The 42,016-nt window shown below is 63.6% G+C and carries 39 protein-coding genes, 1 tRNA gene and 1 pseudogene (1 of these 41 running past the window's edge); 16 read left to right on the top strand and 25 right to left on the bottom strand.

Annotation, left to right across the window (positions count from 1 at the left end; genetic code table 11):
* Positions 1-260, top strand: a pseudogene (locus tag C0456_RS09380) (hypothetical protein); the annotation flags it as partial.
* A 256-nt stretch (positions 261-516) separates the two neighbouring features.
* Here C0456_RS09380 and C0456_RS09375 read toward each other — a convergent pair.
* Positions 517-2,142: a DEAD/DEAH box helicase gene (locus C0456_RS09375; protein ID WP_367179235.1), complete on the bottom strand. Its 1,626-nt coding sequence runs from the start codon at positions 2,140-2,142 to the stop codon at positions 517-519.
* 154 nt (positions 2,143-2,296) lie between these two features.
* Complete coding sequence (locus tag C0456_RS09370; protein WP_291050914.1) at positions 2,297-2,905, bottom strand: superoxide dismutase; 609 nt, start codon at positions 2,903-2,905, stop codon at positions 2,297-2,299.
* Between the two features lie 67 nt (positions 2,906-2,972).
* On the opposite strand from C0456_RS09370, the gene C0456_RS09365 reads away from it, so the two are divergent.
* The 4 genes from C0456_RS09365 to C0456_RS09350 all read left to right on the top strand — a co-directional run bounded on the left by C0456_RS09365 (position 2,973) and on the right by C0456_RS09350 (position 6,381).
* The gene (locus C0456_RS09365; RefSeq protein ID WP_291050911.1) at positions 2,973-3,623 is read left to right on the top strand and encodes a squalene/phytoene synthase family protein; all 651 of its coding nucleotides are present in this window, start codon (positions 2,973-2,975) and stop codon (positions 3,621-3,623) included.
* A 211-nt stretch (positions 3,624-3,834) separates the two neighbouring features.
* Complete coding sequence (locus C0456_RS09360; protein ID WP_291050909.1) at positions 3,835-4,443, top strand: helix-turn-helix domain-containing protein; 609 nt, start codon at positions 3,835-3,837, stop codon at positions 4,441-4,443.
* Positions 4,444-4,469: 26 nt separating this feature from the next.
* The gene (locus C0456_RS09355; protein ID WP_291050908.1) at positions 4,470-5,846 is read left to right on the top strand and encodes a glycosyltransferase; all 1,377 of its coding nucleotides are present in this window, start codon (positions 4,470-4,472) and stop codon (positions 5,844-5,846) included.
* 4 nt (positions 5,847-5,850) lie between these two features.
* Complete coding sequence (locus tag C0456_RS09350; RefSeq protein WP_291050906.1) at positions 5,851-6,381, top strand: c-type cytochrome; 531 nt, start codon at positions 5,851-5,853, stop codon at positions 6,379-6,381.
* A gap of 61 nt (positions 6,382-6,442) precedes the next feature.
* On the opposite strand, the gene C0456_RS09345 is transcribed toward C0456_RS09350, so the two are convergent.
* From C0456_RS09345 to C0456_RS09320, 6 genes are all read right to left on the bottom strand, one after another.
* Positions 6,443-7,405, bottom strand: coding sequence for a lysophospholipid acyltransferase family protein (locus C0456_RS09345; RefSeq protein WP_291050904.1), 963 nt, complete (start codon positions 7,403-7,405; stop codon positions 6,443-6,445).
* 19 nt (positions 7,406-7,424) lie between these two features.
* Entirely contained in the window at positions 7,425-8,411 is a 987-nt protein-coding gene (lpxK, locus tag C0456_RS09340; RefSeq protein ID WP_291050901.1) for a tetraacyldisaccharide 4'-kinase, read from the bottom strand.
* Positions 8,408-9,697 (bottom strand): glycosyltransferase N-terminal domain-containing protein, encoded by a 1,290-nt coding sequence (locus tag C0456_RS09335; protein ID WP_291050898.1) that lies wholly within the window; start codon positions 9,695-9,697, stop codon positions 8,408-8,410. Before C0456_RS09335 ends, lpxK begins: the two co-directional genes overlap by 4 nt.
* Positions 9,694-10,437 carry a lysophospholipid acyltransferase family protein gene (locus C0456_RS09330; RefSeq protein ID WP_291050896.1) on the bottom strand — a complete coding sequence of 248 codons (744 nt, stop codon included), beginning with the start codon at positions 10,435-10,437 and terminating at the stop codon, positions 9,694-9,696. The genes C0456_RS09335 and C0456_RS09330 overlap by 4 nt, the downstream gene beginning before the upstream one ends.
* Positions 10,438-10,526: 89 nt before the next feature.
* A tRNA-Val gene (locus tag C0456_RS09325) sits at positions 10,527-10,601 on the bottom strand.
* A gap of 713 nt (positions 10,602-11,314) precedes the next feature.
* Positions 11,315-12,028, bottom strand: coding sequence for an HAD family hydrolase (locus C0456_RS09320; RefSeq protein ID WP_291050894.1), 714 nt, complete (start codon positions 12,026-12,028; stop codon positions 11,315-11,317).
* 81 nt (positions 12,029-12,109) lie between these two features.
* Here C0456_RS09320 and glmU point away from each other — a divergent pair, with 81 nt between their 5' ends.
* From glmU to gor, 3 genes are read left to right on the top strand one after another with little or no spacing between them, the layout of a single operon-like run.
* Positions 12,110-13,495, top strand: a complete 1,386-nt coding sequence (gene glmU, locus C0456_RS09315) for a bifunctional UDP-N-acetylglucosamine diphosphorylase/glucosamine-1-phosphate N-acetyltransferase GlmU (protein ID WP_291050892.1) — start codon at positions 12,110-12,112, stop codon at positions 13,493-13,495.
* A 10-nt stretch (positions 13,496-13,505) separates the two neighbouring features.
* On the top strand, positions 13,506-14,207 hold the full coding sequence (gene rpiA / locus C0456_RS09310; RefSeq protein WP_291050889.1) for a ribose-5-phosphate isomerase RpiA: 702 nt from the start codon (positions 13,506-13,508) through the stop codon (positions 14,205-14,207).
* Positions 14,208-14,262: 55 nt separating this feature from the next.
* Positions 14,263-15,648: a glutathione-disulfide reductase gene (gene gor, locus C0456_RS09305; protein WP_291050886.1), complete on the top strand. Its 1,386-nt coding sequence runs from the start codon at positions 14,263-14,265 to the stop codon at positions 15,646-15,648.
* Positions 15,649-15,811: 163 nt separating this feature from the next.
* Here gor and C0456_RS09300 read toward each other — a convergent pair whose 3' ends face one another.
* A complete protein-coding gene (locus tag C0456_RS09300) occupies positions 15,812-17,119 on the bottom strand; it encodes an AAA family ATPase (protein WP_291050884.1) in 1,308 nt (435 codons plus the stop codon).
* A 152-nt stretch (positions 17,120-17,271) separates the two neighbouring features.
* On the opposite strand from C0456_RS09300, the gene C0456_RS09295 reads away from it, so the two are divergent.
* The 3 genes from C0456_RS09295 (at position 17,272) to C0456_RS09285 (ending at position 20,697) form a co-directional block, all read left to right on the top strand.
* Entirely contained in the window at positions 17,272-18,648 is a 1,377-nt protein-coding gene (locus C0456_RS09295) for a class II 3-deoxy-7-phosphoheptulonate synthase (RefSeq protein WP_291050882.1), read from the top strand.
* A 61-nt stretch (positions 18,649-18,709) separates the two neighbouring features.
* The gene (locus C0456_RS09290) at positions 18,710-19,909 is read left to right on the top strand and encodes a hypothetical protein (protein ID WP_291050880.1); all 1,200 of its coding nucleotides are present in this window, start codon (positions 18,710-18,712) and stop codon (positions 19,907-19,909) included.
* Positions 19,910-19,980: 71 nt separating this feature from the next.
* Positions 19,981-20,697: a CPBP family intramembrane metalloprotease gene (locus tag C0456_RS09285; RefSeq protein WP_291050878.1), complete on the top strand. Its 717-nt coding sequence runs from the start codon at positions 19,981-19,983 to the stop codon at positions 20,695-20,697.
* Positions 20,698-20,702: 5 nt separating this feature from the next.
* Here C0456_RS09285 and C0456_RS09280 read toward each other — a convergent pair whose 3' ends face one another.
* The 3 genes from C0456_RS09280 to C0456_RS09270 are packed head-to-tail and all read right to left on the bottom strand — an operon-like array spanning position 20,703 to position 24,560.
* The gene (locus tag C0456_RS09280) at positions 20,703-21,326 is read right to left on the bottom strand and encodes a DUF3558 family protein (protein ID WP_291050877.1); all 624 of its coding nucleotides are present in this window, start codon (positions 21,324-21,326) and stop codon (positions 20,703-20,705) included.
* A gap of 4 nt (positions 21,327-21,330) precedes the next feature.
* The gene (locus tag C0456_RS09275) at positions 21,331-22,956 is read right to left on the bottom strand and encodes an OmpA family protein (protein ID WP_291050874.1); all 1,626 of its coding nucleotides are present in this window, start codon (positions 22,954-22,956) and stop codon (positions 21,331-21,333) included.
* On the bottom strand, positions 22,956-24,560 hold the full coding sequence (locus tag C0456_RS09270; protein ID WP_291050871.1) for a hypothetical protein: 1,605 nt from the start codon (positions 24,558-24,560) through the stop codon (positions 22,956-22,958). Before C0456_RS09270 ends, C0456_RS09275 begins: the two co-directional genes overlap by 1 nt.
* Before the next feature lie 304 nt (positions 24,561-24,864).
* On the opposite strand from C0456_RS09270, the gene C0456_RS09265 reads away from it, so the two are divergent.
* Complete coding sequence (locus C0456_RS09265; RefSeq protein ID WP_291050868.1) at positions 24,865-26,283, top strand: MATE family efflux transporter; 1,419 nt, start codon at positions 24,865-24,867, stop codon at positions 26,281-26,283.
* 30 nt (positions 26,284-26,313) lie between these two features.
* Here C0456_RS09265 and C0456_RS09260 read toward each other — a convergent pair whose 3' ends face one another.
* From C0456_RS09260 to C0456_RS09245, 4 genes are all read right to left on the bottom strand, one after another.
* Complete coding sequence (locus tag C0456_RS09260; protein ID WP_035593325.1) at positions 26,314-26,580, bottom strand: HU family DNA-binding protein; 267 nt, start codon at positions 26,578-26,580, stop codon at positions 26,314-26,316.
* Positions 26,581-26,679: 99 nt separating this feature from the next.
* The gene (locus tag C0456_RS09255; RefSeq protein ID WP_291050866.1) at positions 26,680-27,591 is read right to left on the bottom strand and encodes a hypothetical protein; all 912 of its coding nucleotides are present in this window, start codon (positions 27,589-27,591) and stop codon (positions 26,680-26,682) included.
* 139 nt (positions 27,592-27,730) lie between these two features.
* The gene (locus C0456_RS09250; RefSeq protein WP_291050864.1) at positions 27,731-28,450 is read right to left on the bottom strand and encodes a hypothetical protein; all 720 of its coding nucleotides are present in this window, start codon (positions 28,448-28,450) and stop codon (positions 27,731-27,733) included.
* A gap of 56 nt (positions 28,451-28,506) precedes the next feature.
* Positions 28,507-29,526 carry an NADP-dependent oxidoreductase gene (locus C0456_RS09245; protein WP_291050863.1) on the bottom strand — a complete coding sequence of 340 codons (1,020 nt, stop codon included), beginning with the start codon at positions 29,524-29,526 and terminating at the stop codon, positions 28,507-28,509.
* Between the two features lie 218 nt (positions 29,527-29,744).
* Between C0456_RS09245 and C0456_RS09240 the strand changes: the two genes are divergently transcribed.
* Positions 29,745-30,671, top strand: coding sequence for a Gfo/Idh/MocA family oxidoreductase (locus C0456_RS09240; RefSeq protein ID WP_291050860.1), 927 nt, complete (start codon positions 29,745-29,747; stop codon positions 30,669-30,671).
* 2 nt (positions 30,672-30,673) lie between these two features.
* On the opposite strand, the gene C0456_RS09235 is transcribed toward C0456_RS09240, so the two are convergent.
* The 5 genes from C0456_RS09235 to radA form a co-directional block, all read right to left on the bottom strand.
* A complete protein-coding gene (locus tag C0456_RS09235; RefSeq protein ID WP_291050857.1) occupies positions 30,674-31,390 on the bottom strand; it encodes an SDR family NAD(P)-dependent oxidoreductase in 717 nt (238 codons plus the stop codon).
* Positions 31,391-31,411: 21 nt separating this feature from the next.
* Positions 31,412-32,863 (bottom strand): amidophosphoribosyltransferase, encoded by a 1,452-nt coding sequence (gene purF, locus C0456_RS09230; RefSeq protein WP_291050855.1) that lies wholly within the window; start codon positions 32,861-32,863, stop codon positions 31,412-31,414.
* A 114-nt stretch (positions 32,864-32,977) separates the two neighbouring features.
* On the bottom strand, positions 32,978-33,856 hold the full coding sequence (locus C0456_RS09225; protein ID WP_291050852.1) for a hypothetical protein: 879 nt from the start codon (positions 33,854-33,856) through the stop codon (positions 32,978-32,980).
* Between the two features lie 66 nt (positions 33,857-33,922).
* Positions 33,923-34,450, bottom strand: coding sequence for a CvpA family protein (locus C0456_RS09220; protein ID WP_291050850.1), 528 nt, complete (start codon positions 34,448-34,450; stop codon positions 33,923-33,925).
* Positions 34,443-35,825 (bottom strand): DNA repair protein RadA, encoded by a 1,383-nt coding sequence (gene radA / locus C0456_RS09215; protein WP_291050847.1) that lies wholly within the window; start codon positions 35,823-35,825, stop codon positions 34,443-34,445. Before radA ends, C0456_RS09220 begins: the two co-directional genes overlap by 8 nt.
* A gap of 138 nt (positions 35,826-35,963) precedes the next feature.
* Here radA and C0456_RS09210 point away from each other — a divergent pair, with 138 nt between their 5' ends.
* The 3 genes from C0456_RS09210 to C0456_RS09200 all read left to right on the top strand — a co-directional run bounded on the left by C0456_RS09210 (position 35,964) and on the right by C0456_RS09200 (position 38,281).
* Positions 35,964-36,410: a hypothetical protein gene (locus C0456_RS09210; protein WP_291050845.1), complete on the top strand. Its 447-nt coding sequence runs from the start codon at positions 35,964-35,966 to the stop codon at positions 36,408-36,410.
* Between the two features lie 36 nt (positions 36,411-36,446).
* Positions 36,447-37,637 carry a TIGR03862 family flavoprotein gene (locus tag C0456_RS09205; RefSeq protein WP_291050842.1) on the top strand — a complete coding sequence of 397 codons (1,191 nt, stop codon included), beginning with the start codon at positions 36,447-36,449 and terminating at the stop codon, positions 37,635-37,637.
* 83 nt (positions 37,638-37,720) lie between these two features.
* Positions 37,721-38,281 (top strand): hypothetical protein, encoded by a 561-nt coding sequence (locus C0456_RS09200; protein ID WP_291050840.1) that lies wholly within the window; start codon positions 37,721-37,723, stop codon positions 38,279-38,281.
* Between the two features lie 9 nt (positions 38,282-38,290).
* Here C0456_RS09200 and C0456_RS09195 read toward each other — a convergent pair whose 3' ends face one another.
* The 4 genes in view from C0456_RS09195 to C0456_RS09180 are tightly spaced (at most 48 nt apart) and all read right to left on the bottom strand, a layout consistent with a single transcriptional unit that may run on beyond the window.
* A complete protein-coding gene (locus C0456_RS09195; protein ID WP_291050838.1) occupies positions 38,291-39,055 on the bottom strand; it encodes an ABC transporter ATP-binding protein in 765 nt (254 codons plus the stop codon).
* Entirely contained in the window at positions 39,052-39,834 is a 783-nt protein-coding gene (locus C0456_RS09190) for an ABC transporter permease (RefSeq protein ID WP_291050835.1), read from the bottom strand. The genes C0456_RS09195 and C0456_RS09190 overlap by 4 nt, the downstream gene beginning before the upstream one ends.
* Before the next feature lie 9 nt (positions 39,835-39,843).
* Positions 39,844-40,902, bottom strand: a complete 1,059-nt coding sequence (gene alr, locus C0456_RS09185; protein ID WP_291050832.1) for an alanine racemase — start codon at positions 40,900-40,902, stop codon at positions 39,844-39,846.
* 48 nt (positions 40,903-40,950) lie between these two features.
* Positions 40,951-42,016, bottom strand: the 3' portion of a protein-coding gene (locus C0456_RS09180) for an MFS transporter (RefSeq protein ID WP_291050829.1). Its footprint extends 413 nt past the window's final position; 1,066 of the gene's 1,479 nt are visible here — the last part of the coding sequence; the start codon falls outside the window, past its right edge; the stop codon is at positions 40,951-40,953.

The following is a 42,016-nucleotide window of genomic DNA, read 5'->3' as shown; positions in this document are numbered from 1 at the left end:
GCAAATGGGGCCATATCCACATCGTCCAGGTCGGCGACTCGTGGCGCGCTTACAAGAAACCCAAGGCGGTGAAACCGAGTTGGGATGATCCCGTCTGGGAATCGAACATTGCGCCAAACCTCGTTGGCGTTTTCAAGGAGGACTCCAAAACTCCTCCAACGGACGAAACCTCTCTATCGGGCGCTGTCCTCCTCCCCCGCGCGCGGGTGAGGTGCCCCGAAGGGGCGGAGGGGGGAGCCCCACACCCCGACACCTCCTAGCCTCAAGCAACCCCACCCCAACCCTCCCCGCAAGCGGGGAGGGGGCAAGTCGCGCCCTGGGGAAAAGCCGCCCTCCGCTGAAACTCAACGCCCGCCCCACCACGCAACACGTCCCCTCCCCCAGACATGGGGGGCTGCGAAGAAAAGCAATCGCACCGCGATTGCCCGAGCAGCGGGTGGGGGCACCTCTCAGTAAGAACACAAAACCGGCTGCGCCCAGAGAGCGCGGCCGGCTGGAAGTGCTGCAGGAAACGTCTTAGCGTTTCAGGAAGGCCGGAATGTCCTTGCCGAAGCCGACCACGCGGTCGGGCGCCGGTTCCAGGATCAGGTCGTCATCCTTGCGCTTGTAATCGCGCTGCGGGCGGTCGCGGTCGCGCTCGCGCTTCTCGCCGCGGGGCTGCTCATCGCTCCGTTCACGGCGTTTTTCATTGCGGGCAGGGCGCTCGCGGCGGGGCTTTTCCTGAACCGGAACTTCTGCCGCTTCTGGAGCTTCCACCGCTTCGATCGCAACCGGTGCTTCGGCAACGGCCACATCGCCATCTTCCGGCTCGCGGCGGCGCGGGCTGCGCTTGGCGCGGTCGCTGCGCTCGCTGTTGCGGCCACGGGCGCTGCTGCGTCCGCCCCGCTCGCCGCGGTCGCGGTCACGCCCGCCCTTGCGGTCGCGCTTTTCTTCCGGCGGAAGCGTTTCAAGTTCCTCAAGCAGGCCTTCCGGCATGAATTCCGGAACGTCCTTCTTGATCATCTTCAGAACAAAGCCCCAGGACTTTTCGTCCGCAGGCGTCACAACCGTATAGCTCTCGCCGGTGCGGCCGGCCCGGCCGGTGCGGCCGATGCGGTGAACATAGTCTTCATCCTTCGGCGGCGGGCCAAAGTTGAACACATGGCCCACATCCGGAATGTCCAGTCCGCGCGCGGCCACATCCGAGGCAACGAGCAGTTTCAGCTTGCCATCGCGGAAGCGCTGCAGCGTTTCGGATCGCACGCTTTGCGGCAGGTCGCCATGGATCGGGGCGGCGTCATGGCCATGCTTGGTCAGCGAGGCGGCAACGATGTCCACCTCGACCTTCCGGTTACAGAAGACGATGCCGTTCTTCACATTGGTCGCTTCGATCACGCGGCGCAGCGCCGTGCGGCGGGCCTTGCCGTCATTGGTCGGCAGCTTGACCACGAATTGCGAGATCGTCTCGGCGGTCTGCGCCGGGCGCGTCACTTCGATCTTCTTCGGGTCTCTCTGGAAAGTCTTGGCAAGGCGCTGGATGTCCGCCGGGAAGGTGGCAGAGAACAGGAGCGTCTGGCGGTTGGCCGGCAGCTTGGTGCAAATCTTCTCGATGTCCGGAATGAAGCCCATGTCGAGCATCCGGTCGGCCTCGTCGATGATCAGCGTTTCAACGCCCATCATCAAGAGCTTGCCGCGATCGAACTGGTCCATCAGGCGGCCCGGCGTTGCGATCAGCACGTCCACGCCGCGCTGAAGCAGGGTTTCCTGATCCTTGAAAGAAACGCCGCCAATCAGCAGCGCCATCGTGAGCTTGAGGTATTTGCCGTACTTCTCGAAATTCTCGGCCACCTGCGCGGCAAGCTCGCGCGTCGGGCAGAGGATCAGGCAGCGCGGCATCCGCGCGCGGGCGCGGCCGGTGGAAAGGCGCTGGATCATCGGCAGCACGAAGGCGGCCGTCTTGCCGGTGCCCGTCTGGGCAACACCGGTCACGTCTCCGCCCATCAGGATATGCGGAATGGCTTCGCGCTGGATCGGGGTGGGGATGGTATAGCCGGACTCGATAACGGCTTTGAGGATGTTTTCGGCCAGGCCGAAGTCCGCGAATGTGGTCTCAGTCAAAGGGGTAGTCTCCGGGATGTCTGGTTGATTTGCCCGGCCGCCCATATTGGCGGCTCTGTCCTGCAGCTGCTGATCCCCATGACCGGCAAGCCGCAGCCGGGCGAATCCCATGCCCGGAGCGTTTGATGCGGAGCCTTTACAGCAAAAACGCCCGCCGGGGAAGGGCGGGCGTTATGATTTGTGTAAATTCAAGAAAGGCTTAGGCTCCGGCGTCGGCGAGGTTCTGGTTCACGAAGTCCCAGTTCACGAGGCTGTTCAGGAAGGTGTCGATATAGTCGGGGCGCCGGTTCTGGTAGTCCAGATAATAGGCGTGCTCCCACACATCCATCGTCATCAGGGGCGTGGTGCCCTCTTCGGTAAGGGGTGTTTCGGCGTTCGGCGTCTTGGAGATCACCAGCTTGCCGCCCTTGTAGGAGAGCCAGGCCCAGCCCGAGCCGAACTGCGTGGCGCCGGCCTGTTTGAACTCTTTGACGAAGTTGTCATAGCCGCCAAGGTCGCGCTCGATCAGCTCGGCCACCTTGCCATGGGGCTTGCCGCCGCCACCTGGTTTCATCGAGTGCCAGTAGAAGGTGTGGTTCCACACCTGGGCAGAGTTGTTGAAGATGCCGGCCTTGGATTTGTCGGCGGCGGAAATCTTGATGACTTCTTCCAGCGACTTGCCGGCAAGGTCGGTGCCTTCGACAAGGCCGTTGAGGTTGGTCACATAGGCCTGATGGTGCTTGCCGTAGTGGAAGTTCAGGGTTTCTTCCGAAATGTGGGGGGCAAGGGCGTTGCGGGCGTAGGGCAGGTCGGGGAGGGTGAAGGCCATGGCGGTGTCCTCTTTGCGCAGGTTTTGGTCTCTTTCGCTCGGGAGCGGTTTCGCACATATGGGGGCCATGTCAAACGAGACCAGACCCCTGACCCAAACCCCCTGGGAAGAAATTGATAAAAGAGTCCGCCGGGTAGACGAGGACCGCTGGATTTCCAGCCGGTTCGCCCCGGCCACCGAACGCCGCGCGCTGATCGCGCTCTACGCGCTGGCTTACGAACTTGTCAGGGTGCGCGAGGCGGTTTCGGAAGAGACGCTGGGGCTGATCCGCTTCCAGTGGTGGCGCGAGGCGATCCAGGAAATCGCGGACGGCAAGCCCCCGCGCGGGCATGATGTGTGCCTGGCGCTTGCTGAAGAGATTGCTGCAGGACGGCTGAAACCCGGCGCGCTGCAGAAGCTGGTCGATGGCTACCAGACCGCCTTCCTGGAGAATGACCGCGCGCGCGAGCCTGAAGGCTGGCTTGGCCTGACGGCGGCCAATATCCTGATCCCGGCCCATAACTGGGCAGGCGACCTGCAGGCGGTCGCCGCTGCCTATGCCGCCGCGCGCCGCCACGCGTCCAAGGCGTTTGGTCCGATTGTCTCGCCCGCGCCCAAACAGTTGCGCCCGGCGATCGCCCATTACCGGCTGCGCAAGCTCTACTGCGAAGGGAAGAAACCCAACCCCTTCACCAAGCGGTTTTCGATCATGAAGGCGATCAATACCGGCGAGGTCTGACCCGGCCCGAAAAGCGTGGACAAGCCCGCTGAAAATGCGGGGATAAGTCTGCAAAAAACTCCAAGAAAAACTCCAACGGCAGGCCCAAAAACTCCAACCAGGCTCCATCGCAGCGCCTGCGCGGAGGCGCGTTTGCGTGCCGCGACAAAAATTGATGTTAGTGCCCCTAAAACGAATTGCGTTTTGCAAATTTCGTGTTATACGCACTAACATGAATACGACGACTTCCTCCAAGACTCGCAAGCGCGCCTATAACCAGACCGCGCGGGCCGAAGCCGCAGAAGCGACTGCGACCCGCATTGTCGAGGTGTTCCATCATCTTCTGATGACGGAGTGGTATGACAGTGTGAGCCTCGACCATGTGGCCAAGGCGGCCGGTGTGACTGTGCCGACCGTGCTGCGCCGGTTTGGCAGCAAGGAGGGCTTGCTCGTGGCCGTCCGCGACAAGATGCAGATCGAGACGGATGCGCGCCGCAGGGTGACCCCCGGCGATGTTGAGGCGGCCATCGAGGTGATCATCAGCGACTATGAAGAAAGCGGCGACATCATGCTGCGCATCCTGGCTCAGGAAGACCGGCTGCCCGCCCTGAAGGAGCTGGCAGATTTTGGCCGTGTGCAGCATCGCCGGTGGATCTCGGAAACATTCAGCCCGCAGCTTTCGGTGATGAAGCCGGCCGCCCGGGAACTTGCCATCGACAGCCTCATGACGGCGCTCGATATCTATGTGTGGAAGGTGCTGCGGTGCGACCGTGGCCGTTCCCGCAAGGAGGTCTCGCAGGTCATGGGGCAGTTCGTGAAATCAATCCTGGCCGGGCAATGACGCCCGCCTGACACTGGAGACAGACGATGACCGGCTCGGAAAGAGAGTCGTTCCTCCTCGCGACGTTCGAAGGAGGCGGCGCCGTTGCGCCTTTTGTTACCCTTGCGCGCCAACTGATCGCGCGGGGGCATGACGTCCGTATCATGAGCGATGCCTGTAACCGCGGGGAAGTGGAGGCCGCCGGGGCGGAGTTCGTTTCCTGGAACGCGGCGCCCAGCCGTCCGGCCCGCGGGAGGGAATATGAATTCCTCGACGATTGGAATGTGGCAACGGCATTTGAGGGCTTTTGCCTGGCGGTCGAGAAAATGGTCGTCGGCCGGGCCGAGGATTTTGCCGCCGACATCCGCGCGGAACTGAAGCGGCGTCCCGCCAGCCTTGCGGTGATCAACGATATGATCCTCGGCGCCATGATGGGCTGCGAGGCCGAAGGCCAGCGTTTTGTCGTGATGTCATGCAATGTCTGTGCTTATCCCATCATTCCGGGCATTCCGCCGATGGGGCCCGGCCTTCCGCCTGCGACAAGCGACGAGGAGCGCCGCCAGCACGCGGAGATTGCCGCCGGGGCGATGAGTGTATTCGACAGTTATCTGGATACGTACAATCTCCAGCGGGCGCGTGCCGGGCTAGCCCCGCTGGAGCGTCTGACCGATCAGCTATATGCCGCTGAAAAGTTCATTCTTGCCACCTGCGAGACCTTTGACTTTGCGCCCGAGACCTTGCCGGACTTTATCGCCTATGGCGGCCCGCTGCTGGATGACAATGGCTGGAGCCATCCGTGGACCAATCCGTTCCCTGAAGATGATACGCGGCCTCTGGTTCTGGTCAGCTTCTCGACTACATTCCAGAATCAGGCAGGCCTTCTTCAAAAGGTGATGGACGCTCTGGCGCCTTTACCGGTGCGCGCGGTCGTGACGCTGGGCGGGATCATCCGCGAGGCTGAAGTGCGCCCGGCCCCAAACACTACCGTGGTGCATTCGGCCCCGCATAACCTGCTGATGAAGCAGGCTTCGCTGGTCGTGACGCATGGCGGGCACGGCACCGTAATTAAGGCGCTGATGCACGCCCTTCCGATGCTGATTATCCCGCAGGGGCGCGACCAGAATGACAGCGCCATCCGGGTTACCTGGCGCGGCGCCGGCCTGTCGCTTGATCCACAGGCGGGCACCGGGGCCATCCGCGATGCGCTTAGCCGGCTGCTCAGCGAACCGGGCTTTGCCGAGGCCGCAGCCAGCCTGGCCGGGCGCATGACAGCCGAAGCGGCAAGGCGTGATCTTGCCGGGATGGTCGAGAAAATCGCGGGCGAGGGGCGGGCGCTGCCGCCCCCGGCGATGGCTTCTCTTCGGGAACATACTATGACGGGCGGGCTCTACGAAGCGCGTCCTGGGACATCACAAGGAAACTGACCCCATGAAATACAGGATGTTTGCAGCGGGCCTCTGCCTGCTGACGGCCGCTTGCGGCCAAAAGGAAACTCTGTTTGCAGACGGCGCGCCGCAGGTGAAGGCCGTCTCGGAGATCGAGGCAGGCGCCTATATCGCCGATATTGGTGGCTGCCATGACTGCCACACGCCCGGCTGGGCACAGAATGGCGGCGCGGCGCCCGAAGACGTGCTGCTGACGGGCGTGCCGGTTGGTTTCTCCGGTCCCTGGGGCACAAGCTATGCGTCGAACCTGCGCCTCTCTGTGGAGGCCGCGACCAGGGAGGGCTGGGTGGTTGCGATGAACAATCGGGATGGGCGCCCGCCGATGCCCTGGTGGACGTTGCACCGGATGAGCCCGGAAGATCTGGGTGCTCTGTATGCTTACATTGCATCCCTGGGGCCTGCAGGCGAGCCGGCCCCGGCGCCTCTGCCGCCGGGCACTGTGCCCGAAACGCCGTTCATCTGGTTCGAGCCGGTGGGGCCTGAAGCCTTCCCGGCCGCAGCGGTCACACAATAGGGAACACCGGAAATTTTTTGCGGATTTCACAAGGGGGCGGCGTGGCCGGGCGCACCCATTTTTAGGTGATGCCCGCTGCCTTCCAGGCTTCCTTGGGCCAGCGGCGGTGTTGCCAGAACCATTGGCCGGGATGGGCGCGGACCTGGGCTTCGATGAAACCCGTGATACGCTCTACCGAGCGGCGGACATCGGCTTCCTGGTCGCCGGTGTCTTCCGGAATGAAGGGGTCATGGAACTCAATGCGGAAGCGGGCCGGGCCGGTGCGCGTGGTGGAAACCGGCACGATCGGCACCTGGTATTTCAGGGCGAGGCGGGAGGGGCCAGGCGCCGTCATGGCTTCATGGCCGAAGAAGGGGACGGCGATGCCTTCATTGAACTTCTGATCATTCATCAGCGCGATGGGCGAGCCTTTGGCGAGGGCGCGCATCAGCTCCCGCGTGCCGATGCCCTTGGGCGCGTTGACGGCGGTGCCGTAATCATGGCGCAGGTCGGCGATGCGCTTGTCGATATGCGGATTGTTCAGGGCACGGTAGGTCATCACGGCATGGGGGATGCGCTTGGTGATGGCCGCCGGCATGATTTCCCAATTGGCGAAATGGCCCGAGATGAAGACCGCGCCCTTGCCGCTGTCACGGATGCCATCGAGCACATCAAGGCCGATGATCTCGACTCGGCCGGAGGTGTAGGGATCAATCCTTGGCAGGTGGGGCAGCTCGCCCGCCGTGCGCCCGGCGCTTTCCCAGGCGGCCATCGCTGTCTGTTCTAGTTGGGTCTCGCTCCACTCCGGAAAGGCGAGGCGGAGGTTACGGCGCATCGTCTTGTGCTGGGAGAGGAGCGGGCCGATCTTTTTCACCAGCCAGCCGCCGAAATCGGACGCCTTGTCCGGTCCCAGCATCTTCATCGGGCCCCAATAGATGAGATCCCAGGCGATGGTCTCCAGCCGCCACTGCAGCCGCTGGCCGAAGCTGGCGCGGTTATCAATGTCCTTCGGGCGGACATAGGCTTTGGGGGTCTGGTCATTCATGGGCGGCGTCAGCTTTCCGTCAGCTTTTGAAGAGCGGCGCGAGCACCGCGTCAAGCGCTGCGGTATCCTCGAACATTGCGGTAACCGGCCAGGCGTGGATTTCCTGCCGCACTTCGGGCGGCAGGCGGACATGATCCTTGGTCGTGGTGACGAGGCGCGCGCCATGATCGCGGGCGAGGCTGCGCAGGAATTTGAGGTCGCCTTTGCCATAGGGGTGATGATCGGCGAAGGGCACCGCATCGGAGACTTGGCCGCCCGCCTCTGACAAGCTGTCAAAGAATTTCTGCGGCCGGCCGATCCCGGCGAAGGCGACGAGGGGCCCGCGTGGCGGGGCCTCGGCCGGGGCAAGACGGGCGCGCAGCACGGGCAGGCCGCTGGCGGCCACCTCGCGCGGCACCGGACCTTCGCCCATCAGCACGACGGCATCGGCGCGCGAGAGGCCTTCGGGCACCTTTTCCCGCAAGGGGCCCTTGGGCAGCACATGGCCGTTGCCGAAGGGCGCGCCCGCATCGATGACGATGAAGGTGAGATCTTTCTTCAACGAAGGGTTCTGGTGGCCATCATCCATGACGATCACGTCTGCGCCCGCCTCCGCCATGGCGCGGGCCGCTTCCGGGCGGTCCCGCCCGATCCAGGCCTCGCCGGTGGCCGCAAGGAGGAGGGGTTCGTCGCCCACTTCGCGATAGGTGTGGCGGGCCTCATCAACCTTCAGAGGGCCGCGCTCTCTGCCGCCATGGCCGCGTGAGAGGCTGGCGGCGCGCAGGCCGCGCGCAGTGATCCGGTTACGGATGGCTTCGGTGACAGGGGTTTTTCCCGCCCCGCCGGTGGTGAGGTTGCCGATACAGACGACCGGCACGGGCGCAGCTTCGGGAACGGCGCGCGCGAGCTTCCGGCGCAGGCCCCAGAGATAGAGCATCGAGAAGGGCGTCAGCAGAAGGCGGGTGAGCGGGGCTGCTTCGCGGGATCTCGGATCAAGGCCCGCCGACCAGAAATACGGCGCTCTCACCGCTGGCTCTCCCAGGCGCCATCATTGCCTTCCAGCAGGGGCCTCGGCACCAGCGGCAGCAGCACGCCGAGCGTCAGCAGCATCGGCTCGTCAGCTTCGGCGGCGAGCTTGGCCAGCGCGTCTTCCGGAACGGGCGGAGGTGCCTGCAGAAAGGCGTGCAGGGCGGCGGGGCCATCGACCGTGTGGACGAGGCCGCTTGCCTCAAGGCTTGCCATCAGGTCTGCGAAGTTATGCACACGCGGGCCGGTGGCAACCGGGCGGCTGAGGCGGATCGGCTCCAGCGGATTATGCCCGCCGACGCCTTCGGCATGGCCGCCGCCAAGATAGACTGCGTCCGCCAGGCGCAGCCAGGTGCCCATCTCGCCCATCGTATCGGCCAGCAGAACGCGGTCACGCTTGTCAGGCTGGACGCCCTTGGCGCGGCGCGCATGGCGCAGGCCGCGCTGTTTCAGCAGGGCTTCGATCTCGTCGCCGCGCTCGGGATGGCGCGGGGCGATGATGAGGGCGGCATCTTCATTCAGCGCAGCGGCGGCATCGAGGAAAAGTTCCTCCTCACCCGGATGAGTGGAGGCCGCCAAGAGACAGCGCCGCCCGGCGATGAAATTGGCGGCGATGCGCGTCATCTCCACCTCATTGGCGCTCGGCGGGGGCAGGGCGGATTTGAGATTGCCGGCCGCGCGCACCGGGCGCCCCAGCAGGCTTTCCAGGCGCTGGCCTGTGTCGAGGTCAGCGGCCAGGACAATGTCGAAATTTCCAACGAGCTGGCGGAAAAGCCCGCGCACCTTCTGCCAGCCTTCGGCGGATGTCTGCGTCATGCGGGCATTGACGAGCGCGGTGCGCGCGCCGGATTTGCGGGCTTCATGGATCAGGTTTGGCCAGATCTCGCCCTCGGCGAAGACGCAGAGGTCCGGCTTCCAGTGCTGGATGAAGCGGCGGGCAGCCTGGGGCGTGTCGAGCGGGGCCATGGCATGGATGGCATTATCCGGAAGGAGGGGCCCCAGAATGCGGGCGGACGTGACGGTCTGGCTGGTGAAGACCAGCATAAGGCCGGGGCGCGCGGCAATCATGCGGCGGCCGAGTTCCAGAAGCAGGCCGCTTTCCCCGACACTGGCGCCATGCAGCCAGACCAGCGGGCCGGGCCGGCGGGGCGGCAGGCGCTTGGCGTAGCGCTCATGCAGGCGCAGATAGTCTTCCTTGCCCTTGCGCGCCCGGCCGCTCAGCACGAGGCCGAGGAAGGGCGAGGCCGCATAGGTGGTGAGCCGGTAGGCGAATAACGCAGGCGTCATTCCGTCATAAGCTCCGGCCTGGCGGGTTGTACGGGATAGCCAGCGAGCCTTTCAGCCCGCAGGGTTGCCTCATCCATGCCGCGTTGCAGCGCGTCTTGCAACGCCTCGGGCGATGCCTCGCGGGGGCAATCAATCAGCGGGCCGAAGACAATGGCGCCGCGCGTGAAGGGCAGGGGGATGATGAACCGGTCCCAGCTTTTGAGGCGCGGGGCAGGCCGGGTGGAGAGGGCATAGGGCAGAACGGCGGCGCCGGTGCGCTGGGCCAGGGTGACAGCGCCCTGGCTGGCGATGCGGCGCGGGCCGCGCGGGCCGTCCGGCGTCATGCAGACATAGCCGCCCCCGCGCAGGCGGCGGCCGGCTTCGGCGATGGCGCGCATGCCGCCCTTGTCCTTGTTTGTCTTCTTCTTGTTGCCGGTCGAGCCGCGTATGACATCCAGATCGAGGTGTCTGAGGGCACGGGCGACGGCCTCGCCATCGGGCGAGAGGGAGATCATCATCGCGGCGCGGCCGCGTTTCTCCGGCCAGTGGCGCACAGCCCGGTTCCATCCCGAGGGCATCAGCAGGATGGTTTCATGCCAGCAGGCAACGATCAGGCCGGGCTGCTGGGCGGCCAGCGCGGCGCGCACCTCGGCTTCGCCCTCAATGGTCCAGCGCACCGTGCGGCCGACCAGCGCCATCCAGGCCCAGATGAGGAATCCAAGCACGGCAACAACAGGGGCAGAGCGGAAAAACGCTTTCATCGGGCGGCTTATACTGCGCTTCGCGCGCCGCGCCATTGTACAGTTCAGAAAGGCGAAAGAACCGGGAAGAACGCGGACGGAAAGGGGAATGGTGGGCGATACAAGGTTCGAACTTGTGACCCCTGCCGTGTGAAGGCAGTGCTCTACCGCTGAGCTAATCGCCCGACCGCGAGCCGGGTGGGTAATCTTGCTTCAGGAGGAGGTCAAGCACATATCGCAAGGCAGCTGCGAGATAGGCGCAGGCCGGTTTTCGTGGTTAAGTACGGAAAAGTGGACGCATAGATTGTCGGTGAAGCCATGCGGAATTGCATGATGCGAGGGCCGGGGCGTGAGTTATACTTCCTATGAGGGTAGATTGCGGTGAGCGCAGCGATTGTGCGGCAAGCCTGCAAACGGTTGCAATTAAACAGGCAATACCCCAATCAGGATTATAAGATGAACGCCAGATGAATGGTCGTTCACGATGAATATTTGTTCATCTTCGTAGTTTAAGAAAAAGTTATATAGAATTACCCTTGAGAAACCCTGCAAACATTGTCATCTACCGGACATACACAGACGGGCCGGCAAGGTCCGCGTGATGAACCTTAAGAAGGACAGGCACAGATGGCCCCTATCGGGCTGTCTCAACTTCAAGAACGATAAGATCGCCTGGAGAGAGCAGAGTGAAAGACTGGTGTGACGAAGAAGGCGCGAAGCGCCTCCGTGAAAAAATAAATTCGTATTGGGCAGAACGTGGTTACGAAGTCGATGTCGACCTCGTGGACGCAGGTTTTGTTCCCGCGATGCGGAGCGCACGCTGCGACGTACGTTCCAACATGGTCAATGGCATGCCGCGCCGCCGTGCAGCCGGTGAGGTTGGGTCTTCTCGCCCGACTTACCGTCCGCGCAACGAAGCGACGGCTTGATCCCTCAGGACTGACAAGGCTGGCAACAATTGAGAATAGTGGCCGATGACTGCATCGGGCGCGATAGTTTCGAGTGTTTCAGCCTCGTAGCCAAAGGTCACGAACAGGAAGGGCAGCCCGGCATTCCGGGCTGCCCTTTCATCTGTCCGGCTGTCGCCCACGAACAGGGCGCGCGCCGGGGTGCCGCCCGCCGCGCGGACGGCTTCGAACACATGATCCTGGTGCGGCTTGCGGTTGGTTGCCCGGTCAGCGCCGAGGATCGCGGCAAAGCGGCCGGTGAGGCCAAGCTCACCGATCAGCCGCTCGCTCAGATCCTGCCGCTTGTTGGTGCAGACGCAGAGTGTGGCGCCCGCATCCAGCAGGGCGTCCAGCGCCTCGACGCAGCCGTCAAACGGGCGCGAGCCCACGGCGATATTCTCGATATAATAGGCGATGAACCGGTCAAAGGCGGCGTCCATTTCGGGCGCGGGCAGGGTGACGCCATGGACGCCGAAGCCGCGTTCCATCATCGCGCGGGCGCCATTGCCAATGAGGGTCGCAACCGTCGGCAGGTCGACCGGGGCAAGGCCTGCATCTGACAGCACATGGTTCAGCGCGCCTAGCAGGTCGGGCGCGGTGTCAACGAGCGTGCCGTCAAGATCGAAAGCGACCGTCCAGCCCTCGAAGCTGCCCTTTTCCGCCATGCCAGACCCTCCTTCGCCCTCGCCAAGATGCGGGGTTTCGTCTAGGCGAAGGGGCAGAGGAAAGCGAGAGGGAGCCCGCACTTGACTGACAGCCGGAAACAGCGCGCCGCCGTCATCCTTGCTGCCGGCAAGGGAACCCGGATGAAGTCGCCCCTGCCCAAGGTGATGCATGCCGTGGCCGGGCGCCCGATGGTGGACTGGTCGATCGAACTGGCGCGGAAAGTCGGCGCAGAGAAGATCGTGGCGGTGGTGCATCCGTCGCAGGACGTGCTGATCGCGCATCTCACCCAGCACCATCCGGATATTGCCATTGCCTATCAGGACCCGCCGCAGGGAACCGGCCATGCCGTGCGTTGCGCGGAAGGGGCGCTGGCAGGCTTCGAGGGCGATCTTGCCGTGCTCTATGGCGACAGTCCGCTGGTGCCGGCAGGGACAATCGAGGACCTTTTCGGGACACTTTCGGACACTACAGGTCTCGGAGTGCTCGGCTTTGAGGCCGAGGAGCCCGGCCTCTATGGCCGCCTGATCACGTCGGAGGATGGCAGCCTGGAGGCCATCGTGGAAGCGCGGGAAGCCACGCCGCACCAGCTCAGGGTGCGCCTCTGCAACTCAGGCGTCATGGCAGGCCGCGCCAAGGACATGTTCCGCCTGCTGGCGAACGTCACCAACGCCAATGCCAAGGGCGAGTATTACCTGACCGATCTTGTCGGCCTTGCGCGCGCTGAAGGCATCCGCTGCGCTGTGGCGGTCTCGGGCGAGGATGATCTGATCGGTTGCGATTCCAAGGCAGACCTCGCCGAGGCTGAAGCGATCTTCCAGCGCAGGCGCCGCCGCGCGCTGATGGAGGCGGGTGTCACGATGGTCGCGCCGGAAACCGTGTTTGTCTCTCATGACACCGAGATCGGCCCGGATGCCGTGATCGAGCCGAATGTGGTGTTCGGCCCCGGCGTGAAGGTGGCGGGCGGGGCGCAGATCCGCGCGTTCAGCCATCTGGAAGGCGCCGTTGTGGGCGAAGGTTGCAGCGTTGGCCCCTATGCGCGCCTGCGGCCGGGCACCGTGCTGGGCAGAGGCGTCCATATCGGCAATTTCGTCGAGACCAAGAACACCGCCATGGGCGAGGGCGCCAAGGCCAATCACCTGGCTTATCTGGGCGACGGGGCCATCGGCGCGGGCGCCAATATCGGCGCGGGCACGATCTTCTGCAATTATGACGGCTATCTCAAACACCAGACCGATGTGGGCGAGGGGGCGTTTGTCGGCTCCAACTCTTCCCTCGTGGCGCCGGTGCGCGTTGGCAATGGCGCCTATGTCGGCTCCGGCAGCGTGATCACCAAGGATGTGCCGGATGATGCGCTTGCCGTGGGCCGGGGGCAGCAGGTCACCCGCGAGGGCTGGGCGAAGGATTACCGGGCGAAGAAAGCCGCCGAAAAGGCCGCCCGCAGCGCAGGCAAGGACAAGAAAGGCTGATAGGCCCGACATGGCTAGCGAGACCGAAAAACAGAACGCCGCCGCCGCCGCGATGGACTTTGTTGAGGAGGGCATGACCATTGGCCTCGGCACCGGATCCACGGCGAAGTTTTTCATCGAGATGCTGGCCGACGAGATCGCCGACGGGCTGATCGTGCGCTGTATCGAGACCAGCCTTCAGACACGCGACCTCGCCCGCAGCCTCGGCATTCCGCTGATCCCGTTCGAGCAGGTGGACCGCATTCACCTCACCGTGGACGGCGCCGATGAAGTCGGCCCCGGCGGCGTGCTGATCAAGGGCGGCGGGGCGGCGCTGCTGCGCGAGAAGATCATCGCCAACGCGTCGGATCACATGGTTGTGATCGCCGACAGTTCCAAGGAGGTGCCCCATATCGGGGCGTTTCCGCTGGCTGTGGAAGTGACGCCCTTCGGCTATACGATCACGGCCAAGAAGGTGCATGACGCGCTGGTGGCGTCCGGGGTCGAACGCCCGCGCATCGAGCTGCGCAAGCTGCCCGGCAGCCATGACCTGCTGGTCACCGATGGCGGCAACTACATCTTCGACTGCCATTGCGGGCGCATTCCAGACCCCGCCAAGACCGGCGCCTATCTCTCCGGCGTGCCGGGCGTTGTGGAGCATGGCCTCTTCATCGGCATCGCCCGCACGGTGATCATCGGCGAGGAAAATGGCGCCCATATCATTGAATACTGAGGCGGGCGCCTCACATCTGCTGCCGGAAAAACATTAGAAATCCAAGGAATATCCCATGACCGATGCCGCCTATGACTATGACCTGTTCGTGATCGGCGGCGGATCGGGGGGCGTGCGCGCCGGAAGGATTGCGGCGCAGGCGGGCGCGAAGGTGGGCCTTGCCGAGGAATACCGGATGGGGGGCACCTGCGTGGTGCGCGGCTGCGTGCCGAAGAAGTTCATGGTGTATTCCAGCAAGTACGGAAAGGACATCGAACTTTCTGCCGGATACGGATGGTCTGTGGGCGAGGTGTCCTATGATCACGGGAAATTCATGGTGGGCCTGCATGCCGAGGTGGACCGGCTGTCGGCGATCTATGACCGCAACCTGAAGAATGCCGGGGTCGATGTGTTTGATGACCGCGCTGAGTTCGTGGACCAGCATACGCTGCGCCTGAAGAGTTCCGGCAAGACGATTACCGCGAAGAAAATCTTGATTGCTGTGGGCGGGCGGCCCTGGCTTCCGTCTGCGGAGGAACTTCCCGGGGTCGAGCATGTGATCGATTCCAATGGCGTGTTCGAATTGACCGAGCTTCCAAAACGCATGGTGATTGCTGGCGGGGGATATATCGCGGTCGAGTTTGCGCATGTGTTTGCCGGGCTCGGTACGGAAGTTTGCCTAGTCTATCGCGGCGACACCGTGCTGCGCGGCTTTGACGACGAGATCCGCCTGGCCGTGCATGAGGGCCTGAAAGAAGATGGCGTGCGCGTGGTGACGAAATGCGTGTTCAAATCCATCGAGAAGACTGACGCCGGCCTCAAGGTGACGCTGAGCAGCGGCACCGAGATCGAGACCGATGTTGTGCTGATGGCCGTGGGCCGCCGGGCGAATACGGAAGGTCTCGGCTGTGACAAGGCGGGCGTGAAGCTGGCCGAGAATGGCGATGTGATCGTTGATGAATGGTCGCGCACCAGCGCTGAAAACATCTGGGCGGTTGGGGATGTGACCGGCCGCGTGGCGCTGACGCCTGTGGCGATCCGCGAAGGCCATGCCTTTGCCGATACCGAATTTGGCGGCAAGCCCTGGAAAATGGATCACGAGAATATTCCGACGGCGGTGTTTACCCAGCCCGAAGTCGGCACCGTGGGCATCTCTGAAGCAGAAGCGCGCAAGACCTATGGCGAGATCGACATCTACAAGACGAAGTTCCGCCCGATGAAGAACATGCTGAACGGCGACCAGACGCGCACCTTCATGAAGCTCGTCGTGCGCGCGTCCGACCAGCGCGTGCTCGGCGTGCATGTGGTGGGCGATGACGCCGCCGAGATGATCCAGACCGCCGCGATTGCCGTGAAGATGGGCGCGACGAAACAGGACTTTGACCGCACCTGCGCGCTCCATCCGTCTGCGGCCGAGGAACTCGTCACGATGCGGACAAAATGGGTGCCTGAGGGCGTTTAGGCCCTCAAAGCCCTTCTCCCTTGGGAGAAGGGTTGGGATGAGGGGGCTTCACTTCAGATGGAGTGAGAAGTTGAGGGGGCGTCCTCCCTCACCCCCAACCCCTTGCTCGGGAAATCGCAGTGCGATTTCTGATCCTCGCAAGCCCGCGGGAGAGGGGGCTTTATCAGTGCCCCGTCTTCCCTTCATTCAGTCCACGGATTTCCAGCGCGACCTGTTTCAGGCTTTCGCGGATGGGCTTGAGGCCGCCGCCGCGCCCGGCATGGATCACCAGCTGGCGCCAGGCGGGCTGGCCTTCCTGCGGGGCCTTGACGGCGAAATGCGCTGAGCGGGGCAGGGCGGCGGTGAGCAGCGCCTTTGACAGCGGGAAGCCGGCAATCTCGTCGAACACGCCATTGCGCGCATCGGCCTCGAAGGTTGACTGCTCATTGCGGTTCACGGCGTTGAAGAGGATGCCGAGCTGCGGGCGCTTGCTCTCTTCCACCTGGTTGCGGATCACCTGCGCCAGGAGGCGCACCCCGCGCAGCGAGTAGATATCCGCATGCATCGGCGCGATCACCCGGTCGGCCGCTTCCAGCGCGCAGCGCGTCAGGAAGGTGGCGTTGGGGTTGGTGTCGAACACGATGAGGTCATACTCGCTGCGGTAATGCTCCACGCAGCGCAGGAAATGCTGTTTCACGGCGGCGAGCGAGTCCGGGTCGCCGGAGAAGGCGTATTTGGAAATCTCGAACTGGCCGGAGATGATGTCGAACCGTCCCGGCGGCCCATCGACCCCCAGAATGGGATGTACGAACTGATCGCGTGGAGCAGGCGTGAAGGGCTGGATCGTCAGGCCCAGCCAGTTTTCCGCCGGAGACGCAGCGTCGCGCGCATGCAGGCGCGAGCGCTCGAAGAGGGAGATGACAGAGCGGTCCTGCGCGGAGGAGGCGTCGGCCAGATCCATCGGATAGAAAGTCTGGGTGAGGTTATATTGCGGGTCGAGGTCGATCAGCAGCACGCGGCCGCCAAAGGCCTCCTGCCAGGCGCCGAACACCTGCGCGGTGACGGTAGTTTTGCCCACGCCGCCCTTGAGGTTCATCACCGCGATGACCGGGCATTTCTTCCGGTAGGCTTCCTGGGTTTCCGCGACGAGCTGGTCGAGCCCATCCGGCATGGCGGAGGAGAGGCGCAGGTGCGGCTGGACTTCCTGCTTGAAGAAGCCGTTGAGGCGCGCCTTGTCGACCTGGTAGGGGATGAGTTTCAGGCCCATCGCCTTGGCCGCCTCGACATCCTGGCGCACGCGGCGCGAGCGCACGCCCTCGGCCGACACCAGCACGATGATGGCGAAGGCGCGGTCGATGGCGGCGTCGGCTTCCGCGCGGGAGGTGTCCTCGCCGGGGTAAAATACCGTTACGGAAGCGGCCCGCAGCGCCTCATGCAAAGCGAGCAGGGCGTCCGGGTCTTTGCCCGAATGGCTGATATACACGTGCGACATGTGGCCCCGCGGCTCGTGAATCTTCTGTATGAACCGGCCTTTTAACGGCCTGGCCCGCGATTCCGCCATCTTCTTGCAGTGAAATTATGGTGAAACTTGAGCAATGGGCGCTCATATGTTTTATCGCGGCGAAACTGAGTGAGACCCGAGCAATGACCTGGCACCCTTCCGACTGGCGTAACCTGCCTGCCAAGCACATCCCGCAGGACTATCCTGACGCGGCCGCCCTGGCAGCTGTTGAAAACCGCCTCCGGAGCTTTCCGCCGCTGGTTTTTGCCGGCGAGGCCCGGCGCCTGAAGACGCGGCTGGCCGATGTGGCCGCCGGCAAGGCGTTCCTGCTGCAGGGCGGGGACTGCGCCGAAAGCTTCAAGGAATTCCACCCGGACAACATCCGCGACACGTTCCGCGTGATCCTGCAGATGGCTGTGGTGCTGACCTTTGCCGCCGCCAAGCCGGTGGTGAAGGTGGGCCGGATTGCCGGCCAGTTCGGCAAGCCGCGCTCCGAGCCGACCGAGACGATCGACGGCGTGACGCTGCCCTCCTACCGGGGCGACAATATCAACGGCATGGAATTCACCCCTGAGTCCCGTATTCCGGACCCAGAGCGCCTGATCCAGGCCTATTCGCAATCGGCCGCCACGCTGAACCTGCTGCGCGCCTTCAGCCAGGGCGGCTATGCCAGCCTCGCCAATGTCCAGCGCTGGATGCTCGGCTTCGTGGACCGTTCCTCGCAGGGCGAACGCTACCAGAAGCTGGCTGACCAGATCTCTGCCTCGCTGCGCTTCATGGAAGCGGTTGGCCTTAACGCCGAAAGCGTCCCGCAGATGTCGCAGGTGGAGTTCTACACCAGCCATGAGGCGCTGCTGCTGGGCTATGAGGAAGCGATGACCCGCATCGATTCCACCAGCGGCGATTGGTATGACACCTCCGCCCACATGCTGTGGATCGGCCACCGCACACGGCAGGTGGACCATGCGCATGTCAATTTCTGCAAGGGCGTGAAAAACCCGATCGGCATCAAATGCGGCCCCGGCATGGAAACCGACGAGCTGCTCCGCCTGATCGACACGCTGAACCCGAAGGACGAGCCTGGCCGTATCACGCTGATCTCGCGCTTCGGCTCGGAAGGCGTGAAGGCCGGCCTGCCGCCGCTTGCCCGCGCGGTGAAGAAATCCGGCCGCACCGTCGTCTGGTCGTGCGATCCGATGCACGGCAACACGCTGAAGACCGGCACCGGCTTCAAGACACGGCCTGTGGACCGCGTTCTCTCCGAAGTGCGCCAGTTCATCGATGTGCTGTCGGCCGAGGGCTGCTATCCGGGCGGGGTGCATTTCGAGATGACCGGCCAGAACGTCACCGAGTGCATCGGCGGCGCGCAGGCGATCTCGGAAGAAGACCTCTCCAGCCGCTACCACACCCATTGCGACCCCCGCCTGAATGGCGAACAGGCGCTGGAACTGGCCTTCCTCATCGCCGAGAAACTCCAGGCCGCCGAAGCCGACGCCGCCGGCGCGCGCAAGGCGGGATAGGGTTTTACTTATAGGTTGAACCCTCTTAGGCTCCCGGAAGGCAACTTCCGGGAGTTTTTACATGGTCCGCACCTTGCTGCTGGCGAGCGTCTTCTCCCTAGCGGGGTGCGAATCGACTGCCCCTGCGTCCGGAGCGGACTTAGCCATTGCTAGTGCCCAGCAGCCATATTCTGTGTCGCAAAAGATGCAGGAGGCGCGGTCCTTTCTATATGCCCACGCAGAAAGCTTCCTGGCTAATCCTACGGCTCCCAGCTTTGGATCGGGCTACGCACAGGCTGTTACCCTCATGGGCCGGGAAGATCTGATGGCGCTGATCCCGCCTGACGACCTTTATCACCGGAAACAGGATTGCTTCGACGATCTGCGGCCCGCATTGCCCGAGATCCGCGAAGTCGCGGAAAGCCATACGCTGGTCATCCTGAATGAGAGCCATTCCCGACCGCAGCATCGCGCCTTCATCGGCGAGGTGGTGGAGATGTTGCGGGCTGACGGGTTCACCCACTATGCCGCTGAAACATTGAGCGTTGAGGGCGCTCAGCAGCTCGAAGGCCCCGCGAAGGTGGGGCAGGGCTGGTATATTCAGGATCCGATATTCGCGCGCATGCTGGAACACATCCGGGCGTCCGGCATGGTTCTCGTCGCCTATGAGGAAACAGAGGAGCAGCGCCTGAAGGACGAGGGCGCAACGATTGAGGAAATCGTTGCGGTTCGGGAAGAGGCGCAAGCCCAGAACCTGATTGATGCTGTGCTGGGGCATGCTCCGGAGACGCGGATGGTTATCCATGTCGGCTACGGACATATCGAGGAGTTCAAAAACAGCGACACTGCGATGATGGTTACGCGACTGAAAGAGAAGACAGGCATTGATCCGTTCACGATTGACCTGACATATTGTGGTTCCGTCAGTGGGGAACCTCAGATCACTTCCCTAATCAATGGTCGCCCCGCCAGAGAATTTGGAGGGACGGATATGGCCGTCAGGCTCAAGGAAGCGATCTACACAGCCAACCGCCCTGATTATCGCCGCACAGCAGACACTCAGGATATTGCCGTGCCAGCAGAACTCCGTCCCGCAGAAGGTCTGGCGATCATCGAGGCCCGCCTAATGGGGCAGGGCGACGAAGTGATCCCTATGGACCGCCTTCTGCTGCGTCCCGATGAGGAAATCCCGCTGATACTCCCGCCAGGTGACTATTCCGTGGCCGCATTCAATGGTGAAGGGCTGGTAGCAGGCCCGGTCAGGATTTCCGTCTCGCCCTGATTTTTTAATACCCCCTCGCATCCAAATCGCCCCGCCGCTGCATCCAAGCCTCAGCAAGAGGAGCGCGCGGGATGGATGAGCTGATCCGGACATTGATCGAGACGGGGCTGCTGGCGGGGTTTGGCCTCCTCGGGGCGGTGGTGTTCCGCAGGGATTTCCGCTGGAAATGGCTCGCGGCTGCGCTAGCGCTCAACCTTGCCTATCAGGCGCTGCTGACGCGCGGCTTCTGGACCATTCCAGACCCGTTCACCGGCGCGGACTGGAACTGGGCCGGCAAGCTGGCGGCGATTGCCGGCACGCTGATCGTCATGTCTCTGCCCGCCTTCGGCTGGAAGCGTTGCGGCATGACGCTGGACCAGGGCCCGCGCTGGGGCGGGGCGCTGGTGATGTTCGTTGCGCTCGCCGGGCTGTTCTTCTGGCTCGCCCTCGGCAGCGCCGACGGGAAGCCGGACGGCCTGGAAACCATCGCCTTCCAGTGGACCATGCCGGGGCTTGACGAGGAACTCTTCTATCGCGGCACGCTGCTGCTCGCCCTCAATGAAGCCTTCCGTGGGAGGATCAGTATTGCGGGCGCGCCGATCGGCTATGGCGGCGTGCTGACCAGCCTTCTCTTCGGTATCACCCATGCGTTGAGCTACAAGGCCGGCGCGGTCGATTTCGACCTGATGACCTTCGCGATGACCGGCCTGCCGGCCTTCCTGCTGCTCTGGCTGCGCGAGCGCACCGGCAGCCTCGTTCTGCCGGTCATCGCCCACAATATCGCCAACGGCGCTTCGACCCTCTTTTGAGCGCCCTAGAGCCCGTAGGTCTCGATCAGCTTTTCGGCGAAGGCTTGCGCGCGTTCGTCCTTTGAGGCCTTGGCCGCCTCATCGTCCCGCATTGTCTTCTGGGCATTGAGGAGGATCATCGCAGTTTCATCATCCGCATTCGGAAAGATGGAGAGGCGGCCCCGGTCTCGGCGATAGACGGCGGTGACCGTGCCGCTTGTTTCGCCGATGACGCTGAAGCCGCCCATTTCGCTGGCGAGCTTTGTCTGCTCGGCGCGTTCAGCGGCAAGATTGGCGGCGCTGTCCCAGGTCTGGATGCCCGCGCTGAAAATCTGGGTGCCGCCTGCGTCTGTCCAGATACAGCGGGTTTCGGACGCTGTGGTTTCCAGCACGCCCTCTCCCGGAATGCCAAGGGCTGCGAGTTCTTCGGCCGGCAGCCAGGCGCAGGGATCGGCATTCGCGGCGGCGGCCCATTTGTCCCAGTTGAAACCGCTGGATGTGGCAACCGGCGCGGCAGGCTCTCCAGGCTCGGCCGCCACCGGGGCGGCCTCAGGCGTGGCAGGGGCGTCGACGGGCGCAGCCGGTTCGCCGCCACAGGCAGATGCAGCCGCGAGCAGGACGAGCGCAGGCAGGATTTTCAGTGCCTTCATGGGGTCACTCCTTCAGATAGCCCTTCTTGCCGGGCAGGATGAGAATATCGACACGCCGGTTTTCCGCGCGGCCTTCTTCGGTCGCATTGTCCGCCACCGGACGGCTGGCGCCATAGCCCTTGATGGTCACGTCTTGAGGCACAGGAGAGATCTTTCCGGAAAGATTGGCCCAGACAGACTTGGCGCGATTTTCCGAAAGCGTCTGGTTCGATGCGGCCGAGCCGGTGGAATCGGTGTGGCCTTCGACGGTCACGCGGATATCGGCGCCATAACTCTCCAGCTGCGCGGCAAGACCGCTGAGGGCGGCTTCTGCCTCCGGCTTGATCTCGAATTTGCCGACATCAAACAGCAGGGCGCTGTCAAGCGAGAGGCGGATTTCCGCGCCAACGGCGGCGATGGCGTCAATGTCTGCGCCGGCATGATTGCCGCCACAGGCATTGCTGGCATTGGTCAGCCGGACGAAGGGAAACTTGTCGCCCTTGCTGACGAAGGGGCCGATATCGACATCCGAGCGCGCCCCTTCGATCTCGCCTACTTCGATCCAGTTTTCCCCATCAGAAGAGATGGCTAGCGTCGTTTTCTCGACCACCGGGCCGATCTCGAAAATATAGAGATCAATGCCATCGACATCGATAAGGATATTGTCCGTAAACTGTGTAACCAGTTCGCCGTTGCAGCCGAGGGAAATGAAATCGGCGCTATAGGTGTTGCGGTAGTTGGGAGCGCCCAGCGCGCTGCCGGGGAAATCGAATGGCGCCTTGGAGGGCTTCTCGCCCGGCGTGAAACTGACCACCCGGTCGGCAAAGGAGAACTCGCCGAGCGGGAGGCAGATTTCCCGCTTGCCGCTGCCATAGACGAGGCCTGGACAATCGGCCGTCTGACGGCCCTTGCCGGGCGCGTCCCGATCCAGTTTTGGGGGCGGCGCGCCGAGGGTCTTGGGCAGGAGGAGGCGGATGTCCGCCTCGGTGATGCGGCCCTCGCCGCTGCCCTTGATCAGGGCGTTGAGTTCTGCGTGCGTTGCGGTGAAGCGCCCATCTGACTGGGCCTTCAAAAGGGCGTCCAGTTCTTCTTTCGTCATGGTGAAGCTGCCGCCCATGCTCTCAACAAGATGGTGCAGGGTCGGGCCGGTCAGCTCCAGAACGGGGCCGTTGCGGGCCAGGTCCAGCGCTTTCTGCGCGCCGGGCGTGGCGGCTACCAGCCCATCCCGCGTGGCCCGGAGGGCATCAACGCCGGATGCGGCCTCCTCGTCTGCGGCCACTTCTCCTGCCATGTCCATCTGCTCTGCCAGCGGGCTGAGATCGAGGGTTGGATAGGCTTCCTGAAGCTGCTCGAACGTTCCTGCCGTGGCGCCTGCCTGCCCATCCTCAGTGAACGAATAGAGCGCGACACGGCCATTCTCGCGTGCTTCGACCCAGTAGACGCGGCCCTCCAGATCGGTCACCGGGATCGCCGTTTCCGGCAGGCCTTCGGGCCGCACGAATGCCGTGCTGGCGGCGCTGTCTGAGGATGGTGCGGGCGCGGCGGCATCCTGAGGCGTTTCAGAAGCCTCCGGTGGCGTGGTCTCGCTGCCGCCGCAGGCCATCAGGGTGAGGAGACCGGCGGCGGCCAGCCATGTCTTGAGTTTCGGCATCAGTTCGTCCTCTGATAGCTGGCCCTGATGGTCCGGTAGAACATCTCGCCTTCCGTGGTGCGCCACATCGGATTGTTGTTATGCTCGGCCTCGCACCGGCCAAGCTCATCGAGGATGCCGGTCATCTTGTCATTGAACTCGGCCCATTTGGCGTCATAGGCATCCTTGGTGCCCTGGAAGCTTTTCTGGATTTCGGCCTTCTGCTGGGCCCAGGACATTTCGACAAACTGGTGCGGCTTGGGCACGGTGTCGCCCATGGTAATGGCCGTGCTGACGAAATCTGCGGTGCTCATATAGATGATCCGCAGGCGTTCATAATTGAGGAGGAGTTCGTCCAGCTCCCGGAACGGCTCGCGATAGCAGGCTTCGCACGCATCATAATTGTCCCAGGCCGCGCTCATCTCCTCGTCAAACTCGTTTTCGACCGCCGGGGGGCGGCAGGTCAGCGGCATGGGCGGCAGGTTTGACGGGTCAGGCTCCATCTCGCGGTCGGACTCGACCAGCATCCGCAGGCGCTCGATCTCGGCGCGGTTGGCCGATGCCTGGCGGTTGAGTTCATTGATGCGCGCTTCGGCTTCGGCCAGGCGATCGGTGTAGCCCTCATCGACGGGCGCAGGCTCCGGATCGCTGCCGGGCACTTCTTCGCCGGGCGCGGCGTCATCCTTGGGTGCGTTGCCGGGATCGAAATCTTCCGGTTTCAGCTCAATGGGGCGGCCTGAACTTGTGGTCGCTTCGCCGGTGAAGGGGTTCGGGGGCCCCGCCTTCGGCTTGTCCTCCGGCTTGCCGGCGGTTGCGTCCTTGTCCTTGTCGCGCGGCACGTCCGGCAAAGGCTTGTCGACATCGAAGGGGTTGGGCACCTCGTCCGGCTTGCCGGTATCAAACGGGTTTGGCACGCCGGTATCCGGGGGGGCTTCCTCACCTTGCGCATAGGCCGGGGCAGGGGCATTCACCTCCGCCATCGTCAGCCCACCAATCAACAGGATGGCCGCGGCGCCAGTCTTGTTGCGCCGCATCAGCATGATGGCCAGAAACACCGCGATCAACGCCAGCAGCCCCGCAATCACATAAATAATGGGGGATGTGCCACCCCCTGCTGCGCCTGCCGGCCTCCCTGTTCCAGCGGCTCTGGCGATCTCGGGATTGGAGTAGACGCGCGCCATGCTGGGCGCGGCGGGCGCGCCTTGCCAGAATACCACCGTCGCACGCGCCGGCGCGCCATCCGGCGAGGTCAGCTGGATGCCGACATCGCCATAAGCGCGGCCTTCGAACACAAAGCTGCCGTCGCTGCCAGTGGATCCGGACTGGACGGCCTTGCCCCAATTGTGACGGTGCAGCGTAATATCCAGCGGCCGGGCACGCGCCGCAGCAATCACCTGCACGGAGAAGGGCGCCGATACATTGGTGCCGCGCACATAATACCGCGCCGGACTATCCCCCACCGTCATTTCAACGGCAGCAAACCGCCCTTCCTTGCCCGGACGTTCCGCATAATCCAGCTTTATGGCTTTTATCTCGTCGCCGGGCGGCGTGGCCGGTTCGGCCCAGGCAACAGCGGCGAGCATGAGGCCTGCAAGCAGGCCCATCAGCAAACGTCCAAACGGCATCGGTTAAATCCCCTTATCGAGCCGGAACTGTCTGAATTGCGCAGAACCTGTCGCAGGGCGCCCCGCGGATCAAGCCCCAAATCCGGAGGCGTTGGCTAACGGCTGCTAACCCTTGCCCGCATTGTGTAGTGTTTGCTCCGCATCCGGCCGGCGCGGGCGAATTGAAATTCCCGGCCCGGCCGAGGATTCCTGAAGCATAAATTTCATTGTCCGGACGGCTTGCCCTCTCCTCCTCTTTCGGGCATCACGCCCGGCTGCTCAGAAATCAGGCAGAGGCCTGGACAAGATCAAAGGGAGGGCAGTCATGGCGGCGACGTCGCGCCTGCCCGCCTGGGCGCGGGCAAAGGATATTGCGGATCTGATCCGGCTGTCGGTGCCCATCGCCGTCAGCCGCATGGCCATGATGCTCATGGGCCTGACAGACGCCATCGTGCTCGGCCAGTATGCGCCGGGCGAGCTTGCCTATGTGCTCTCGGCCTGGCTGCCGATCGGCGTGTCGCTGGGCTTCGGCATTGGCATCCTGCTGGGTGTTCAGGTGCTCACCTCCGAAATGCTGGGAACGGGCCGGGCGGCCGGGTCTGGCCGGATCTTCCGGCGCGGCCTCTGGTGGGCGGTCCTCATGGGCGTGGTGCTGACGGCGGCGCTGGTGCCGTTCGCCGATCCCTTCTTCCACTGGGTCTTCGTCACCATCGCGCCCGCCAGCGAGGAGGCCGCCGCAACCGCTTCGCCCGAAGTAGTCGCCGCCGCTACCGCGTCGGTCACGCGCATCCTCGCCCTCGGCCTGGCCGGTCACATGATCGCGCAGGCCTGCTCCTATTATCTGGAGGCGCTGCGCCGGCCGCTGCTCGTCACCATCGTGATGTATGCCGGTGTGGCGATCAACCTTGTGGCCAACCTGGCGCTGGTCGCCGGCTGGTGGGGCTTCCCGCAGATGGGGGCCGAGGGCGTTGCCTGGGCCACCAGCATCACGCGCTGGCTGATCGCGATTGTCATGCTGATCTTTGTCGCCGCGCTTACCCCCGGCTTCCGCCGCTCGCCGGAGGCAGAGCCGGGCGAAGCGCGCCGCCAGCTCTCGGTCGGCTCGGGCACCGCCATTTCCAACATCGCCGAATGGGGCGGCTTCAACGTCACCTTCATCATCGCCACCTGGGTCTCCATCGCGGCGAACGCCGTCTATGGCTATTCGGTGCAGGTGATGGGCGTGTGCTTCATGTTCTATCTCGGCATCGCCACGGCCACCTCGGTGCGCGTGGCGGAGGCCATCGGCCGGGGCAATCCGGAAGAGGTGCGCAATGCCGGCCGGCTGGGCGTCGTCGCCACGATGGTGATGGGCGTTGTCCTCGGCGTTCTGCTGGTCAGCCTCGCCGGGCCGATCTCCCGGCTGCTGGTAAGGGAAGATGCCGTTCTCGGCGGCATCGCGATTGCCCCGGCGATTGCCGCGCTGCTGTGGCTGGCGGCAGCGGCCACGGTGTTTGACGGGCTGCAGGCAACGGCCTCCTTTGCGCTGCGCGCGCAGGGCATGGTCTGGCTGCCCAGCGCCATCCATCTTGGCTCATTCTTCGTGGTGATGATCCCGGTCTGCTACTGGCTGGCCATCCCGCTCGGGCGCGGCGCGGCAGGTGTGCTGGAGGGGGCGTTCATCGGCGTCTTCGCGGCCGGCACGGCGCAGCTCATCCTGCTGGAATGGAAAGCGGCGCGCCCCGGTGTGGAACGCGCCGCCTGATCCGGAAAGGCCCCCTTGGGAGCCAGAACCTTAGATGTCTTTCAGAGCCGATGCCGGTTTGAAAGCAAGAGAGGTTTTCTCGGGGATCTTGATGGTTTCCTTGGTTGCCGGGTTGCGGCCTTCGCGCGCATTCCGGGTCTTGGCCGAGAAAGTGCCAAAGCCGGCAATTGCAACCTGCTGGCGTGACTTCACTGCCGAAGCGACGGTGTCAAAAAGAGCGTCGACGGCTTTGCCAGCGTCGCTTTGCGACAGGCCGGAAGCTGCTGCCACCGCTTTGGTCAGTTCACCCTTGTTCATAGGGGTTCTCCTCTAGGTTAAATGACGTTTGCACGCCATTGGGCCGACTTACCCACGATTCGTAGCCCGTGAATATGCCGAGCGCCCTATAAACACGGGCTAAACGCCGAGAATCCAGCCCTCTTCTTCGGTGATGTGCCGGTTTTGTTCAGGGGAAAATGATTTGCCTGTGGAAAAAGCCGCGCTGAGGAGGCCTTTTTCGTCCAGATCAGCGTAGTGGCGGGCGATTCCGCGCACCTGGGCCTCGTCGGCAACCTCGCCTTTTTCTGGTTTGGCCTTGATCAGGGAGGGGTAAACCTCCGCCATCACCACATCGATTCCCTCGAGCGCCTCTGCGGTAAGGGGCTCTGTGCCCAGCTCGAAGGGCCACACCCGGGATGTGGGCCAGGCCTGCCGCAGGGCGTGCACATGCGGGATGCCGGTCAGCGTCTGGCTGCCCACCGAGCCGGTATAGGCCAGCTGCCAGACAGACTTCGGCTGGCCGATCTTTTTCTCCTTAAGGTGGTTCTCGCAGATCCGGTATTCCGGCAGAGCGCCGCCGTCATAATCGGGCCGGGTGGCCGAGAGAGTGGAGACGACATCGCGGGCCGGCGCGCCCCAGAACGGGAAGGCGCCCTTGGAGATCGCATAGTTGAGGCCCGCCGCGATGGCGTAGCGGGCGTTGGAATTGTCCGGCTTGTCCTTCAGCTTGCTGGCGAGGTGGGCATGGGTTGCCTGCCAGGGTGCCTGCTTAGACGTATCCAGGCCGAGGGCCGCCGCCGTGCCCGCCGGGAAGCCCAGCGCGAAGTCGAAGCCGATCAGGATCTTGTCGCCGCGCTTGGTCAGCTTGGCCACCATATCCTCGAGAAAGGCGCGGGCCTTCAGGCGCGTGTCGATGTTCACACCGCGATATTGCAGTTTGAGACGCGCATCCTTCGCCAGGATGCCGATCCAGATCGAATTGGCGCCGAGCGACGGCTTGGCCGCCGCGCTCCAGTCAACCATGATGTAGGCGTCAAAAAGAGCAGCCATAGTGTCCAGTCCAAGTAAAAAACCTGGTTGGCATATGACTCGCAAGTCAATCACCCACAAGGCCAAACCCTTGTTGGTGTGCGCTGTGTCAGAGGTGTGAAGCGGATAGGCTCTCCGCTTCACGTTCTCTGATTTGAGGCTATTTGATTTTGGAAGCTGCGGCCTGCGCGGTTTTGCGGATCGCTTCGGTCAGCATTTCAGCAGCGGCTTCTGGATTGGATGCCAGCTCTTCAAATGAAGTAAAGCCAAGCGACTCGTCGTGAAGAATGAATGTGGTTCCTTTGCGGAATTGCTTGGGGCCGTAGCCGACGCCGTCATTCGCCAGAACTTTGGAATCTGTTGCTGACACAAGATTGAGATCGATGCCGACAACTGGAACCCAGAGTTTGGATTGGGCTGCCGAATATCCCCATCCCATTACAACATCGAGATATGCGTCTGCGCCCTTGGGAGCGCCTTCAAAGGATTTGTAAGGAATTTTGATGGATGCCCCGGCCAGGGAGTTCTTCGGGCGAGGGCCGAAATCTTCCACACTGACTTCAAAGCCGGCCCCGCTGAGTTCGGAAGCGAAAACTTCCTCCAGCAGCTTTTCAGCATCGAAATTGGCACTCGAGAGTGCAGCATCCAGTTTGGTCGCGCGATCCTCAGCGACAGCTGCAGCAGCGATCCCACCGATTGCACCGAATGCTGCGCTGGCGCCCGCTCCGCCATAAGCGCTCGGGCGGTCATAAGCCATGTCCTTGCTGATCGCGATGGACGTGATCGGCGTTGCCGCCCTGTCAAATTTGACCGGTTCAAAAGCAGATACGCAGGCAGAAAGAGATAATGCTGCAAAGAGAGCAGTTAGTCTGGTAAGCATGTAATGGTTTCCCCAGTAGGTCGATATGTCATCGACCTCTGATCGCTACCATAAAATCAAATCTTTACAAGCATCTTGCCGGTGTTTGCGCCGGTGAAGAGGCCGAGGAAGGCGTCGGGCGCTTTCTCGATCCCGTTCATCACGGTTTCCTCATATTTCATTTTCCCGCCGGCAATCCATTTGGCCATGTCGGCGTGGAAGGCGGGCGTCATATCCGCATGTGACGAGACGATAAAGCCCTGAAGCTTCAGCTGCTTGCCAACAGCCTGGATGATGTTGTGCGGGCCTTCGGGTTTGCCGGTCTCGTTATACTGCGCGATCATCCCGCAAAGGGCGAGGCGTGCGAAGGGGCGGGCTGCCTCGATCGCGGCGGTCAGATGGTCGCCGCCGACATTGTCGAAATAGACGTCGATGCCCTTGGGAGCCGCCGCCTTCAGCGCGGCGGTGAGGCCCTCAAAGCCCTGCGCCTGCTTGTAGTCGATCACATGATCGGCGCCGAGGGATTTGACGAAGGCGCACTTCTCCGCCCCGCCGGCAGAGCCGATGACGGTGCACCCCTTGATCTTGGCGATCTGGACAACGGTGGAGCCCACCGCGCCCGCCGCGCTGGAGACGAACACGGTGTCGCCCTCCTTGAGTTCGCCCACGCGCAACAGGCCCGCATAGGCCGTCAGGCCCGGCATACCCGCCACGCCCAGATAGGCGCTTTCCGGCAGGCCGGTATTGGGCAGCTTCTGCACCATCGCCGCCTGCGGCGCGGCCACCCAGGCCGTGCGCCAGCCGAGCATGGAGGAGACAAGATCGCCCGCCTTGAAATCGGGATGGGCCGACGCCGTCACCCGGCCGACCGCGCCGCCCTGCAGCGTCTCGCCGATCTGGAAGGGCGGCACATAGCTCTCCCGGTCATACATCCGCCCGCGCATGTACGGGTCGACCGACATCCATGTGTTCACCACCTGGATCTCGCCCGGCTGCGGATCGGCAACCTCCACCTGGCGGCTGGCAAAGTCGGAGAGCTTCGGCATGCCCACGGGGCGGGCGGCGAGGCTCCAGTCGGTGGAGGTGAGCTTGGACATGGCGGTTCCTTCCCTTGTGATTTTTGTGTCCGGATTTGTCCGGATTTGTCCCGGATTTGTCCGGCGCAGTCCCTTCCAAATGACCCGGCTGACCCGGTATGTGAAGGGGGTGACCCGAAGATTCCCGCGCCCGCGCTGCAGCGCCAGCCTCACGCCAAGGGTTGCCGAGCCGCCCCCGCACATGTCATGTCGGCCCAGAAAAAAGGATCAGGGCAGGAATGACCAGGCTCAAGGTGGGCGTCGCAGGCGCCGGCGTCTTCGGGAATTATCACGCACAGAAAGCCGCCGCTTCAGCGCGCGCAGACCTTGTCGGCATCTTCGATGTGGACCTCGCCCGCGCCCAGAAACTTGCCGATACCTTCGGCACGAAGGGCTATTCCGACTATGCCGACTTCCTCGCCCAGTGTGACGCTGTCGTCATCGCCGTCCCTGCCGTCTGGCATGAACCGCTGACCCGCCAGGCGATCGAGGCGCATTGCCATGTGCTGGTGGAAAAGCCGCTCGCGCTGACCGGTCTGGCCGCGCGCGATCTGGCTGATGAAGCCGCTGCCCGTGGCCGCATCCTGCAGGTGGGCCACCAGGAACGCTTCGTTGCCATGGCTATGGGCGTGCTGGCGATCAAGGAAACGCCGCTGCTGATCGAGTCGGTACGTTCAGGCCCGCCAGCCCCCGGTGGGCGGGCGGGAGACGTGTCGGTGATCTGGGACCTCATGATCCATGACCTTGACCTGGCCGCGATGATGCTGGGCCGTGAGTTCACCCATGTCGAGGCGACGGGCCGCAAGGTCCATTCGGCCCATATCGATGAGGCCGAAGCGGTGTTCGACTATGCCAGCGGCGGCAAGGCGAAACTGCGCGCCAGCCGCGCTGCCGACTTCCGCGAGCGCACGATGCGCGTGGTCTATCCCTCCGGCGAAATCGACATCGACTTCCTCACGCGGCGCCTGAAGAACACGACGCCCTATGAGGTGAAGGTCGACATTGCCGCCGACCTGCCCGACCCGCTCGGCGCAGCCGATGAGGGCTTCTATGCGGCCTGCCTCGGCCTTGCGCGCAGCCCTGTGCCCGCGCATGGCGCGGTGGCGGCGGTGGCCATGGCAGAAGCGGCCGAAGCCAAGGCGCTGGCGGGCGCCCCGGCGAAATAGGCTCAGCTCACCGCGATCTCGCGGTAGACGACGCGGGCGCCGGTGCGGGTTTCTTCCGGCGACACCAGTTTCACCAGTTCCCTTGCCACCTCTTCCGGTGTGGGCAGCGTCATCGGGTCTTCGCCCGGCATCGCCTCGGCGCGCATGCCGGTGCGCACGGCGCCGGGATCAAACAGATTGACGCGAAGCGCCATCTTCTCGTTCTCGTCGGCCCAGGCTTTGACGAGGGCCTCAAGGCCGGCCTTGGACGCCTGATACGGTCCCCAGAAAGCACGGGGTCGCGGGACAACGCCGGAGGTGACGAACACCGCGCGCGGATTTTCCGAACGGTGAAGGGATGGACCAAGCGCGCGGATCAGATGCGCATTGGCCGTGAGATTGACCTGAATGGTCTCCTCGAAGCTGCGCGGGCCGCAGGTTTCCAGCGGGCCGAGCGTGCCCAGGAGGCCGGCATTGGCGACGAAGCCGTCCAGCTTGCCGAACTTCTCAGCGATGATCTTGCCGAGGGTCTCGATCCCCTTGGTGTCCTTCAGGTCCATCGGGACCAGGACCGCTTCGGAGCCGAGCGCGCGGATTTCATCATCGAGCTTTTCGAGCGCCGCCTTGGAGCGGGCTATGGCGATCACGATGTTGCCCTGGCGGGCAAGCTCAAGGCTGATGGCACGGCCGATGCCGCGCGAGGCGCCGGTGACAAGAATGAGACGGGGTGTAGCGGTCATCGCGCGGCTTTAGCGCGAGGCTCACACATCGTCCAGCAGGGAGAGCTGACGCTCTTTGTCCGCCTGGTCGCGCTGATGGTCGGCCAGCGGGGTCGGGTATTGGCCGGTGAAGCAGTGGTCAGCAAATTGCGGCTGCATGCCGTCGCGCACCGGCTCGCCGATGGCCTTGTAGAGGCCGGGCACCGACAGGAAACCGAGGCTTTCCACCTTCAGCTCACGAACCATTTCTTCATGGGTGTGAATTGCGGCGAAGAGTTCGGACTTTGCGGCCATGTCGATGCCATAGAAATCCGGGTTCACGATCGGCGGGCTGGCCGAGCGGAAGTGGATCTCGCGGGCGCCGGCTTCGCGCACCATCTGCACGATCTTCTTAGAGGTATTTCCGCGCACGATGGAATCGTCGACCAGGATCACGCGCTTGCCTTCAAGCACGGCGCGGTTGGGGCTGTGCTTCTTGGAGATAGCCGTCTGGCGGCCTGTCTGGGTCGGCTGGATGAAAGTGCGGCCGACATAATGGTTCCGGATGATGCCCATCTGGAACGGGATGCCGGAAGCTTCGGAAAAGCCGAGCGCGGCGGGAACGCCGGAATCGGGCACCGGCACGATCACGTCGGCATCGGCATGCGTTTCAAGCGCCAGCTGGTTGCCCATCCGGCGGCGCACTTCATAGACCGAACGGCCCTGGATGAAGCTGTCGGGGCGCGCGAAATAGACATATTCGAAGATACACGGGCTCGGCGGGCGCGGCGGGAAAGCGCGGATGGACTCGATGCCCTCCTCGCTGATGACGACGACTTCGCCATTCTCGATCTCGCGCACAAACTCGGCGCCGATGATGTCGAGCGCGCAGGTTTCCGACGCGAGCACATAGGATTTGCCATGACGGCCGAGGATCAGCGGGCGCAGGCCGATGGGGTCACGTGCGCCGATCAGCTTCTTGCCGGTGATGCCGACGAGGGCGTAGCCGCCCTCAATCTGGTGCATCGCATCGACGAGCCGCTCGACGAACTTCTTCTTCGGGCTGCGCGCGACAAGGTGCAGGATGACTTCGGTGTCCATCGTGGACTGGAAGATCGCGCCATTGCGGACGAGTTCCTGGCGCAGGATGCGGGCATTCGTCAGGTTGCCGTTATGCGCCACGGCGAAACCGCCGGTATCAAGGTCTGCAAAGATCGGCTGGATGTTGCGGGCCATCGGGCGGCCCTGCGTGGAGTACCGGTTGTGGCCGATCGCGGCATGGCCCGGAAGGCGCTGGCGAAGGTCTCCGCCGAAGCTCTCCCCGACGAGGCCCATATGGCGTTCGGAGGAGAATCGCTTGCCGTCAAAGCTGACGATGCCGGCCGCTTCCTGTCCTCGGTGTTGCAGGGCGTGAAGCCCCAGGGCTGTCAGCAGACTTGCTTCAAGGCTGCCAAAGACTCCGAAAACGCCGCATTCTTCGCGGGGTTTATCGTCATCATGATCGAAAAAGACCATCGGACGTTCCGGCTTTGCTGGTGGGGGCCTATGCCTAGGCGGGGATATAGGCCGGTTCTTCTGCGGGCGAAAGCCCGGCAGTGACATTCTTGTCATCAAATCACAGGGAGTGTTTCAGAACGGGTCTGCCGGTGTGCGTTGCGCGTGACGGAAAAGGATGTCTGCAGCAGAGGGATGTTGCGGCCGCAGCAAGGGCTCAGTGGCCGCTTTTTCCTGACGCCAGCTCACCACGTCTGCAGTGGCCGGCAGGGCGCGCAGATCGATCCAGCCGGAAGCCGGGAGGATGCCGGAGAGCCCTTCATCATCCGTCTGCACCAGCCAGACATGGTTTCCGGATGGGTCCCCATATTGCAGCGCTGATGCGGCGAGGTCTTTCTCTCCGGTATGTGCCGGCAGCTGATCGAGGCCCCAGAAGATCGACACCCGTTCCGGATCGGCGCTGGCCGCTGCCTTGCAATGCATGCCGGAGACCTTCACGGACTTGTCCGGGTTCACGGCATTCCATCCGCGCAGCACGGTGAGGATATCCGTCAGAGCGGCAGTCTTCTGGCCCTCCGGGATCGGCGCGGACCTGACCACATCTGCGGCGAGCGCGCTGGTGGCGGCGCCGCTGGCATAGGTGTCCAGCATCTCGGCGCCCTCGCAGGGCACATTGAGCACCAGGAGCCCCAGACGGCCAGACTGGACAAGGGCTTCAGTGAGCGCGCTCTTGAGGCTCTCGTCTTCCTGCGAGTGGGCCCAGTCGCCTGCGAAGCTCACGAGTTGGGCGCCCGAGATCGCACGCGCCAGCGCAGCGATCCCCGGATCTTCGGGGCGAAGCGCCGCGACCTGGACGGCATGGGCTTTCAGCGTGTCGTTCGCGTTTTGCTGCTGCGCCGGGGCATCTGCGGGCGGCGGAGGGGCTGGCTCGGTAGCGCAGGCGGCGAGCATGGCAGACCCTATGCCGGCAAGGAGCAGGCGGCGGGCGAGGGTCGGCGCGCAGAGCAGCTTCATATCGTGTCCCCGGAAAGTGCTGGCGCGGAGACTAGCTGACCCGTCCGGGCTGGCAAGCTGGCGCGGTTATGGCTGGCGCTGGGCACTGATTTCGCGGCTGGCTTCTTCGGCCTCTCCGGTCACCCTGTCAGCAATCTGCTCAAGGTAGGGATAGCTGAAACTCTCCGAGATGAAGGGGGGCACGCGGTCATGCTCGACGGCCACGTTCAGCAGCACGGCAAAGAAGACCAACGCAATGAAGCCGCGGAAAATGCCGAAGACGAGGCCTGCGATATGATCGAACAGGCCGATCTCGCCATTTGTCATGATCGATTTTGACAGGCTTTGACCAAACCAGGCCACGATCACATAGACGATCAGGAAAGCAGTCACGACGAGGATGATGTCCGGCGCCAGCGGATGGGTGCCTTCCGGCAGCAGGCCGGCGACCGTCGTGCTGAAGAATTTGCGCGCATAATAGGCTGCTGCCAGCGCGCCGATGAAGGCGCCAAGCGTGGCAAGTTCCCGGAGGAAGCCGCGCGCAAAGGCCATGATCGCCGAAACGATGATCACACCGACGACGATTCCGTCAAAAGCTGAAATGTTTTCAAGCATCAGGCGCGTCCGGCGCGAGTAAGTCGACGAGCGCGATAAGCCTTGCAATCGGCGTCACCGTCAAGCCGCTCTCTGCTGAAGGAATGCCCTCCGGGGCAAAAGCGGTGCGGAAGCCCAGCCGGGCGGCTTCCTTGAGGCGCTGGTCCATGCGCGGCGCTGGCCTGACGGCGCCAGAAAGCGCAATTTCGCCGAAGAACACGGAACGCTTTGGAACAGGGTTTCCGGCGAGCGAGGAAAGGAGGGCGGCTGCGGCAGCCAGATCCCCTGCCGGCTCGTTGATCCGGTAGCCGCCTGCGACCGAGAGATAGACATCCATTCCGGCGAAGTTGACCCCGCAGCGTGTCTCCAGAACGGCCATCAGCATGGCGAGGCGCCCGGAGTCGAAACCGATCACGCTGCGCCGCGGCGTGCCGAACGGGCTTTTGGCGACGAGGGCCTGCACTTCGGCCAGCACGGGGCGCGAGCCCTCCATGGCGGCAAATACCGCTGTGCCGCCGCCGCCTTCATCTTCGGCCGAGAGGAAGAGTGCCGACGGCTCCTTTGCCGGGGCGAGACCATATTGGTGCATCTCGAAGATGCCGATCTCGTCGGTGGGGCCGAAGCGGTTCTTCACCGCGCGCAGGATGCGGAACTGGTGGCCGCGTTCGCCTTCGAAATAGAAGACGGCATCGACAAGGTGTTCCACCACGCGGGGGCCGGCGATGGTGCCTTCCTTGGTGACATGGCCGACGAGCACGAGGGCTGCGCCGGACTTCTTCGCCCAGCGCACGAGTTCCTGCGCGCAGGCGCGCACCTGCGCCACCGAGCCGGGGGCGGCTTCCAGACTGTCTGACCAGAGGGTCTGGATCGAGTCGATCACCACGAAATCGGGCGAGGCTTCCTTTAGCGCGGCGAGGATCTTGCGCAGGTCTGTCTCGGTCGCGAGCTGGACGGGGGAATTGGCCACTTTCAGGCGCCTCGCCCGTTCCTGGATCTGGGCGGCGGCTTCCTCGCCGGAGACATAGACCGTCTTCACGCCATTGCGGGCGAGGCGGGCAGCAGCCTGCAGGAGAAGCGTGGACTTGCCGATGCCGGGATCGCCGCCGATCAGGGTGGCAGACGCCGGCACGATGCCGCCGCCAAAGACGCGGTCAAGCTCGTCCACGCCGATGACAATGCGGTTTGGCGTTTCGGTTTCGGCGTCGAGGGCGATGAACTCCGCCTTCGGGCCGCGCTTTGTGCCAGCCTTCTCAGCCTTCAGCGCGCCGGGCGGGGCAGAGACAGTCTCTTCGACCAGCGTGTTCCACTCCCCGCAGGCTTCGCAGCGCCCGGCCCATTTGGCGTAAACGGCGCCGCAATTCTGGCAGACGAAGGCAGAGGTGGGCGGTTTCGCCATGGGGAATCGGTTCCAGCAGGGATTCTGAGCGCCGGAGTCTAGGCGCGCGCCTGAGTCTGCGCAAACAGGAAGCCCACCTGAACCGGTGGTTTTCGGGCGGGGAGGAAGAAGGCAAGGTTCCAGAAAAGGGGACTGCTCATGATCATCCGCACGCTCGCTTCAATCGCCCTTCTCTCTGCGGCCTGCCTGCCGGCGATGGCGCAGTATGACGACTCTGCCAACGTCAATACGGCGTTCGCGCAGGGCAAGGCGCTTGAAAAGCCGCAGACCACTAATGAGTATTGGACCTGCGCCGTCTTCTGGCATGTCTGGTCGGAGTTTGCCGCAGATGAGTTTGGCGAGACGATGATGGCCCGGCTGGACCCGGCCCTGGGCGAAGCCGCCGCGCAGGCTGCCTACGCCTACTGGGAGAAAGAAGCGGCGCTCAAGATGGGCCTCGGTATGGGAGAGCTGGACGCGGAAACAGAGCTGTTCCTGGAGCAGCGCACCGATACCGCCTGGGGAATCGCTGAAGGGGTGGTCTGGGGGGAGGATTACTCCTTCGTGTCCATTCTCGGCCAGTGTGCCGTGCCGGCGGGGCAGTAGCTGGCCACGCCCGCGCCCGCCCGCTAAAGGGGCGGGATGAAACGGGTTGCGATCATCGGGGCGGGGCCTGCGGGCCTGATGGCGGCGGAAGCGGCGCTGGAGCGCGGCGCCCGCGTCGCCATCTATGACGCGATGCCGAGCCCTGCGCGCAAATTCCTGATGGCCGGCAAGAGCGGCCTCAACATCACCCATTCCGAAGACGAGGCGATCTTCCGTTCCCGGTATACTGCGCCCGATGGGCGGCTGGCGGCGATGGTTGAGGCGTTTGGGCCTGAGGAGATTGTGCGCTGGATGGCGGGGCTGGGGATCGAGACCTATGTGGGCTCCTCCGGCCGGGTGTTTCCCGTGGGCATGAAGGCCTCTCCCCTGCTGCGCGCCTGGCTGGCGCGGCTGGGGAAAGGGGGCGCCACGCTGCACACGCGCCATCGCTGGAAAGGATGGGACGGGAACGGCGCGCTTCTCTTCGATACGCCGGAAGGCGAGGTGCGCTTGACCGCAGACGCCACCATCCTGGCGCTGGGCGGGGCAAGCTGGCGGCGGCTTGGATCAGATGGGGCGTGGGCGGACATTCTGGCCGCGCGCGGCGTGGAGATTGAGCCGTTTGCGCCATCGAATTGTGGGTTCACGGTAGACTGGTCTACGCGAATGCTGGCGGCGCAGGAAGGCGCGCCTGTGAAGGGGGTGGCGCTCACCGCAGGCGGCAGGACGCAGCGCGGGGATTTCGTCATCACGCGGGCCGGCATCGAGAGCGGCGCCGTCTATCCGCTCTCGGCGGCGCTCCGGCAGGAATTGGCGGGCAGCGGCGCGGCCACGCTTCTGGTCGATCTTCTGCCGGATACGGAGGAAGGGGCGCTTGCAGCGCGCCTTGGTGGCGCCCAAGCAAAAGACTCCGCCTCAAACCGCTTGCGAAAGGCGGCGCGGCTCGATGCGGTAAAGATCGCCCTTCTGAATGAAGTCACAAAAGGCGCGCCGCCCAAAGACCCCGCCACGCTCGCCCGCCTGATCAAGGCCCTGCCCCTTACGCTGACCGGCACCGCCCCGATGGACACCGCCATCTCCACCGCCGGCGGCGTTGCATGGGATGCGCTGGACGACCGCCTGATGCTCAAGGCTATTCCGGGTACATACTGTATCGGCGAAATGGTCGCTTGGGACGCGCCCACGGGCGGCTATCTGCTGACGGCCTGCCTGGCGATGGGGCGGGCTGTGGGGGCTGACAATAGATAAAAAGTGCCCCCATCTAATCGAGCGGTATGGACACCCTAAGGTGGTAGTGTATGCATGGCGAGCTACTTTTGGGGGACTAGAGTATGTACCATGGTGTACCTTCAGATTTGACGGTTTGGGAGTTAGCTAATTCTCAGGCTGCCGGAACATTGATTACTGCGATTGCGACAATTGTTGCGGCGCTGATCGCACGGCAAATCGTGAAGCGCGTAGATGAAGTTACAGATCAACAGAGAAAGAAAGCAGTTGACGAGCAGCTGTCCAAAAGACACGAGCTGCAGGTTGATCTTCCAACACAACAAGAAATCGATACCGCAGTTGAACAACCGAATGCCAATCTTAGGCCGTTTTCGCGCGCATCAGCTGGTTTTGGAGAAATCCGCGCTGCTGTAGATAAACTTGTTTCAAACGTGTCGGACGGACGTAGGCGTCGAAAGTACAAAGGTCTGCCTAAAACCGACCTCAGAGTCCATGTCTACCATCTTTGGCAAGACGATAGCTTAGGGTTGCCAGTGGCTGAATTGGTTGATGACGCAATCTCTCAATTCTATTCTTATAGGACGCGGCCGGATCAAATGCCCTTGGAGGTGGTCGAGCAGATAGAGAGGGCAGCAACGATTATAAAAGAATCGGCAAATGCTTGATTGTGCCCCCTAAATCGCCGGCTGTATCGGCCCTTCGGCTCGTCCGTTGACGAACTGATCCACGTATTCGTTGCCGCTTGCGTAGACATCCTTCGCCGGACCGCGCCAGATGATCTTGCCGTCGAGCAGCATGGCGATTTCGTCGGCGATTTTCTTCGCGCTGGCCATGTCATGGGTGATCGTGACGGCGGCGGCGCCGAGGCCGCGGACCATTTCGAGGATCAGGTCGTTGATGGCGTCTGCCGTGATCGGATCAAGGCCGGTGGTCGGCTCGTCGAAGAAGATGAGGTCCGGCTCGGAGATGATCGAGCGGGCGAGCGAGACGCGCTTCTGCATGCCGCCGGAAATCTCCGCCGGATAGAGCCCGCCGACATCGGCGCCGAGGCGCACTTTCTTCAGCGTTTCGATGGCGCGTTCTTTTGCGTCCTTGCGGCGCATGCCTTCGGAGTTGATCAGGCGGAAGGCAACATTTTCCCAGACGGTGAGCGAGTCAAAGAGAGCGCCTGCCTGGAACAGCATGCCGATGCGCGCCCGCATGGCTTCGCGTGTCTTGCCTTTGGCGTTTGTCACGTCCTGCCCGTCGAACAGGATGCGTCCGGCGTCCGGCGTCATCAGACCCAGCGCGTTTTTCAGCATCACGGATTTGCCCGAGCCCGAGCCGCCGATGATGACAAGGCTCTGACCGGGCGCCACATCAATGTCGACGCCGCGCAGCACCTTCTTCGGACCGAAGGATTTCTCGACGCCTTCAAGCTTGAGCAGGGAAACTGTCACAGGCCGATCTCCACAAAGAGGGTGGACATGACATAGTTGAACGCAAGGATCAGTACTGCCGCGCCAACCATCGAAAGGGTTGCCGCGCGGCCCACGCCGGTGGCGCCCGCCTGGCTGCGGTCGCCCTGATAGCAGCCCATTATCGCGATTACGCCGCCAAACACGACCGCCTTGATGAGGCCCGCGATAATGTCGTTCATCGTGACGAAGTCGATCGTGTTGCGCAGATAGACGGTGGAATCAAAGCCGAGGCCATAGACGCTGACGAGCCAGCCGCCCATCACGCCGACGACATCGGCCAGCGCCACCAGCATCGGCAGGGTGACCAGCGCTGCGATGAAGCGCGGCGCATACAGATAGCGGAAGCGTGAGGCGGACAGGGTTTCCAGCGCGTCGATCTGTTCGGTAACGCGCATGGCGCCGATTTCGGCGGCGATACCGGCAGTCACGCGGCCGGCCAGCATCAGGCCTGTGATCACGACGCCAAGTTCGCGGGTGATACCCAGCACCACGATGCTGGGCACAAACTGTTCGGCGCCATAGCGGCTGCCGCCTTCATAGATATTGAGGGCAAGGGCCGCGCCAATGAACACGGCCGACATACCCACCACGGGTAGCGAATAGAAGCCGATCTTGACCATCTGGCTGAGGATCTGCCCGCCATACCAGCGGGGGGTGAAGGCGGCGCCTTTGACCTGCGCAGCAAACACCGCGAGGCGGCCAACCTCGGCAAACAGCCCAAGCACAGCCCGGCCAATCAGTTGAAAGGGATTCTGCATGGTCAGGCCTCAGCGGTAAACACGTTGCACTCTGGGGCCAAGCCCTGTCAGCAGTTCGTAACCAAGCGTGCCACAGGCAGATGCCTGCGCCTCGAGTTTGGCGTTCTCACCCAGAAATTCAACCCGTTCGCCGATTTTGGGTTGCTTGGTGCAGCCGGTGATGTCGATCGTGATCAGATCCATCGAAATACGTCCGAGCACTGGGCAGGGAAGGTCGCCCAACCAGGCAGTCATCCGGCCGCCCCCGGAGCGGGGAATGCCATCGGCATAGCCGAGGCTGCAGGTTGCCAGAAGCCGGTCTTCAGCCAGCGTATGCGTGGCGCCATATCCGACATGCTCGCCGGCGCGCCCGGTGAAGACTGAGAGAATGCTGGCCTCCAGGATCACGGCGGTCTTCAGATGGGTGCCTGCCGGAGGCTGCGTGCCGCCATAGAGGGCGAGGCCGGGGCGGGTCAGATCGTAGGCGAACTTCTTGCCGAGATAGCAGCCATTGGAGTTGGCAAGGCTGGCAGGCGTATCCGGAAAGGCGTCGGCCACCTCATTGAAGGCCTTGCGCTGCTGCGCGTTCATCGGGTGGTCTGGCTCGTCGGCGCAGGCAAGATGGCTCATCACCAGCACAGGCTGCAACCGGCGCAGGCTGGCGAGTTCCTTCTCGCCAAGATCGGTGGGGAGGCCGAGGCGGTTCATCCCGGTGTTGAACTGCAAGGCGCAGGAGCCCTGCATCATGTTCGTCCAGAGGAGGACATGGGCCTCGCTGGAGAGGACGGCTGTGAGATTGGCGTCCCGGTAAAGGGCCAGTTCCCGGCCCGGCATGGGGCCGTTCAGTACGAAGATGCGGGCGGCCTTGCCGGCAGCCTTTCGGACAGCGGCGCCTTCTTCGGGATAGGCGACGAAAAACGTCTGGCAACCGGCGATCCGCAGGGCGCGGGCAACCCGCGCGATGCCAAGGCCATAGGCATCTGCCTTGACCACAGCCGCCGTCGTGGCGCCCGGATGCAGAGCATCGAGCGTCCTCCAATTGTCGGCGATATTGCCGGTCAGGACGGTGGCGCGGGGCGTGTGGCTCATGGGCCCATCGCTAGGCGAGTTTCAGCGCCTTGTCATCCTGCCTGCCTGCTACTTGCCACCTTCATTATGCGCGACCCAGGCAGAGCCCTTCATGTTCCAGACGGGCGTGAAGAACACCATCCACAGGATCAGCAGGATCATGCCGCCGGCCGGAACAATGGCGATCTTCTGCGGCCCGAAGATATCCACCAGCAGCCCCATGAGGGCGGCGCCGAAGGGGGCGCCGGCCATGAAGCCAAGCTGGTAGATAGACAGCACCCGAGCGAGCTTTTCCTTCGGCGCGGCGTCCTGAACGATCGACCGGCTCATGGCGATGGAGATGCCCGCCGCATTGCCCCAGATGAACACGATCATCAGGAAGGCCCAGTGCGGCACCACCCAGAGCATGGGGATCATGGCCGCAGACGCTATGAATTGGGCAATCAGCAGCAGGCGGCCCTGGCGCTTGATGCGCCGGAAGATCGCCAGCACTACCGACGAGGCAAAGGCGCCCATCCAGAAGGTGACGAACATGTCCCGAATGCCGGAGGAGCCGAAGTGATAGACGTCCCGGTTGATGATCGGCAGGACGACCAGGAAAGACCCGATCACGAACACGCCGACCCCAAACATCAGCATCGTCATGGCCGAGAGCTTGCCATCACTGCGCACGGCTTTCACCCCGTCGAGGATGTCGCCAACGGCAGCGCCGATGCCCTTCCGGCCGGTGCGCACCTGGCGCCCGCGCGCCATGAAGAGGGCAAAGCCGGCCCCGCAGGCCAGCGCAACGCCCTGAACAATCAACAGGGTGCTGGCCGAAATCGGCCCGACCGAGAAACCCCCAAGCCAGAGGGGCATACGGGTCGCCTTGTCGGCATAGCCCGCGAGGATGAGCCCTCCGATCTGGGCGAGGAATTGCGCCATGGTGGCGAGCGTCACCCCCAGCTGCAGGGTGACGCTTGAGCCGACCCGCATCCGCCGCTCGACCACTTCATTCACGATGGCGTCGCGCGCAGGCATCATGAAGGCGCCAATGGTGCCAATCGCCAGTGCGTAGAAGATCATCGCCGGATAGGTCAGCTCTCCGCGTGAAACAGCAACGGCCAGGAAGAGAGATGGCACGGAAGCCAGGAGA

The sequence above is a fragment of the Hyphomonas sp. genome, assembly GCF_013823385.1.
GTDB lineage: Bacteria > Pseudomonadota > Alphaproteobacteria > Caulobacterales > Hyphomonadaceae > Hyphomonas.
The sequence above is the reverse complement of the archived record's forward strand: the minus strand, read 5'-3'. Positions and strand labels throughout refer to the sequence as shown.

Coding starts and splice junctions, on each gene's coding strand:
- C0456_RS09375 (WP_367179235.1), bottom strand. CDS start 2,142: ATGGGCGGCCGGGCAAATCAACCAGACATCCCGGAGACTACCCCTTTG.
- C0456_RS09370 (WP_291050914.1), bottom strand. CDS start 2,905: ATGGCCTTCACCCTCCCCGACCTGCCCTACGCCCGCAACGCCCTTGCC.
- C0456_RS09365 (WP_291050911.1), top strand. CDS start 2,973: ATGTCAAACGAGACCAGACCCCTGACCCAAACCCCCTGGGAAGAAATT.
- C0456_RS09360 (WP_291050909.1), top strand. CDS start 3,835: ATGAATACGACGACTTCCTCCAAGACTCGCAAGCGCGCCTATAACCAG.
- C0456_RS09355 (WP_291050908.1), top strand. CDS start 4,470: ATGACCGGCTCGGAAAGAGAGTCGTTCCTCCTCGCGACGTTCGAAGGA.
- C0456_RS09350 (WP_291050906.1), top strand. CDS start 5,851: ATGAAATACAGGATGTTTGCAGCGGGCCTCTGCCTGCTGACGGCCGCT.
- C0456_RS09345 (WP_291050904.1), bottom strand. CDS start 7,405: ATGAATGACCAGACCCCCAAAGCCTATGTCCGCCCGAAGGACATTGAT.
- C0456_RS09335 (WP_291050898.1), bottom strand. CDS start 9,697: ATGACGCCTGCGTTATTCGCCTACCGGCTCACCACCTATGCGGCCTCG.
- C0456_RS09330 (WP_291050896.1), bottom strand. CDS start 10,437: ATGAAAGCGTTTTTCCGCTCTGCCCCTGTTGTTGCCGTGCTTGGATTC.
- C0456_RS09320 (WP_291050894.1), bottom strand. CDS start 12,028: ATGGCGGAAAAGGGCAGCTTCGAGGGCTGGACGGTCGCTTTCGATCTT.
- rpiA (WP_291050889.1), top strand. CDS start 13,506: ATGGCTAGCGAGACCGAAAAACAGAACGCCGCCGCCGCCGCGATGGAC.
- gor (WP_291050886.1), top strand. CDS start 14,263: ATGACCGATGCCGCCTATGACTATGACCTGTTCGTGATCGGCGGCGGA.
- C0456_RS09300 (WP_291050884.1), bottom strand. CDS start 17,119: ATGTCGCACGTGTATATCAGCCATTCGGGCAAAGACCCGGACGCCCTG.
- C0456_RS09295 (WP_291050882.1), top strand. CDS start 17,272: ATGACCTGGCACCCTTCCGACTGGCGTAACCTGCCTGCCAAGCACATC.
- C0456_RS09290 (WP_291050880.1), top strand. CDS start 18,710: ATGGTCCGCACCTTGCTGCTGGCGAGCGTCTTCTCCCTAGCGGGGTGC.
- C0456_RS09285 (WP_291050878.1), top strand. CDS start 19,981: ATGGATGAGCTGATCCGGACATTGATCGAGACGGGGCTGCTGGCGGGG.
- C0456_RS09280 (WP_291050877.1), bottom strand. CDS start 21,326: ATGAAGGCACTGAAAATCCTGCCTGCGCTCGTCCTGCTCGCGGCTGCA.
- C0456_RS09275 (WP_291050874.1), bottom strand. CDS start 22,956: ATGCCGAAACTCAAGACATGGCTGGCCGCCGCCGGTCTCCTCACCCTG.
- C0456_RS09270 (WP_291050871.1), bottom strand. CDS start 24,560: ATGCCGTTTGGACGTTTGCTGATGGGCCTGCTTGCAGGCCTCATGCTC.
- C0456_RS09265 (WP_291050868.1), top strand. CDS start 24,865: ATGGCGGCGACGTCGCGCCTGCCCGCCTGGGCGCGGGCAAAGGATATT.
- C0456_RS09260 (WP_035593325.1), bottom strand. CDS start 26,580: ATGAACAAGGGTGAACTGACCAAAGCGGTGGCAGCAGCTTCCGGCCTG.
- C0456_RS09255 (WP_291050866.1), bottom strand. CDS start 27,591: ATGGCTGCTCTTTTTGACGCCTACATCATGGTTGACTGGAGCGCGGCG.
- C0456_RS09250 (WP_291050864.1), bottom strand. CDS start 28,450: ATGCTTACCAGACTAACTGCTCTCTTTGCAGCATTATCTCTTTCTGCC.
- C0456_RS09245 (WP_291050863.1), bottom strand. CDS start 29,526: ATGTCCAAGCTCACCTCCACCGACTGGAGCCTCGCCGCCCGCCCCGTG.
- C0456_RS09240 (WP_291050860.1), top strand. CDS start 29,745: ATGACCAGGCTCAAGGTGGGCGTCGCAGGCGCCGGCGTCTTCGGGAAT.
- C0456_RS09235 (WP_291050857.1), bottom strand. CDS start 31,390: ATGACCGCTACACCCCGTCTCATTCTTGTCACCGGCGCCTCGCGCGGC.
- purF (WP_291050855.1), bottom strand. CDS start 32,863: ATGGTCTTTTTCGATCATGATGACGATAAACCCCGCGAAGAATGCGGC.
- C0456_RS09225 (WP_291050852.1), bottom strand. CDS start 33,856: ATGAAGCTGCTCTGCGCGCCGACCCTCGCCCGCCGCCTGCTCCTTGCC.
- C0456_RS09220 (WP_291050850.1), bottom strand. CDS start 34,450: ATGCTTGAAAACATTTCAGCTTTTGACGGAATCGTCGTCGGTGTGATC.
- radA (WP_291050847.1), bottom strand. CDS start 35,825: ATGGCGAAACCGCCCACCTCTGCCTTCGTCTGCCAGAATTGCGGCGCC.
- C0456_RS09210 (WP_291050845.1), top strand. CDS start 35,964: ATGATCATCCGCACGCTCGCTTCAATCGCCCTTCTCTCTGCGGCCTGC.
- C0456_RS09205 (WP_291050842.1), top strand. CDS start 36,447: ATGAAACGGGTTGCGATCATCGGGGCGGGGCCTGCGGGCCTGATGGCG.
- C0456_RS09200 (WP_291050840.1), top strand. CDS start 37,721: ATGTACCATGGTGTACCTTCAGATTTGACGGTTTGGGAGTTAGCTAAT.
- C0456_RS09190 (WP_291050835.1), bottom strand. CDS start 39,834: ATGCAGAATCCCTTTCAACTGATTGGCCGGGCTGTGCTTGGGCTGTTT.
- alr (WP_291050832.1), bottom strand. CDS start 40,902: ATGAGCCACACGCCCCGCGCCACCGTCCTGACCGGCAATATCGCCGAC.